Source organism: Carnimonas nigrificans ATCC BAA-78, assembly GCF_000526695.1.
GTDB classification, from domain to species: domain Bacteria; phylum Pseudomonadota; class Gammaproteobacteria; order Pseudomonadales; family Halomonadaceae; genus Carnimonas; species Carnimonas nigrificans.
This window is the reverse complement of sequence record NZ_JAGO01000014.1, coordinates 114,618-172,288: the sequence shown is the minus strand read 5'-3', so window position 1 is coordinate 172,288 and position 57,671 is coordinate 114,618. Positions and strand designations below refer to the sequence as shown.

Below are 57,671 nucleotides of genomic sequence, written 5' to 3'. Positions count from 1 at the left end.
CCATCGCTAAATGAATCCTCCACTGCGGAGCGCTCATGCCCAAGCACCCCAGGCACCAGCCGCGATAGCGCGTCGATCATCACCATTGCAGGCAATTCACCACCGCTGAGCACATAGTCACCAATGGACCATTGCTCATCAATATCGCTTTCGATCACTCGCTCATCTATACCTTCGTAACGCCCCGCTACCAGCACCAGACGCTGACGAGCAACAAGCTCGACGGCACCTTGCTGGCTAAACACCCGACCCTGCGGCGACAGGTAGATCACCTTGGGGGGCTGACCATTTTCGGTCAGGGCTTCACGCGCATCACGAATGGCAGCACGCAGTGTATCAACCTTCATCAGCATACCGGGGCCGCCACCATATGGACGATCATCGACAGTACGATGACGATCCTGAGCGTAATCACGCGGGTTCCAGCAGCGGATATCAAGAAGCCCCTGCTTTACCGCACGACCAATAACGCCCTGCTCGGTAAGCGCCGGAAACATCTCCGGAAAAAGCGAGACGATGCCAATGCTAAGGCCAGGCTGGCATTGCGGTGTGTCGGTCGTCATGACAACTCTTCCAGAATCAGCGCGACATTCGGTTTCAAAAGTCCGGATCCCAGTCCACTGTCATGCTTCCCGCTTCCAGATCAATATCAATAATGACATCGTCAGGAATGAACGGCAGCAGCCGCTCCTTGCCATCCTCAGCGCCCTTGACCACCAGTACATCATTAGCCCCTGTTTCAAACAGATAGGCAACGCGCCCTAGTGCGGCACCATCGGTAGTGGCAACCGCCAGACCTTCCAGCTGATACCAGTAGAATTCGCCTGCGGAAAGCTGCGGCAGCTCTTCTGCTGCCAACCGGATGGTAGCACCACCCAGTGCTTCTGCGGCTTCACGAGAATCGACGCCTTCCAGCTGCACCACCAGGCCCTTACCCTGGCGCCGCCCCTGAAGCACGCGATAACGACGTTCAACGCCGTTTTTCTCGATACTCCAGTGCGGATAATCGAGGATACCTTCCATCGGGCTCGTGTGTGAGTACACCTTGAGCCACCCCTTGATGCCATAGGGGCTGGTGAGGCTGCCCATGACCACGCGCTGATCATTCGACTGCTCAGCAGCGTTACGGTCAATACTCATGCCTTCACACCTATCTGACTCGATGAATGGAAACTATCCACGGCTTGCGCTCACTAACGACGCACAAGCGGGCACCCTGCTGCGAATTATGCAGCGTCCTTGCGAGCAGACTTGATCAGCTCGGCAACACGATCAGATACCTGTGCACCCAGGGATTCCCAGTGGGCAACACGGTCGAGATCGAGACGCAGACGCTCTTCACCGCCACGCGCGATCGGGTTGAAGAAGCCGATACGCTCGATGAAGCGACCATCGCGTGAAACGCGAGAGTCAGTTACGGAAATATGATAAAACGGACGCTTTTTAGCGCCACCACGTGCCAAACGAATGGTAACCATCGCTAATTCTCTCTAGCTGTATTCGATAACAGTATGCTCTCGGCGCAAGCCGGAGCGCGACATCCAATGCCAGGCTGGCAATCATGCCCGCCGCACCAGCATTCTCCGTCGTTCTTGGTACCCAGACGCCAGTACCAAGGCGCCGAGGCAGGATTTTTACCGGCGAGCCGATACGCGATGCAGCTCGTGCAAAGAGGCGGTATTCTACGGCAAATTTCAACCTCTGCAAACAGCACAGCGGAAGATAATTATCTCCCGCTCACTCAGGACATACCTCAACGGCGCGGAAAACCACCCATGCCGCCCATACCACCGGGGCCACCGCCGCCCATCATACTGCTCATACCGCGCATCATTTTTTGCATGCCGCCCTTTTTCATCTTCTTCATCATCTTCTGCATTTGCTTGTGCTGCTTAAGAAGACGATTAAGATCGGGTACCTGAGTACCGGAGCCTGCACAGATACGCCGCTTGCGCGAGCCGTTGATAAGCTCGGGCTTGCGCCGCTCCTTGGGCGTCATGGAGTTGATCATGGCTTCCAGCTTGCCAAATTCCTTCTCGGAATTCTGGTTCTGCGCCATTTCTGCCATTTGCCCCATGCCCGGCAGCTTGTCCATCAGCTTGCCCATACCGCCCATGTTTTTGAGCTGCTGGAGCTGATCGCGGAAGTCTTCCAGATCGAAGCCTTCGCCCTTTTTGATCTTCTTGGTAAGTTTCTGGGCCTTGCTTTTATCGACAGTGCGCTCTGCTTCTTCGATCAGGCTGAGAACATCGCCCATGCCCAGAATACGGGAAGCGATACGGTCGGGATGGAAAGGCTCCAGGGCGTCGGTTTTCTCACCGACACCGATAAACTTGATGGGCTTGCCGGTCAGATAACGTACCGACAGCGCCGCGCCACCACGGGCATCACCATCAGCCTTCGTCAGCACTACACCCGTCAGGGGCAGCGCATCATGAAAGGCCTTGGCAGTGTTGGCAGCATCCTGCCCCGTCATTGAATCGACCACAAACAGCGTTTCAGCCGGTGACACGGCACTATGAAGCTGTTTGATTTCGGTCATCATGTCTTCATCGACGTGCAAGCGACCGGCGGTATCCACCAGCACCACATCGAAGAACTGGATTTTGGCGTGCTGAATGGCTGCACGCGCAATATCAATCGGCTTCTGCGAAGAGTCCGACGGGAAGAATTCAACGCCCACTTCTTCAGCAAGACGCTCAAGCTGATCAATTGCCGCAGGACGATAAACGTCAGCGGAGACCACCAGTACCTTTTTCTTCTCGCGCTCACGCAGGTAACGGCCCAGCTTCGCCACAGTGGTGGTTTTACCGGCCCCCTGCAAGCCCGCCATCAGTATGACCGAGGGGGGATGTTTCAGGTCGAGAGGCGCATTGCCCTCACCCATAACGCTTTCGAGTTCGTCACGGACAATCTTGACGAATTGCTGGCCCGGCGACAGGCTTTTGGATACTTCCTGCCCTACGGCCCGCTCACGAACGCGCTCGACGAACGCCTTGACCACCGGCAGCGCAACGTCGGCCTCAAGCAGCGCACGCCGCACTTCACGCAGCGTGTCACGAACGTTGTCTTCGGTGAGACGAGCCTGACCGGTAATATTGCGCAGCGTCCCCGACAACCGATCGGATAAACTATCGAACATGAGCGCCTCCATGGACCGCCGGCATGTGCGCCGCGCGGCAGATTCTGTAACCGAAGACAGCGCTTGTCTGGCTGTTTCGGCGTTGGGTCGCGAAGTATAACTTTTTCAACGGCGTCTCTCCATCCATCACCTACCGTTAACCGGCAAGAATCGCTATAGTGAGAGCGTTCAGACGCACTCTTTTCTCATTTATCAGGCCACTATCGGGATGTATGCAGCATTACCCTGCGCACTACTTGCCATTCTTCTTTATCTAGCGGGAGGAATCTGGCAAGCCTGCGTGCTGGGCCGCAAGACCGAGCCCAACCCCGCGCTGATAAGAAGCACCGGACTTGTCGCCAGCGCACTGCACGCCGTCACTCTTTACGTCATGATCTACAAGGGTGCAGGCACCTATAACCTGGGCATTCTCGAAACGCTGAGTCTGGTGTGCTGGGTCATGACCCTTCTCACGCTACTCGCCAGCCTCATGACGCCACTGATTGCCGCCACCGCTGTGCTGCTGCCGCTTAGCGCCATCAGCCTGGTGACGCTGGCCGGGCTGCCTGCTTCTCTGAATTACAGCCACTTTCCGCCAGGGGTACTGGCGCACATTGCAGGCTCCATCCTTGCCTTCTCACTGTTTGCAATTGCCGCTGCCCAAGCCTGCCTGATCGCCCTACAGGATCGCGCGCTGAAGACGAAGCGTTTGAGGGGCATCATTCAGGTGCTGCCGCCGCTGACCCAAATGGAAAGAATGCTGTTCGCCCTGATTACGCTCGGCATGATCTTCCTTACCCTGGCAATTATCTCCGGAGCACTGTTTGTATTCGACTCCTCGGCTGAATACCTGACCTCCAAGGTACTTCTGTCGGTACTGGCGTGGCTTATTTTTGGCGCGCTGCTATGGCAGCGCCAGTCAAGCGGCTGGCGTGGGCGTCGGGCGGCTCGCTGGACATTGATCGGCATGGGCGTGCTGATACTTGCCTATATAAGCAGTCGCCTGATTCTGGATACCACCCCCTAGCCCTGCTCTCTTTTCCTATCATCATCGCGAATGCTGCCTGGTCTTGCGCCGGGCAGAATTTTTGCCCACCACTGAAATGCCGGCAGTAACGGTTCCCGCTCAAAAACGGCACCTCTCACCATTTTAAGGCTCATAACAGGCGACTCCGCCCCACCGCTGCTCTTATGTGCCAAAATGCACCGCCCCTGTGTACCTGGGGTGCTCCAGCAGGATACCCGAGCGCTACTGCCGCTTCTCTATATATCAGGGCACCGTTCCCTACGCTGCCCGCTGTTATCGAGATACTTCGCAAACAAGGCACCTGCTAAACTATTCGCCAGCGAAGCCAAAGAGAAACGACATGATGATCTCCCAACTGTTGAAAGGTTCAGCACCATGCCTGTTGGCATGTTCATGGCTGGCATTGTCTGCCTCGCCCATCAGTGCATTCGAGCCAAAATGCAAAGGGACGGAGATCGACCACGATGAGGCGCTTCAACTGACGGCTAGCGGGACCATCCTGCCGCTGGAGAGAGTCATTGGCATTGCTCAGGTTACACACCCGGGAAAAATGCTCGAAGCATCTCTTGCGCGCTACCACCATCGGTATGTGTACTCGATAGAGATATTGGATGAACAGGATCAGATATGGGATCTGCTGATCAATGCGGTCAGCGGCAAACGTATCAACCCCTGACGACAGGATTTGAGATATGCGCTTGTTACTTGTTGAAGACAACGTCCCCCTTGCCGATGAACTAAACACCCTGTTCACACAAAACGGTTACGCTGTTGACTGGTGCACCGATGGTCGCGACGCTGCGGTAATGGCCGTGAACATCCCATTCGATGCCATCGTGCTTGATCTCGGATTACCGGGACGCCCCGGGCTACAGCTACTGGAGGAGTGGCGCAGGAATGGACTGGATACTCCCATTCTTATCCTGACCGCTCGCACCAGCTGGAGCGAGCGCATTACCGGCTTGCGTGCAGGCGCCGATGACTATATTCCCAAGCCATTTCATCCTGACGAGCTGCTGCTGCGCTTACAGGGGCTGATGCGCCGTCGCCATGGATGCAGCCCCACGCCCAAACTGTCGGTTGGCGGTGTCGTGCTTGATGAAGCCAGCCAGTGCGCAGCAACACTTAGCAACACTGATCCCGTTGGGCTGACACGCGCCGAATTTGCCATTCTGCGCTATATGATGCTGCACCCGGAGCATGTCATTCCCAAGGACAGGCTGCTGGATCACCTCTATGACAGCGAGCACGAACGCAACCCCAATGTGGTCGAAGTGCATATCAATCATCTGCGCCAGAAACTGGGCCGCGGCGTGATCATCACCCAGCGCGGGCAGGGCTATCGTTTTGGCGGCAGTGTAAAACCCGAGACAGCGTGATCTCTCTTACCAGACGACTGGCCCTGGGGCTATTGGCAGCGGGGCTGGTCGTCATGTTTCTGCTCGCTCACGGCAGCGTGCTGCTGTTTGATCGCGCTTTCCGTGACTATCTGGGGTCGCGCTTACAGGAAGATGCGCAGAGCCTGATGAAGGATGCCATTGACCGCAATGGCAAGCTCAACCTCGCCTCACTGCCCTTTCGCGGCCACTACAATCAGGTCTACTCGGGGCACTATTTCTCGCTACAGATGGATCGGGCGACCGACATTCGCTCGCGTTCCCTGTGGGACAAGCACCTTCCCGAAGTGGCTCCCGGCCTCTCGCGCCGGCTTGTTCCTGGCCCGGAAGAGCAACAGCTTCTAGTGTGGAGTGGCACCTTCCGTCAGGACGGTCACCGTTTCGACATCACTACCGCTCTCGATTACACCAGTGTCGCCGACAGTCTCAACTGGCTACGCTTTTCCATTTGGATGCTGGGAGGGCTGCTGGCCATTTTGCTCGTGGTCATTCAGCAGCATGTGATTCGCATAGTGCTGGCGCCGCTGGGCCAGGTACGCAAAGAGCTGGAGCTGTTGAACGACGGCCATCGCCTCCAGATTGAGACGCCGGTGCCGGTCGAAATAGCCCCCGTCGTCAATGAGCTGAACCATCAGTTGGAGCGTATCGAACGTGTACTGACACGCTCCCGTGACGGCATCAGCAATCTGGGGCACGCGCTGAAAACGCCCATCGCCGTTATGGAAGCGCAGCTGGCACGCCGCGAATTTGACCAGCTCCCTGAACTGCGCGACGCCCTTGCCGCTCGGCTGGCAGATATCCATCGCCTGGTGCAGTGCGAGTTACAGCGTGCACGGCTTGATACGCGCAACTCATCGCATAAATCGCATTTCCAGCCTGAACAGGAGCTGCCGCCGCTGATTTCAACACTGGCAGAGATCTACCCGCATATCGCCTTCCACTATTCAACGGAGCAGGCACCCAGCACCTTGCCCTGGGAAAGCGAGGACATGCTGGAGGTATTGGGTAATCTATTGGATAACGCGGGGAAATGGGCCAACGCCCAGGCACGTTTGACGCTGCGCCAGCAGCAGGAAAACATCGAATTCATTGTCGAAGATGATGGGCCTGGCATCGCGCCGCACAAACGTGCGCAGGTGCTTAACCGCGGCACGCGACTGGATGAGCGCGTCAGCGGCCATGGGCTGGGGCTGGGCATTGTCGAGCAGGTGGTCAGTTTCCACGGCGGCAGGCTATATATGGCAGAAAGTAGCCTGGGCGGTCTAAAGGCCGTTATTCAGCTACCGCTCTCACCAAACGGCCCCAAATGAATAACGCCCGCCGTTGATAGATAACGGTGGGCGTTATGATGGAATACTGAACGAGCCTACTTACCGCCGCCCAGCTCCTCTTTTACCTGTAGTACGCGATCGCGCAGCACACGCCGATCATTCCACTGGGTATAGGGCACCGAGGCACCAAAGCCAAGACGCACCTTGCGCCGGAAGCGCGTTGGCCAGCGCTTGAATGGCCGCCCTTTACGGTACGACCCCCACGACCCCCACAAGCCGGAAATGGCCGCAGGAATCACCGGCACAGGATCACGCTTCAGAATGGTTTCTATCCCACGACGGAACTCGGCGATATTGCCATCGCGGGTCAACCTTCCTTCAGGGAAGATCATCACCACTTCACCGTTACGCAGCGCCGCACTCACTTCATTCAAAGCACGACGCAAATCCTTGGGGTTACGCTTGCCAAGATCGACCGGAATCGCCCCTGCGATACGGCAGAACCAGTTCAGCCAGGGCGACTCGTAGGCAGGCGTATCCATCATGAAACGCAGCAGTCTGGGGCTGGTGCCCCCCAAGAGCAGTGCATCCATGTAGCTGACATGATTGCACATGACCAGCGCCGGCCCCGTATCAGGAATGTTATGGCGTCCTGACAGCTTCAGCCGATAGCAAAGGCGCAGCACAATAAAAATACAGATACGCAGCACCGGACGCGGATATTTCACTGCCAGCAAAGCTCCCAACCCCAGCGAAAGCGCCGCGATCAATCCAAAATAGAGATGAAGTGATACACCCAGCACGCCCAGCAGAAATGCCGCACCCAGCGCCGACATCACCATAAACAGCGCGTTGATGATGTTGTTTGCCGCGATAATCCGCGAACGCTGCGCTTCATCACCCTCTGTTTGCAGACGCATATAGAGCGGAATAATCAAAAGACCGCCACCCACACCGATCAGGGCAAGGTCGATAAACATCCACCACAGACGCCACCTGAACAGCAGCTCTGCCAGTGAATGGAGCTGCGCCGAGCTGGAAAATGCAGCGTGATGGGCAAAATCGAACCCCGCCAGACCAATCAGCAGCGCCCCTAGAGGAATCAGGCCCAATTCCATGCGCCCTGCCGACAAACGTGCGCACAGCAGCGAGCCAAGGCCAATACCTACGGCAAAGGCCGCCAACAGAAAACTGACGACGCTACCGCTGCCATGCACTACGGTAGCGACCCATTGAGGCAGTTGGGTGAGATAGCTCACCCCGAGGAACCAGAAGGTACTAATACCGAGGATCGTGTTGAAAAGACGCCGCTGCTGCCATGCTGAGCGGAGTACCTCAACGCTTTGGCGCAGCGGCGCTATCGCGACCTTGCGCCCCTGCACCGGCGGTGCCGAAGGGACGAAATAGGCGGCAATTACACCGGCTACGGAGACTCCGACCAGCACCAGTGACACGCTAACGCTCGCCCACCATCCGGAAAGGGATATCAGCACGCCCGCCAGCACTATGCCCAGCAAAATGGCGAGGAAGGTGGCCAGTTCGACCCATGCATTAGCCACGACCAACTTCCGACGCGGCACCTGCTGCGGCAGGATGGCGTACTTCACCGGGCCAAACAGCGCCGCCTGAGTGCCAGCGAGGAACAGCAGCAGCATCAGCCCCACAAACATCTGATACCAGATCAAGAGTGCCGCCATGCTCATGGTCAGCAGTTCAAGCCATTTGATGGCGCGTATCAGGGTGCGCTTGTCGATGGCATCGGCCAGCGTACCGCCCCACCCCGAAAACAGCAGCAAGGGCACAATGAAAAGCCCTGCTGCCACGTTATTGACGATGCCTATATCCCATCCGTACTTCGGCACGGCGATATAGGTGAGCATCAGCAGCAGTACTTGCTTAAAGAAATTATCGCTGAAAGCGCCAAAGGCTTGAGCCCAAAACAGCGGCGCAAAAAAGCGCTCTCTCATTAGGCCGCGCCGAGAATCCAGTGGCGAATTGGCTGTATGTTGCGTCATTGAGTGAACTTACGATTTCCTAGCGCGGCAAGCGTCATGGCAAGCAATTGATCAAGCAGGTCTTCTACCTTAACAGGCTGGCCCTGGTAAAACCCCAAACGTTCTGTCATTCCCAGTTGTACCAAACCATGCACGCTGCCCCACAGGGTGCGCGCCAGACGGCAAGCGTCGTCTGAACTGAACCCCGGGTGCAGCTCTTTGAGCGCCTGCTCGACGCGCACGAAGGAGGACTCAATAGCCAGGTTCTGGCGTTCATCCAGCTCACCTTCCTGCGCCAGCGGGTACTCGAACAGCAGCTGCCAGCGGTGCGGGTGCTGGTAGGCAAAGCGCCAGTAAGCGTGCGCAAGGACTCTCAGCCGCTCCTCGGGACTGAGCGTATCCGCATGCTGGATATCGGCATTCAGGGAATTCAGCGTTTCAACATTTACATATTGCAACAGATTGTTAAAGCTTCCGTAAAGCTTGAGAAGAGTGCTGGGAGCGCACTCCAGACCGCGTGCAATCGAACGTAGAGAGAGCGTTTGTGCGGGCTGGGAATCAAGCCACTCGTCGCACGCGGCCATTACCTGCGCATGCAGAGTCTCGGGCGCATGTTGACGTGGACGAGCCATCCTCGTACTCCTGATAGAAAGGGAGACATTAGTGTAATATAAAACAGTGTTTTCGTATCTTATCCATGCAGCACGTAAAGGCAAACAAAAAGTCTCACTATTTCACTGGGCAGAAATGGTCGCTGATGCCCCTTCTGACGCTACAGGATTAACCATTCCTTACGCGCATGAGTTGAGAATAGCGCAATTTCCCCTAACAATGAGGCCCGATTCCCAACACCAGACCAGCAACCCATATGCCCGGATAACGCAGTGATACCAGCGCTCGCATGATGATTAATACCGACGCCCTGTTTCATAAAAGGTTCAGTATGGCCGTCAACATGTTATGACAATCAGCGTGAATTCTTCATCAAGTGTCGTTTGAACACTCAACCGCTATACAGACTCTTTTACCCGTCAGGAATATCTATGCCCTCTTCCTTGATGCGTTACCGTCGACTTCTCTACATTCCCGCACTGGCGGTCAGCGTGTGGATATCGGCGCCCCTGTCGACCACTGCCTGGGCTGTGCCCCAGCAAGCTCAGACCCAGCAACCGTCTGACGCGGCGTTAGCTCAGTTACCGCCCTACACGCCCAATGTGCACAGCGTCCATAAAAGCCCCAACGACAAGGCGGACTACCGTGCACTGCGCTTGTCTAATGGTCTGGAAGTCCTGCTGGTCCATGATGATCGCGCGGATCGTGCTGCGGCGGCCGTGAATGTGCGCACAGGGTCAGCAGCGGACCCGAAGGACGTACCAGGGTTGGCCCATTTCAACGAACATATGCTGTTTTTAGGCACTGATCGCTACCCCGAAGCCAATAATTATCAGGATTATCTAGGCAATCACGGCGGTCAATCGAATGCATTCACCGCTGACCGTGATACCAACTACTATTTTGATATCCCGCCCGCCGCCTTTAATGGTGCCTTTGACCGCTTTGCGCGCTTTTTTGTCGCACCGCGCTTCAATGCCAGCCACGTGAATCAGGAGCGCCATGCGATCGACTCCGAATATCACATGGGGCTACGCAACGAGAGTCGGCGTACCTGGGATGCACTGAGTAATGCTATCAACCCGGCCCACCCCTATGCCCATTTCGCAGTAGGCAACCTGGATACGCTGAAAGACGGGAAGCAGCCGCTGCGCGAGCGTTTGCTTGAATTCTATCGCCAGCACTACTCGGCTGACCGCATGACGCTGACCATGGTCGGGCCGCAGTCGCTGGATACTCTGGAAACGCTGGCGCGCACGCGCTTCAGCGATGTGCCAGAGCGAAAGGTAGCACCGGACAACATTGACGCCCCCTTATTCAGCCAGGGCCAGCTCCCTGAAAAGGTAGAGATCCAGTCAAACGCCGATGGCCGCAACCTAAGCTTCAACTTTCCCGTGCCTGATCCTCAGCGCTACCCGCGCACCCAGCCTGATAACTACCTTGCCAACCTGATTGGGCATGAAGGCCCTGGCAGCGTACTTGCCGCGTTACGCCACGCAGGGCTGGCGGACAGCCTTAACGCTGGTATCACGCGCGACGATGGTAACCACGCCCTGTTCACGGTATCGATCAATCTGACGCCCAAGGGCGCTCAGCAACAGGATGAAGTGCAAGCGACGCTATTCGCGTATATCAACAAGATCAGACAGGGCGGCATTGAACGGTGGCGCTTCGATGAACAGTCAACGTTATTGCGCCAACACTACCCCTTCGAGCAGAACAACTCTGATGCCAGCCGTGCCAGTGCGCTTAGCATGGCGATGTCGCGCCTGCCCGTCAGCGAGATTAATGTCGCGGGCTATCGCATGGACCGCTTCGACCCTGCACTAATCAATCGCTACCTTGACCAGCTTCGCCCTGACAACCTGCTGCGCGTTTATGCCAGCCCCTCGGTGAAGGGCAAGCAGGTGAGCCAGTGGTATCACACCCCTTATACGCTTACCCACGTTGAGCGCTGGCCGCAGGCACAGGTAGTCGGCGAGTTGGCGCTGCCCGAGCGTAACGCCTTCATTGCCAAGGATTTCACACTCAAACAAGTGCAGGACGCCCGCCCGCGGCGTCTGATCAATCAGCCTGGCATGGACCTCTGGTATCAAGGCAACCACTCGTTCGGCACGCCCAGCGTCAACTGGTCGATTGCGCTGTTCAGCCCCCTTCAAGGGACAGACGTACGGGAAGGCCTGCTCACCACGCTACTGGCCGGCTGGCTCAACGATAGCCTGTCGGAATCGCTCTACCCGGCCTCACTTGCGGGGCAAACGGCCAGCGCTTCGGCACAGCGTCGCGGCATCACCATTGATTTGGCAGGCTGGCGTGACCGTCAGCCCGAAGTCTTCAATACGCTGATTCACCAACTCAAGAATGCCCCTATTGATCAGGCCACCTTTGATCGCCTGACCCAGCAGTTCAAGGACGATCTTAACAATCAGCGTCAGGGCTATTTGTACCGAAGCTTGATGCGCGCTATTCCTGACCAGTTGATTACCCCTGACTGGAACTCTGCACGCGGCCTGGATGAGCTGGATCACATTACTCTGGCAGACCTGCGCCAATTCCGTGATCGCTGGCTGAAATCACTGCATGTGACGGCGCTGGCTGTCGGCAATCTAACGCAGGAAGATACGCTCACTTCTGCCAGAGTGCTCGATCAGCTCAAGCCGCGCGCGGCGCTCAAGGATATTCCGCCAATGCAGACCCTGAGCGTGACCGACACCTTGCCCGCTTTCCGCCCTACCACTGAAAGCACCGATGCAGGCGCTCTGCTGGTAAAAACGATACCGAACACCGAGCTTGCCACCAAGGCCGCCTGGTCCGTGATGGGGCAACTGCTGTCGTCACCGTTCTACGACAGCCTGCGCACGGAGCAGCAGCTGGGCTATGTCGTCAGCGCCAATTACACCTCGATCATGCGTGCGGGTGGCATCGTAATGCTGGTGCAGTCGCCCTCTCATTCGAGCCAGCAACTGTTTGACCGCATCAATGCCTTTACGGAGCAGTTCTCTCCCACCATCGACACTCTGGATGATGCCACTCTGGCCCATTACAAGAGCGCCATTCGGTCGCAGCTGCTCGAACGCGACCACACGCTTAGCGATCTCGCCAGCACGCAATGGTCACTCCTGAATTTACAGGAGCTTAACTTTGACTACCGTCAGCGCATGGCGCGGGCCGTTGACCAACTCAGCGTGGCTGACATTCAGGCGGCATGGAAGGCGTTCAGGCAGGCACCTGCCTTCACGGCTGCCAGCGATAAAGGCGTACCCGCCAATGATCGCGACTACAACGCGAGCCAAACGCTGACCCCCTTTACTGACAACTAGGCCGCTACACTGCTTCTCTCAGCGCCTTCTCACTTATTAGAGCGGGCGCTGAATCACCACACCTTACGACCCACGTTATTCACTGCGACGGCTCAGCCCTTTCAGGCCGCTGCCCTTCTCACTTTTCATTGATAGGGAAAGAGAGTTGCGTCCTGCGCGCGCTGTTCTTACACTCGCTCGGCGCTGTTTTGGTGGCAAACGTCTGTTTTTACACGCCACTTTTACACACCACTCTCACTCTTCGACCTCCCGTAAAACGCGGTACCATATGAGCATTACTGTTCCACATTTTCTCTAAAGCAGTCCGAGTAGCCTCATGCACAATCAGGACGCTGTTTCCGCCTCCTTCGAGATTCCCCTGGCAAGACCTCTCGATGCCTCGCGAATAGCCTCGATACACGCTGCACTTACCTCTCTCGATGGCGTAACGGCTGTCAGCGTTGCCAATGACCGCACTTCGCTTACGCTCACTCTGAACGCCAATGCGAGTCGCGCCGATATTCTGGCCTGCCTTGAAACGCAGCAGATAGCGCTTGCCATCGAAGATATCGACCTACGGGTCGCTGGCATGTACTGCGCCGCCTGTGCCACCACCATCGAACAGCAGTTTGAAGCCGTCGAAGAAGTACGCCGCTGTAGCGTTAATGTGGCCATGGGCACCGTGCACCTTTCGGTCATCGAAGGCATTGATGAGCAGCGGCTGGAAGAGGCCATTGCACACGCTGGCTATCGCTCGCTGGGCCGCCAGAGCGCGCACTATGCCATTGACGATGCGCGCAGGGAGCGGCGGCGGCTTGGCGTTGCTACTCTGGTTGCCGCAGTGCTGGCAATGCCAATCATGGCGATCGAGATGGGCCGCCACCTGATTCACGATCTCGACTTCTGGCTGATGTTTACCCCCAACGCCTATTGGCAGGTCGCCATAGGCATGTGTGTTCTTGCCACGCTGATTCAGTTTGGCCCCGGCTGGCGTTTTTATCGCCACGGCCTGCCGGCGCTATGGCGCGGCAGCCCCAACATGGACTCGCTGGTGATGCTCGGCAGCAGCGCCGCATGGGGATACTCGACGCTGATCCTGTTTGTACCTCAGCTATTGCCGCCCAATAGCCATCTGCTCTACTTCGAATCATCGGCGATGATTATCACGCTGATCCTGTTTGGGCGCTATCTGGAGGCCATCGCCAAAGGGCGTACCAGCAGCGCCATTGAGAAGCTGTTAGCCATGCAGTCGAGCACGGTGCTGCGCATAACGCCTTCCGGAGAAGAAGAAGTCGCCATTAGTGCTCTCAACACGGATGATCGCCTCCGTATTCGCCCCGGTGAGCGCTTGCCCGTAGATGGAATAGTGGAAGATGCCGACGCCCTGCTCGACCAATCCATGCTGACCGGCGAATCCCTGCCGGTGCTGCGTGAGCGCGGTGCATCCATCGAAAGTGGCAGCATCAACTGCGGCAGCAGCTTCACTTGCCGCGCCACGCGCGTCGGTGAGCACAGCACCCTATCGCGCATTATTCAGATTGTGCAGCGTGCCCAGGCCAGCAAGCTGCCCATTCAATCCCTCGCTGACCGCATCACGCGCCGTTTTGTACCGGCCATTTTGCTGATTGCCATTGGCTCGCTCGTTACCTGGCTAACGCTGGCGCCGCCCAATGTCGCCTGGATGATGGGCATCGTGAGTGCCATTTCCGTACTGGTTATCGCCTGTCCGTGTGCCATGGGGCTTGCCACGCCCACATCAGTGATGGTCGCCAGCGGCGAAGGCAGCCGCATCGGCATTCTTTTCCAGCGCTCTACTGCGCTTCAGCAGCTTGAAACCATCAACTACGCAATTTTCGACAAGACCGGCACGCTCACACGCGGCAAGCCGGAGCTGCATCAACTGATTGCGTATCACGGTAGCGAAGCAGCAGCGCTCGGAGCTGCCGCCGCGCTGGAGCGCCACTCGGAACACCCTCTCGGCAGGGCGCTCATCAATGCGGCCCACGCCCGTAATATCGACGGTTTTAGCGCCACAGACGTTATTTCAACGCCCGGCAAGGGGATCACCGGGCAGGTGAATGGTCAGCGCGTGGTGGTGGGTGGCAACAGCGCCATGGCGACGGAGCAGATTGATATCCGCCCCTTCGAAAAAGATGTTACCGCTGCCGCTACCCAAGGGCTGACAACGGTATTTATCGCCGTGGAAGGCAAGGTGGTTGCCCTCGCGATCATTGGTGATCGTATTCTGCCGACCGCAGCACGCACTATGGTGGCGCTGGAGCAGCAAGGCATTACGCCGATGATCTTAAGCGGTGACCACCCCGCGACGGTAGCGGCTGTCGGCCATTCACTCGGTGTGGCCGATGCCAGGGGCGGGCTGGATCCCACCCAAAAGCATGACGTGATTCAACATCTGTTAGCGCAGGGCCATCGGGTAGTCTACGCAGGCGATGGCATTAACGATGCCCCCGCACTGGCAAGCGCCAATGTCGGTATTGCGGTGGGCAGAGGAACGGATGTCGCCATTGATGCCGCGGATATCATTCTGATGCAAAGCGATCCTGGGCAACTGCTCAATGCGATTGCGCTATCGCGTGCCACCATGCGCAATATCCGCCAGAACCTGGGCTGGGCGCTTGGTTACAACATTCTGTGCATCCCGCTTGCGGCGGGTCTTTACTACAGCTTTTTCGAATGGATGCTGTCGCCACAGGCGGCGGCCTGCGTGATGGCGCTCTCCAGCCTGCTGGTGGTGCTGAATGCACTGCGTCTGCGCCCGTTCAAACCGCCCTTTGCCGGTGCGCCCGCCGTTACCGAGCTGCTGCATGATGATGCCCCTTATCGCCTTGCCGATGCAGCGCGCCTGCTCGCGGTGCCGGAAGCAACCCTTACCGCCGTGGCAGCTCAGAAAGGCTTCGACCAAACTGCCCAGCACTTCGCCAGCAGTGCCGATATCAGCCGCCTGTGCTGGCTGGCGCTGGCCGCTCAGGAGAATATCCCCTTGCCGCAGCCATTGCCCTGGATGCGTCATGCAAACAGTGCCTCAGCCCTTGATCTCGATGCCATTGAGCAGCGCATCAGCCGAGCGATGGCGATCACCAGTCAGGTAGTGGAAGGCCGCCCCCTCAATGACACTGCGCTATCTGACAGCCATACATCATTGAAAACCCTGGCTGCCAATGCAGGCGTGTCGAGCGCGATGCTGGATCACTATAGTGCGATTGGCTTGTTGCAAGGTGCCCCTCAGCAAGAGGCGACGGCACTCGATGAAATGCGTCTGGCACTGATTCGTGAGGCGCGTCTGGCGGATATTTCCCTGGAAACGACCAAGACGCTGCTGGACGCATCAACCAGCGCCCTGAACCGCCGCGAAGCCGGCCTCATCCATCTGGAGCGCCTGGGTGCTCGTCGTGATACTGCGCGTCGAGCCAGGGATATTCACCCTGCCACGCTCTCCCCCGCCATCTCTTGAGGATATTGTCATGATCGAATCAGATTGGCTGCGCTGGCTGATAACGGTGCTGTTCGCGTTCGCCGCCGTCGATTCTGCCTACCGCGTTATCAGGCCGGAACGCTCTATTTTGCGCTACTGCCATCTGTGGCACCTGCTGATGGCGCTAGCGATGTTAGCCATGAGCTGGCCCTGGGGGCATCAACTGCCAGCCCTGCCACAGATAGTGGTGTTCAGCGTGGCCCTGCTGTGGTTTGTCTGGCTGGGTATCAGCGGTGGCTGCTGCGCAAGCGACGACCCGCACCGCAATCTGACACGCCTGTCGATGGGGTATCACGCGCTGATGATGGCGGCGATGGCGTGGATGCTGCTGGCGATGAGCAACATGGGGGAGATGGCGCAGCATTCCCATCACATGATCTCTCATGGGGATCACCACATGCCTCAGGCATCGGCTTCTTTTCTATCGGCCCATCACCAATGGATCGGGCAGGCGTGGATCGCTGTATTTACCCTCGGCACCCTCTACTACCTGCTCAAAAGCGGCATCAGGCTGCTTCGGCAACGTCGGATCGTACTGGAAGAAGTGACTCAGGCGACGATGGCACTGGGGATGGTGCTGATGACAGGAGCCATGCTATGAAGTGGCACGCTTTTTCCTGGATCGCGCTCTGCGCGGTATTAGCGGGCTGTAATCCGATCAGTGCCGATCAACGTGTCGGTCAGTGGAAGCTGGATGAGCCGGTAGAAGTGCCGGGAACTTCGATGGGACATGCTTACGTTTATCTGGATATCAGCTGGCAAAACAGCGGCATGGGCACGCGCAACTATCAGCTCGATCAAACGGTTCGCGTGCCCGCCACCGCAGATCAGCCCAGCGATGCCAACTGGCGTCAGATGGCAACGTTGGTTACCGCACGGGGAGAAGATGGCGTGAAGCGCCAGTGGTGGCAGTTCGGGCGCGCCTTCCCGATGCTGCGCGGCGCTAACGGCACGCTGTGCGAATCAGGCAATGAATGCCCTCTCAGACTGACCGAGGATGGTCAGCATCTGGAGGGCACTCTGCTTGTCTTCGATACACCGGTCACCATGCGACTCACGCGCATCGACGCACTGCGGCGGCAGTAACCGCTATTCGAACGCCTGCGCTGGCATGATCGCTTCAACGTGAATCGCCAGCTCTTCCAGCAAACGGCGCTGCTGTTCATCTTCAGATGGCAGCGTCTGGTTAAGCCGTTCTATTTCGCGTGCAAAGCCTTGCAGTGTCAGCGCCGACAGTTGAGAAGAGTTGAAACGCTCCCAGCGCAAGGCATCCCAGCGTTCGCGATCCTCACCTTCCAGCGTTTCAGGGTAGCTGCGCGCACGCATTCTAAACAGCATCTCTTCAAGACGCGGGTCGCGAAATGGCGGCGCGACGCCGACCAGATCCCAGCCATGATGCTGATGCACCTGCGCCATGGCAGCTTTATCGGCAGCGCTAAAGAAAGCGCCCGAATAGAGCATCAGATCAGGATCATCGGGTGAATCCTGATAGCCGCTTGAAAATACCGCCGCAACCTTTTCAGCCAGATCACTGGCGCCCGAGAGCGCCTGCCAATGCTGTTGCGCCTGAGCGCGGTCAATATCCAGACGTTCGGCGGCCGCCGCATCCAGGGTATTGATCGGCAGCAGCACCGGGCTGCGATTGACCTGCACCACCTTGAGCGGAATTCGCTCGACACCTTCCGCCAGCTCCTCACGGCTAACGAACACGCGCTGACGAATTTCTTCAACAGACAGCGATAATAGCGGCTCAGGATCTACCGACAGATCCGCCACAATCACGCCATTCGGGTTATTGGGATGACGCGCCAGAGGAGCAATCAGCGCGCAACAACCGCGAGCAGCGGGATAACGCCGCGAAATATGCACCATTGGCTTGCGCGTTTCGATATCCAGCAGGCCATTCACGCGATGCTTGTCACGCAGCCCCAGCAGATGGTCAAACAGCCTGGCATTGCATGATTTCAGCAGTTTTGCCATCTCGATGGTGGCGCGAACATCCGCCAGCGCATCGTGGGCATCCGCGTGTTCGATACCGTTGGCTACCGAGAGCTGATCGAGCTTGAAGCTTGGCGCACGCCGCCCCTGGGCATCCTCCCGCATCGGCCACTCAATGCCTTCAGGCCGCAGCGCATAGAAGGTGCGCACTGCATCAATCAGATCCCAGCGAGAATTGCCGTTTTGCCATTCACGCGCGTAGGGATCGAGCAGATTGCGATAAAACAGATGCCGCGATACTTCATCATCAAAGCGCAGCGAGTTGTAGCCTACGGAGCAGGTGCCCGCCACGCTCATCAGCTCATTGATGCGCTCGGCAAACTCCATCTCGGGCAAGCCGCGGCGATTGGCCTGCTGCGGCGTAATACCGGTGATCAGGCAGGCCATGGGGTGCGGTAGATAATCTTCCGCCTGACGGCAGTAGAGAACTTCCGCTTCACCAATCGGATTGAAATCAGCATCAGTGCGAATGGCGGCAAACTGAGAGGGACGATCCCGCCGCGGGTCTGCCCCGAAGGTTTCATAGTCGTGGAACAGGAAAGTAGGCTCTGACACAGCTTGCTACCTAACACGTGGGAAGCGGGAAAAAGCGACCAGCGCAATCGGCACTGATCGCCAGCGCATTAGCCTTCCTGATTGGGAAGCGTGACGTTCAGCTCAAGTACCGAGCAGTCAGCGTCGCGATCAAGGCTCATATTGATGGCGTCATCGTCTACTTCGACATAGCGACGAATCACTTCGAGCAGCTCACGTTCAAGCATCGGCATATAGTCGGGCTGGCCGCGCTGACCACGCTGGTGCGCGACAATGATCTGCAATCGCTCTTTCGCGACAGACGCAGACTTCTTGTTCTCACCCCTTAGGAAATCAAGCAGTCTCACCGACGACCCCCTCCGAACATGCGGCTCAGGAATCCACGTTTCTGCTCTTCATGGAAGCGCAGCGCACGGTCTTCTCCCAGCAGGCGATCGACCGTGTCGCCATACGCCTGACCAGCATCGCTGTCGTGATCGTGAGTTACCGGCACCCCCTGGTTAGAGGCGCGCAATACCGCTTCTGACTCGGGAATCAGGCCCAGCAGCGGAATCGACAGAATTTCGCGAATATCCTCAAGATTGAGCATATCGCCGCTGGTCACACGGTTCGGGGAATAGCGGGTAATCAGCAGGTGCTCCTTGAGAGGCTCCCCGCCTTGTTCCGCACGGCGCGTCTTGGAGCTAAGCAGGCCCAGAATACGGTCGGAATCCCGAACAGAAGAGACTTCAGGGTTGGTCACGACCACTGCTTCATCGGCAAAATACATCGCCAGCTGGGCACCGCGTTCGATACCGGCGGGGGAATCACAGATGATAAAGTCGAAGCTTTCCTTCAGCGTATCAAGTACCCGTTCAACGCCTTCCAGCGTGAGCGCATCCTTGTCGCGCGTCTGCGAAGCGGGCAGCACATACAAATTATCAATGCGCTTGTCGCGGATCATCGCCTGATTAAGCCCCGCTTCCCCCTGAATCACATTGATCAGGTCATACACCACGCGGCGCTCACACCCCATGATCAAATCAAGGTTACGCAAGCCCACATCGAAATCAATGACGATGGTTTTTTTGCCGCGTTGTGCAAGTCCGGTGGCGATTGCTGCTGCGCTGGTGGTTTTACCAACGCCACCCTTTCCTGATGTCACTACTATGATCTTGGCCAAGGTAAGTTTCCTGTATGACGCTATTATCGACGCCCAGCCTCGCGCGGTGCCCAGCACCTCAAGGCTTGTGTGGCTATTCCCACATTAATGGACGAGCCGAATTTTCTACGTTGTTCTCCGTTGCACTGATTCTATCTGCATTTTCCGACAGGAGAGAGCAGAGGCAGTGCAACTGGCAACCGAATGCGTGGCGATTACAGCTCGAATGCACTGATATCGAGCTGATCCTCTACCATATGGGCCTGAACGCTTTTACCCAGCATTTCAGGATCAATATCTTCAAGCCGTTTGTAATTGCCGGCAATCGCAATAAGCTCAGCACGCAGCTCCTGACAAAATACCGCTGCGTCGAGATCACCATGGATGCCTGCCAGCGCGCGGCCTCGCAGCGCACCGTAAACATGAATGCTGCCTGCGGCGAGAATCTCGGCACCGGCATTGACGGCGCCCACTACGATCAGGTCACCACGCGGCGCACTAAGCTGTTGCCCTGAACGCACCGTACCACGGAACACGCGCGCCCCGTAATGGTTTACAGCGTCGTCCTGCTCCTCGCGATTGGCACCACGCACCACTTGCTCAACCGGTGCCGCATGCGCGGGAGTACGCGCTTCATTGGGCGGAAACCACCCCATGCCCAGCGCCCATGCCGACTGCTTGATGGTATCGCTTCCGCCCCGTACTGCCACCGGCAGCAATTTGTGCGAGCGCAGCATTGCACACAGCCTTTCCAGCTCCAGGGTGCCCTCTTCCCATTTATCCAGCCCCAGGACCACGGGCGTTTGCTGGAAGAAGGCAGGCGCCTGACTGATTTTCCCACTGAGCTGCTGTTCAATGAGATCGACATCGTTTGAGGCTAGCTCAAGCACTGTCATCGGCAGCATCCCGCCTTTAAAGGTAAAGGCTGCCGACTCGGCGTTCAGCTCCTGGCTCATCGATCGCTCCACACCTGAAAGGTACTCGTATTCAACAACATGCTATGGCGCATCCGGTAGGTGATTATGACTCATGATAACGATTGGCAATGCACTCAGTGCAGCCCGTGTTGATGCAAAGCGCGGCGGCGGCAAAAACCGTCTGTTTTCAACCTGATGCCCAGCGCTCGATTCACGAGCGTCGCAAGCACCTCTACGGAGTGAAAACAGAGACTCAAAATACCCTGCACTGCGCTGAAAAACGCCGCAACCGCCACTTTCGACAGAGACTAGCAATTTTTGTGTTCCGACGCAGTGGCGAACTGCGATATCGCACAAAATTTATCTATATTTCCCGTCGTTTCTTGACCTTTTGCAAGGAATTTGCAAAAGGGCGCTCCGTTTGATGCAGGGAAGCGCTGTCGGCAATTTTCGACATACGACCTGCCAATGCCCTTCCTTCAAGTTCTGATATTGATCGGCGCACCTAGACCAGAAAGAAGCTTTTGCAACTCCTTCGTGTCACTTAACTGCTGTACTGTCTGAATAGCGTTACCTGAATAGCACTGGCGATATAACCTGTTGTTTTTACAAAATATTCGTGTGCGCTATTTACCTTCGGCGCGCCCTGCTCACTATGATGACCGAACGCCTTCAAGAACCGGTAAATTCACCCATTTTCTGGATGAAGAACCGCTCGGTCTCGTATCCCCTTTCATATAAAGGCAACAAATATAGGGCAGCCATGCTTATTGACCACAATTTTTGTGTGGTTATATACTGTCAACAATCGTGGGTATGTCACAGGAAGAATTACATGAATGCAGACAGTTCCCACGCGCCCGTCTCATTACGGTCAACGCAGGTGTTCCAGCCTCACGCTATCAATATGGATAGCCATCAAAAGCACCTCTTCTATTCGCTTTACAGCAGATCAGGCGATACCGCCCTTCCGTGTTATCAGCCTACAAATCTCCAAGGAATATCCGTGATGCAGTAGGTGCTTATTCAGGGCGGAGAGCAGTCACTCAATCCAAAAAAACAGGGTAAATCCATATGACCACTACAACCGCAAGGCCCGCTGTACTATCCATGGAACAGGTATACGCTCCGCTGGAAGAAGCTCTGGCTTCACACTATGAGCTGTATAAATGGTGGGAAATCGAGGACAAGGATGACTTCCTGGCGCACCAAGGGCAGAAGATCCGTGGAATCGTTACCACCGGCGGCTTTGGCGCGGATCGTACCCTGATTGAATCACTGCCCGCCCTTGAGGTAATCGCTGATTTCGGCGTTGGATTTGACGCCATCGACCTGGATGCCGCCAGGGAACATAACGTGGCAGTCAGCAATACGCCGCAAGTGCTTAATGAGTGTGTTGCCGACACGGCGCTGGCATTGCTGCTTTCCCTGTCACGTCGCATCGTCAAGGGTGACGGATTCATCCGTGCGGGCAAATGGCCTTCCGGCGGCTTTGAGCTGGGTTACAAGGTAACAGGCAAACGTATCGGGATTGTGGGACTGGGGCGCATTGGCCGCAAGATTGCCCAGCGGGCAGCCGGATTTGATATGCAGATCGGCTATACCGATGTCGCACCGAGCGATACTGCCCCGGAGAGTTACACCTTCTACAGCGAGCTGAACACATTGGCCAGTGCCAGCGATTATCTGGTACTGACGCTGCCGGGTGGCGCATCTACGCATCATTTGGTGGATGCTGCCATCCTTGAGGCACTTGGCAAGGATAGCTTCCTGATCAATGTGGCCCGCGGCAGCATTGTCGATGAGCAGGCGCTGATAGAAGCGCTCAAGAGCAACGGTATTGCCGGTGCGGGGCTGGATGTATTCGAGCACGAACCCAATGTGCCGCAAGCGCTAATAGATGACGAACGTGTGGTACTGACGCCTCATCTGGCAAGCGCGACGGTAGAAACCCGTGATGCCATGACGGCACTGGTTCTGGATAACCTGGCGAGCTGGTTTTCGCAGCAAACTCTCAAGACAGCGGTAGTGTAAGTATCTGCTTTTTCTTCATGGCTGGCCCTCATCGTCATTTGGGCCAGCGCGCTACTATCACCAGCATCATGGAGTCGTTATGAGTTCTGTAACACCGCCATCCAGTTCTAGCCTGACACCGCCCAAAGGTGCCACCCGAGTACGTTTCGGTGTAGTGGGGCTGCTGTTTTTCGCCACCGGCATCAACTATCTGGATCGTACCAATATTGCGATGACCGGTACGTCACTACAGAACGATCTGGGCATCAGTGGTGTTCAACTGGGGTGGCTGCTCTCCGCGTTCACCTGGAGTTACGTCATCGCCACGCTACCCTTCGGTCTGCTGGTTGATCGCTTTGGCACGCAAAAGTATTACGCCGCCATGGTACTGGCCTTTAGCGCTGCTACGCTCATTATGGGCTTCGCCACTCCCGGTATCGTTGGATCGACAGCGCTGGCGTTTGGGGTATTGCTGATATGCCGCCTATTGATAGGTCTTTCGCAGGCAGCCACCTTCCCCGCGCACTCCAAAATTGCCGCCATGTGGCTACCGCCTCAGGAGCGTGCCCGTGGCATCGGTATCTATTCTGCGGGTCAGTACCTGTTTATTGCGCTGCTGATGCCGGTACTCACCTATATCATGGGCTTTGCCGGCTGGCCCTCGGTGTTCTTCATTACGGGCATGATTGGCATTGTCATCGGTTTGGTCTGGTGGGTACGTTATCGCGAACCGGACAACCAGCCTCGCGCCAATGAAGCCGAGCTGAATTACATTCGCTATCGGCCCAACGTGGATGCCAAACTCGCCGCTCAGGACGCCCAGCCCGCGACGCGAGCCGAATATCTCGACTACTTTACTCACCTGCGCTTCTGGGTGCTGGTGGTTGCCCAGTTTGCGGTATCCAGCGTGATGTACTTCTTCCTGACCTGGTTTCTGGTGTACATCGAACAGGTTCTGGATGTCTCCCGCGCCTATTTGAGCCTTCTGTCGCCGTTCCCCTATTTATGTGCTGCCGCAGGCGTGTTCTTCGGCGGTACTATCAGCGACCTGCTGTATAAAAGGGGCCTGAAGCTGGTTAATGCCCGCAAACTCCCGATCATTGTGGGCCTGCTGGTTTCAGCGCTGATCGTCTTTGCCGGTGCATTGGAAAGCACGCCGATTGCGCTGGTGACACTGATGTCCGTGTGTTTCTTCGCCAATGCGCTGTCAAACATGTGCTGGACCGTACTCAGCGACCTGACGCCCCACAAGCTGCTGGGCACCGTGGGCGGCGTATTTAATATCTTCAGCAATATTCCGGGCATTGTGACACCGCTGATTTTTGGTGCCGCGATTGATGCCTATGGCAACTTCCATATGGCGCTTTATTATCTCGGCATTGTCTCGGTCATTGCAGCGTTGGTCATGATATTCGGGTTGAAGGATTTGACGAAGATCCGCTTGCAGAGCAAGAAGTGATTCAAGGAAGCCTCTGATTCACTATCGCTGGAGTGTATTCGATATTGTCTCAGGGACAGCAATAATCCCTGCCCTATTATCAAGGATAGCCGCCCCGAGCGTATCAAGGGAGCGGCGACCGCCAACATCAACTTTATGCCTTTATTTCCAGCATTCTGGAGATGCCCTTAACGGGTTCGACCGCACATCATCTGGCAATGAAGCCGTGGATTGCCGTTGTATTCGCTTTTATCACCTGTCAAACGGGCACAAGTCCCCGAATAAAGCAGGGTATCCAGCGATGAAGAAAGCATAAGCACTTAATCCCGTGTCCACTGCTGTTGCACAAGATCAGATGGATGACAAATACGCAAAGCGACACCCAGAAATTTATACGTGAGAGGCACTATTCATGAAGATCACCTTTTTCAGCGCTCACCGTTACGACCAGGATTCCTTTGAACGCGCCGCAGATTCCCTACCTTCCAACACGCCTCGCGAGTTTGTCTATCAGGAAGCAGCGCTTGATACCGACACCATTCCCCTCGCCCACGATAGTGATGCAGTCTGCGTATTTGTAAACGACACCCTTGACCGGCAAGTGCTCGAACAGCTTCACAGCTACGGTGTTAAAGCAGTGCTGCTGCGCTGCGCGGGCTACAACAATGTCGATCTGGATACCGCGCACCAGCTCGGCATGTTTGTTGCCAGAGTCCCCGCCTACTCGCCCCCCGCTGTCGCCGAACACGCGCTGGCGCTGGCCATGGCGCTCAACCGCCACATTCATCGCGCCTATACCCGCGTACGGGACGGCAACTTCGCACTGGATGGCCTGGTAGGGCGCAATCTTCACGGCAAAACCGTCGGCATCATCGGCACCGGACGCATCGGGCTGGCGACTGCGCGCATCTTCAAAGGACTTGGCTGCACCGTTATCGGCAGCGATCCCTTTCCCAGTGAAGAGTTCAACGATATCGGCACGCTGGTGGAGTTGCCGCAACTGCTCAAAACATCCGACGTTATCAGCCTGCACTGCCCGCTGCTCGAATCCACCCACCATCTGATCAACAGCGATACCCTCGCCCAGATGAAAAAAGGCGCGCTGCTGATTAATACCTCACGGGGCGGGCTGATCGACACCCATGCGGTAATCGCCGCTCTCAAAATCGAACAGCTCGGCGGTCTCGCGATCGACGTTTATGAAAACGAAGAACCGCTGTTTTTCATCAACCGTGAAGAAACCTTTATTGACGACGATCAATTCGTGCGTCTGATGAGCTTCCCTAACGTGCTGATTACTGGGCACCAGGGCTTTTTCACCGAAGAAGCCCTACATGAAATCGCCCACACCACCCTCATCAACCTTGAGGACTTTGTTGCCGGAAGGGAGTGCGAAAACCGGGTGTAAGGGGCGTTAGGAACCTAGCCCGAGAGACAGAAAAGCTCCCAAGCCTTGACCTTCTGTAAAAAACCTGTAAGATTAGTCCTCGTTGATGCGGGGTGGAGCAGTCTGGTAGCTCGTCGGGCTCATAACCCGAAGGTCGTTGGTTCAAATCCAGCCCCCGCTACCAAATATTTTTTAAAGAGATCATATACTTATGGTCTCTTTTTTTTGTTTTGGGGTTGGGCAACCTTACCCTTTCGCTGCTCCAGCGATATGGGTAGCTTTTCTGTGCGCTTCCAGAAAATTATCTGCAGCCCCTCTGCCTTCCCACAATATTTCTACTTCTTCAAGCGACGCCTGAATTAGCACACATCAGCACGGCGTCCAGCAGTACCTGAGCACCACAGCGGTAGCATCATTTACCTTCTCACCACCAATACCGCAAACAGCGAGGCGAGGGTGCAGAAACACCCAAACCTCGCTTTGTCGATGGCACCAGCCCGCTAACCGTCGGTTTAGCTGTCGTAGTCAACGGCGAATGCCTGCCACGCCTGGCGTGTCGGCATCACTTCAAGGCGATTGAAGTTGATATGGGCTGGCAGTGTGGCGATGTAAAACATCTGTTCAGCGATATCTTCAGCGGTCAAGGCTTCGGTGCCACGATAGAGCTTGTCGGATGCGGCCTGATCGCCGCCAGTACGCACCAGCGTGAATTCGGTTTCGGCCATGCCGGGGGCAAGATCGGTGACCCTCACGCCGGTGCCGAGCAGGTCGCAGCGCAAGTTGTAGCTGAACTGTTTGACGAAGGATTTAGAGGCGCCGTAAACGTGGCTCCCCGGATAGGGCCATTGACCAGCGATAGAGCCGACATTGATGATTGTAGCGCCTCCCCCCACCTCGATCAGTGTCGGTAGCAGCGCATGAGTCACGTTAACCAGTCCGGTAACGTTGGTATCAATCATGGTGTGCCAATCCTTCAGATCCACCTTCTGAGCAGGTTTGGCCGCCAGTGCAAGACCAGCATTATTGACCAATGTACGCACCCGCTTGAACGCTTCCGGCAGATCATCAACCGCGGCCTGTACGGCCTTGTCGTCCCGCACATCAAGTTCTGCGATATGCACATCCACCTTGCTGGAGAGTTCCGCTTTCAGCGCTTCAAGACGATCACCTCGGCGCCCGGAAAGTACCAGCGACCAGCCTGCATCAGCAAAACGGTGAGCTGCTGCGCGTCCAAATCCTGAAGTGGCTCCGGTAATAAAAGCTACGTCGTTCACAACCTTCTCCTCATTGGATTTCCACTCATGTGATGTCGATCACTCGAATGTGAATAACATCCGGCAGCTCTTGGTATGTCCTGCGGGTCTCATTCGAGCGTGAATGGGTCAAGAGCCTATTCAACGTTTCGCGGGCTAGCGCTATACAGGCTCGGACTGTTTTTAACGCAGTAGAGCCGATGCTCAGCAGACGTTGAACGGGTTCCAAACACATTAACCGCCCTGCCAGCGGGTCTGTAGGGCCAGTTGTTGTCACTTGTCGGGACATCGCTGCTTCCTGTCACGAACACCGAACAATTCTGGCCCTAGGCGAACCGGCATCCTCGTCCTACCCTGAGATGGCTAGTGTCATGTCATCTATCCAATATTGCTCTGCGAGACGGGCTGCACTGCCCCATTCTCTACCTCATATCCCGCCATTCGGGAAACACAGGATGCCAGCCATGAACGACACCACTCCCCCTGACGCTGTTTCCAACGATCATGTTTCCAATGACCATGTCTATCAGCTTGATCGCCATCACGTCTTTCACTCATGGTCAGCGCAGGGCAATCTTAGCCCGCTGGTGCTCGCGGGAGGCTCTGGCTGCAAGATGTGGGATTACGCGGGCAAGGAGTACCTGGATTTCAGCAGCCAGTTGGTCAATACCAACATTGGCCATCAGCATCCGAAAGTGATTGCGGCCATTCAGGCCCAGGCCGAGCAGCTCGCTACCATTGCGCCAGCACATGCCAACCTCGCTCGTGGTGAGGCAGCCAAGCGCATCCTCGCTCATACACCGCAAGAGTTCGAGAAGGTCTTCTTCACCAACGCAGGCGCCGACGCCAACGAAAACGCCATTCGCATGGCGCGCGCCTACACCGGGCGCAGCAAGATTCTCTCTGCTTACCGCTCGTATCACGGCAACACGGGAGCCGCTATTGTGGCTACCGGCGATCCACGGCGTATTCCCAACGAATTCGCTCACGGACACGTCCATTTCTTCAACCCTTACCTCTACCGTAGCGATTTCTGGGCCAGTAATGAGGAAGAAGAGTGCGAGCGCGCGTTGCAGCATCTCAAGCGCGTCATTGAATGCGAAGGGCCATCCTCAATTGCCGCCATTCTGCTTGAATCAATTCCCGGCACTGCGGGTATGCTGATTCCACCGAAGGGCTATCTTGAAGGAGTCCGCCAACTGGCAGATCAGCACGGTATATTGCTGATTCTTGATGAGGTAATGGCGGGTTTTGGCCGTACTGGACGCTGGTTCGCCTTCGAACACTTCAGCGTTAAGCCCGATCTGATCGTGTTCGCCAAGGGCGTCAATTCAGGCTATGTGCCAGCGGGTGGCGTGGTGATCTCCGAACCGATCTGTCGCTACTTCGACGATCACATGTTCTTCGGCGGCCTCACCTATTCAGGCCATCCATTGGCGATGGCCGCTATCGTCGCCACCCTCGATGTGATGGAAGAAGAGGACATTGTCGGTAACGCGGACCGCATCGGTAACGGCGTGCTCGCTGATGGCCTTCAACAGATCGCCGCCAGGCACGCGATCATCGGCGAGACACGCGGTGTGGGGGTTTTCCACGCCCTTGAGCTGGTCAGTAACCCAGATACCCGCGCACCGCTCCCTGCGTCGGAAATGGCAAAAATAAAAGGCGCATTGATCGACAAGGGGCTGCTGCCCTTTGTGGTCGAGAACCGCATTCATGTAGTGCCGCCCTGTATCGTTAGCGCGTCCGAAGTCGAAAAGGGGCTCTCGATTCTCGACGATGTGCTGGGGAATCACCGCTAGCCCACGCTTCGCGCGCATCCGATACCATCATCACCATGACTCCGCCGGCCCTCGCAGCCGGCGGTGCCTTTATAACGTCCGTGAATAGCGACGTACTCAACCAAAGGCGCGAGCAAGTCGCTTGATGCCGGGGTCGATACGTTCAGCCTCGATGGCCCCAAAGCCCAGACGCATGAAATTACGCGGCGGCACCTGATCGAAGAAGTGCTGAAAGCCGGGTTCGATCAACACCCTGTGCTGTGCTGCCTGCCACGCCAGACGCTGGGTATCGACCTCATGCGGTGCCTGTAGCCAGAACACGCTGGCATGGGCGTCGCCCACGCGACGGCACATGGGCAGGTGACGCTCGATACTGCTGTTCATGGCTTCCCAGCGATGGCGCATCTCGTCGGAAAAGAGACGCAGGTAGCGATCGTAATGGCCCTGCGATAGAAACTGGGCAAGCTGCTGCTGGAGGCCGGAGGGCGGGTGTCGATACATCAAACGACGCAGCGCACGAAGTTCATCAATCAGCTCCGCATCCGCTACCAGATACCCAAGCCGCAGCCCTGGCGAAAGCGGTTTGGACAAACTGCTCATGTAGATCACCCGCGATCCGGCCCGGCTCGCCTTCAGCGCTGGCTGCGCATGGCGATCGAAGTTGACCTCTGCATCGTAGTCATCCTCAAGCACAATCTGATCGCGCCGCAGCACCTGCTCAATCAACGCTTCACGCCGAGCGCGACTCATGGTGACACCGGTCGGCCCCTGATGGCTGGGCGTTACATAAAGGTAGTCACAGTTCGCTGCCGCCCCATCGAGGCACATGCCTTCACTATCCAGCGGCTGATAGCTGAGGCGCGCCCCCTGACGCAAGAACACATTGGTGGCTTCCCGATAGCCGGGGTTCTCTACCGCCACTCGGGTGCGGTTGTCGAACAGCAGTTGCGCGATCAAGAACAGGGCATTCTGCGAGCCAAGCGTGATCAGGATCTCATCACTACGAACGTGGATACCGCGTTTGGGCAGCACCCGAGTGCGCAACTGCTCGATCAGCATGGGATCATCCTGATCGTAGCGATCGCTAAGCCAGTGACGCTCGCGCTGGCTGCCGAGCAACCGTCGTGACGCCTCACGCCACTGCTCAAGAGGAAACAGTCGAGTGTCGAGCTGGCCGTAGATAAAAGGGAATTCATAGTGCATCCAATTGCTTGGCCGCAGCACGCCCTGCAAATGGCTCGGACGATGCGTGAAACGCCTGCCCCATAATGGCGCATCAGGGGTTTCCTTCGTCGATTCAAGGGACGATGGGAATGCATCATTATCGTGATAGGCGTCATGCAGGTAGTAGCCGCTACGCGGCCGGCTGATCAGATAGCCATCTTCCACCAGTCCTTCGTAAACGAGCGCCACGGTATTGCGCGAGATTCCCAGCTGGATGGAGAGCTTGCGGCAGGAAGGCAACGCCTCTTCTGCGGGAATCGTACCGGTGTGAATGGCGTCCAGCAGCGCTTCCCGCAACTGCTCTTGCAAGCCACGCTGAACATCGAAATCGAGATGGAAGTAGTGGTCGAGCATGCATCACCTCGCTGGCAAGCGAAAAGAGGCTCCCTGATTGGATATGCCTCTGCCAATGCTTGCTGCAAGAACCGAGCCACGCCAAGGGCGCCATCAGCAAATAATTAAGTGAATGCGGGCAAAGCACCATGATCTGGCCAGTTAAACTCGGCCAACTGGCTCTATAAGAAGATACGAAGAATTCTTTAGGGTGGAGCTACCGGAACGCAGGACAGGCCGCTGAGCACGGTGAGCCCCGGTCATCAGCAAAAACCGATAATAACGCCGTCGATCAACAACAACAGTCAACGACCAGAGGGTTCTTAATGATGCGCTCAATACTTCACCCAGCTACCTCGCCATCGCGCCGCCTTGCCACGCTCATCGCGACGACTGCCGCCAGCGCCCTGGTGGCGATCTCGCTGACAAGTTCGGCACTGGCCGCCGATCTCCCCGACATCGAGAGTCGCGGCAGCATGAATGTCGCCACCGAGGACAACTACGCGCCCTTTAACTATATCGAGAACGGCAATGCCGTCGGCTTCAACGCTGACATGCTTGTGGAGCTGCGCAAGTACGCTGACTTCGACGTCAAGCAGGAGATCCTGCCATGGACAGGGCTTCTGGCAGCGGTATCCACAGGCCAGTACGACATGGCGCTGACCGGAGCCCTGGTGTCTGATGAACGCTTGCGCATGTTCGACTACACCGCCCCCTACGCTTCGGCGCAGCACTTTGCGATAAAACGCGCTAACGACGACAGCATCAAGAGTGTCAAGGATCTCAGTGGCAAAACGCTCGGCGTTCAGGCGGGCAGCGTTCCCCTCTCCCGACTTCCCGAACTGGAGAAGATGCTCAAGAAAGATGGCGGAAAAATGGGCAAGGTGGTGCAGTACGAATCCTACCCTGAAGCTTTCGCTGATCTTGCCAACGGGCGTCTCGACTTCGTTATCGACTCAGCGGTCCCCGTCAATACTCTGGTGGCCTCCAAACCGAAGGTCTTCGCCAAAGGCCCCGCAGTGTCAGGCCCGGGCTATGACTCTTGGCCGATTCCCAAATCAAGTCCGAAACTGCTCGCCTACATGAACGGTTTCCTTGACCACATGCGCGAAACCGGTCGTCTGGCCGAGCTACAGGAAAAATGGTTTGGCGAAAGCTTCCCTGACCTGCCCACCGAACCGCTGACCAGCGTCGAACAGTTCCACGAGCTGCAATCCAAAAGCACAGAGTAATGCCTCGCGTCATCGGCACCAAAGCGCCGCGGTTCATCCGCGGCCCCTTTCACTCGCACGCTTTGTGGAGAGATCATCATGAACGCCAGTGCCTGGAACATGCTGCTGGAAGGTGCCTGGACGACGCTCTGGATCTCCGGCGTCTCCATCGCCATCGGCGTCACTGCGGGTCTCATTCTCGCGCTGATCCGAATTGCCCGGATTCCCGTTATCGACCAGCTACTGGTGCTCTATATCAGTCTGGCGCGCGCCACGCCTCTGGTCACCCTGGTGCTCTTCATCTTTCTTAGCGCACCGACCTTTGGCATTCAGCTCGAACGCAGTATGGCGGGCATTCTCGCCCTCACGCTCAACACCACCGCCTTCAACGCCGAAATCTGGCGCAGTGCCTTCCGCAACTTTTCACGCGAACAGCGCGAAGCCGCCATGGCGACAGGCATGACGCCGGGAATCACCTTTCGCCGGATCATGCTGCCGCAGATGATTATCACCAGCCTGCCTGGCCTGATTAATGAAATGTCATTTCTGATCAAGGGCAGCCCGGCTATCGCGGTTATCGGGATCGTCGAGCTCACTCGCGTCACCAATCGCATCTCTGCGGTGACTTATGAGCCACTCCCCCCGATTCTTGTCGCCTGCGTGCTCTATATGGCGATCATCGGCTGTCTGGTGTGGGCGCAACGCATCACCGAGCGACGCGCCACTCGTCTGGCAATGTGAGGAGACACCATGAATAACTGGCAAATCCTGTGGCAGGCGCGAGATCAGTTCTGGTCGGGCTTTCTCAGCACCATGACCATTTTTGGGGTCTCGATCAGCGCGGCGTTCGTGATCGGATGCGTCATGCTCTATCTGCTGGAAGGCAGCCGCTCGCGCACCACCATACTGCTACGCATCTTCATCGACGGTATGCGCATGCTGCCCTTCCTGATCCTCGCTTACCTGCTTTACTACGGCCTGCCCAGCCTGGGAATCCGGCTCAATGCGTGGTGGTCAGGCGTTGGGGCACTCGCGGCCTATCACGGCTGCTACTTCGCCGAGATTTTCCGCGGTACTCGACTGACCTTCCCGCCCGGACAGGTGGAAGCCGCCAAGGCACACGGTTTCACCAAGGGCAAAATGTTCCTGCGCCTGATTCTGCCGCAGATCATCATGCAGACCCGGCCATTGCTGGGCAATCAGTTGATCTATGCGCTCAAGGACACGGCTTTTCTGGTCATCATCACCGTGCAGGAGCTGACCGCCGCCGCGAACAGCCTCTCCGGCACCTACTTCATTCCCACCGAGGCATTCATCGTGGTCATAGGCTGCTATTGGGCAGTGAGCATCGTGATGGAAGTCATCATCAAACAATGTGGACGCTTCAGTACCAAACGGGGGTTCGACAATGCCTGAGACTGGTCTTGAATTCAGCAAAGAGCCGACCGAGGTCGCAGTTTCGATCCGCAATCTGTCGAAGAGCTTCAACGATGTCGAAGTGCTGCGCGACGTTAACCTTGAGGTCAAGAAAGGCGATGTCGTGACTATTCTTGGCTCATCCGGTTCGGGGAAATCGACACTGCTACGCTGCATCAACTGGCTTGAGCAGCCCGAACGCGGCAGCATTCATATCGCCGGAGAACGCATCGGTGTAACCGATGAAGGCCGCGCCATGTCGGTCAAGGCACTCGCCCGCGTGCGCGCCAAAACCGGTATGGTCTTCCAGAGCTTCAATCTCTGGCCCCATCTCAACGTTCTCCACAACGTCACCGAGGCGCCCATCCACGTACTTGGCAAATCCAGGCACGAAGCCGAAGCTCACGCCCGCGAGCTGCTCGACAAGGTGGGCATGAGCCACAAGGCCGATGCCTACCCCAATACCCTTTCAGGCGGTCAGAAACAGCGTGTAGCGATTGCCCGAGCGCTGGCCATGCAGCCGGAGGTGATGCTTTTTGATGAACCGACCTCCGCCCTCGACCCCGAGCTGGTGGGCGAGGTACTTGCCGTGATCAAGTCGCTCTCTGCCGAGGGCTACACCATGGTTATCGTCACCCACGAGATGTCATTTGCCCGCTCTGTTTCCGACCAGGTCGTGTTTCTGGAAAAGGGATTGATTATCGAACAGGCCGATCCCGAGACCTTCTTCACCAATGCCAGCACCGAGCGGGTCAGAAAATTCCTCGAACGCAACAAGTAGAAGTTCACTGAAACCATTCATTCTCGACAGCGCCGAACCAACGCACCAAAGCCGGGCCAGGCGCAATTTTTCAGGAGATACAGTCAGGATAGCGGCACAGTCCCCATGACTCATGCTTCGAATAAGCGTGGCTCACCACCAATGTCTTATTGGTGAAAATCCTGCTTCATGCGACCGTGGCGGGGCACATTTTAAGGAGATCGTGTCATGGACGACTGGACGCAAACCCTGGGCGCGGGGCCACTGCTCGGCATCGCCGCTGCCGCAGTTGCGCTGCTACTGTTTCTGATTATTCGCTTGCGTCTGCACGCGTTCCCTACGCTGGTGCTGGTGAGCCTGCTAACCGCATTCGCCACCGGAATTCCGTCCGGTGCCATCGCCGCTACCCTGATCGGCAGTTTTTCCAAAACGCTCGGTTCGGTAGCGTTGCTGGTCGGGTTTGGTGCCATGCTTGGCAAGCTGGTGGAGCACTCCGGCGGCGCGCAGGTACTGGCCGATAAAATGGTCTCGCTATTTGGTGAGTCGCGGGCCCCCTTTGCTCTCGGCATCGCCTCGCTGATTATGGGCTTCCCGATCTTCTTCGATGCGGGGCTGGTGGTCATGCTGCCGATTATCTTCGCGGTCGCGAAGCGCCTTGGTGGGCCGGTACTGCTTTATGCGCTCCCCGCAGCGGCGGCGTTCTCGGTGATGCACGTCTTTGTACCGCCGCATCCCGGCCCTGTGACGGCGACCGAACTCTACGGTGCCAACCTTGGTCTGGTGCTGCTGGTCGGTCTCGTGATCGCCTTTCCAATGTGGTATCTCTCCGGCTATCTATGGGGACGTTTCGCTGCCAGCCGGTTCGATTTCAAGCTGGAAGCCAGCCTGTTCGGTGGCCGTGACAACGACACCATTACCAATCCGCCTTCGGTCGGTACCGTCATCGCCCTATTGCTGCTACCGCTGGCGCTTATCTTCCTCAATACCGGGCTCGACTTCGCCCGCGCTTCGGGGGCTGTCGATAGCAGTGCAACCTGGTATCAATTCCTCTCCACACTGGGTACAACGCCCATCGCTCTGCTGATCTCGGTACTGGTCGCCACTTATGTACTCGGCAGCCGGCGCGGTGAAAGCGGCAGCGCGCTGGAGAAAGTCGTCGAATCGTCTCTCGGCCCGATCTGCTCGGTCATTCTGATCACCGGTGCCGGCGGCATGTTCGGTGGCGTGCTCCAGGCCTCTGGTATCGGCAATGCCCTCTCCGACTCAATGAGCGATCTTGGCCTACCGGTAATCATCGCGGCCTACCTGGTCGCGGTGGTGATGCGACTGGCCCAGGGCTCAGCGACCGTGGCGCTGGTAACCGCCGCCGGTCTGATGGCCCCCGCCGTTGCCAGTGGCGACTTCTCGACCATGCAGATTGTCGCAATTACCCTCGCCACCGCCGCAGGCTCGGTCTTCGCCGGCCACGTCAACGACTCAGGCTTCTGGCTTGTAGGGCGCTTGCTGGGCATGGACGTCAAAACCACGCTGATGACCTGGAGCGTACAGCAGGCGCTGGAATCCGTAGTGGGGTTCGTGGTGGCCTACCTCATCTTCATGATTTTCTGAGGTACATGAATGGCGGGAAGAAACACCTTCCCGCTGTTCACATCAATGCCTCAGCGCAAGGATGAGATGAATTCAGGGCATACTGTATAAGGAAGGTCAGCCCGCTCGCAGAACCTTACTCACACTCCGGCCTAGGCATATGCCACGGCATTTTTGACCACCTGCCTCCCACCTTAAGTACCATGCCCGCTCCACTTTTCTGCATGTCCCCTCTATGGCACAGCCTGCGTTGATTCTTGCTCTGACGCATAGGCTGGACATTGGCTAAACACTCTGCCGTCGAGAAAGAACGTTGCTCATTGGTGATCTGAAACGTTCCATGCAGGCATTTTGTGAAGAGAGAGCCGAATAGATATAATTCAGGGCTACTCCATACCATTGCCTGTTTGCTGTTCGCCAACGCCCTGACGGTACTCACTATTTTTAACAGCAGGCACGTCATCATCAGTCACTGCTGACAACGAGATACTTAACAAGAAGCTCGGTAGCAGAATACCGACTATTGCTGCGGTCTCGGCTTGCACCATCGGCCCATATCAAGGTCTGGTCCAGCAAGATATAAAGCAAGGGCTCAGCTAAAGGCATTTTTATGAAAATTCTCTACCTCATCACCAGCCTTGAAACCGGCGGGGCAGAATTTGCTGTCGTCGATATTGTGGCGAGCCTTGAAAAACAAGGAGTAACGGTAGATGTAGTTGCGTGTGAACCGCGCGACATGGTGGCTGCCAAGCATTTGAAGGAAGCCGGTATCCCTTATCGAGTGCTTTGTTCACGTAGAAGATCTCGCCATATAGTGCTGGCAAAGCTGCTGCTGCATATATACAAAAGCCGCCCCGATATCATATGGACATCGCTGAGCTGGGCCACACGCATAGGGCAACAGGCTGGCAAACTGCTCAATATTCCGGTGGTCAGTTTCAAACACAGCGCCAGCGTAAAACCTGTTACCTACCGAATGCGCCATATGTCTGATCTCTGGGTAGGCGACTCGTCGTTGGTCACTCGCTACCTGACTGAACAGATGGGCATATCCGCTGATCGCGTGCTTGGCTGGCCTCTCTACCAGTGCAACTCTCACACCACGCCCGCTGCCCCCTGGGATGGCACATCGAAGTTGCAGTTAGGCAGCACAGGGCGTCTTCATAGCGTCAAACAGTACGACAAGCTAATTGAAGCACTGGCTCAGGCAATTGCTCACACACCTGGTCTTGCAGATCGTCTCCATCTGACCATTGTTGGCGAAGGGCCTGAGCGTGCAACACTAGAGCAGCTGATTGAGCACTTCGGTTTGCAGGATAACGTCTCTCTGCCAGGGCATTCGGATAACGTAGATGCCTATCTGGCAAGCTGGCATCTGTACTTCCAGCCTTCGGATTACGAAGGCATGTGCCTGGCCGTTCACGAGGCAATGAATGCTGCCCTGCCAATCGTCGCCACTCCCGTTGGTGAACTGGCAAGCTGTGTGACAGATGGCGTCACTGGTTTTGTCGTCAATGGTGAACCAGTGGCGGCGCTCACCGAGATCATCCTTCGTACGGCTGAAGCCCCTGAACAACTTGCTGAACTCGGTCAGAATGCCCGCCGCTATGTCCAGCAGCATTACAGTCGTGCCGCCTTCGATGCAGCCGCGAAAACCATTGTAGAACGACTTGCACAGCTGCCTCCGCGTCGTGGTCGTCACATTGATGGAGCTTCCTCATGAGCATGTTGACCAGTGAAATTTGGCAAGTCGGCATCATCAAGGCTCCGATCGGCGAAGTTGCCCAGCAGAGTGCTTTGGAGGAGTCTCGGATTCGGTGGCTCAAGGCGGCCGATTCGATGTGCTTTTTGGCTGATCCTTTTGGCCTGTGGCGCGACAACAAGCTCTATCTTTTTGTAGAAGCCTATGACTATCGCACGCGCCACGGTCATATTGAGGTGTATATCTTCAACGAGAGCCTGGAGCTACTCGATCAGCGGGCGGTTCTGAAAGAGCCGTGGCACCTCTCCTTCCCGTATGTTTTTGAAGATGGCGGCGAGATATGGATGCTACCGGAGGGCTATAAATCTGGCCTGCTGTCGCTCTATCGTGCGGTGGACTTTCCATGGCGCTGGGAGCGCGTGGAGGAATTTGTCTTCCCTGCTGCCGCCATTGATGCGTCGCTTTATAGAAACGACCAGGGCTACTGGATTTTCTACACCCCACCCACGCCAAAACCGGCACGGACCAGCGCCCTGATGCTGGCGCATGCGGATACTCTGCTGGGGCATTGGCATAATATTTCCCAGCAGCCTATTCATGTGGATCGGCACGGCGCACGCATGGGGGGCACTCCTTTCGAAAAGGATGGCCGTCTGATTCTTCCTACCCAGGACTGCTCCGACAGCTATGGTGGCGCGCTGACCCTGCTCTCGCTCTCCAGCGCGCAACTTGATCAGCCCACCCTTCAGTCTGCTGGTCGGCTGGAAGCTCCCGCTTCAGCCCGTCCTTATACCGATGGCCTGCACACGCTATCAGCGGTCGGCGACCAATTCACGCTGATTGACACCAAGCGCATCGTGAAAGGCTCGCCCAAGCGGATCGGCATTGATATCCGCCGCAAGATCAAAAAGCATTTCTGAGCAAATAACATCGGCAGCCAAAGCGCTGCCGTTGCCCATGGCTCACGGGCGACAGCCGTTTTGGTTAGTCGGGTGCTGGAGGTCAGCATCTCAAGGAGCATACCTGCACGGAATGATGTGAAGGCTTCCGTACAGCCTGGAGCAGATCATTATTGGCAGTTTTGATCGGCTCTATACAGAGCTTGAAAAGGAGATACTGAAACCCGCTCAAAAAACGAAGGGGCGGATAGGGCGCTTGATGCCGTGCTGAGTATTCATGGAATTGGTCGGAGATGGTTTTACAATGGTGCCGGCATCTTCCCACTGTTTTCTGAGCGCCCTATTTATCACAATGAATCGCACTCAATCTTCGGCGATATGCTCCTGATAACCCACTTTCCTACGTGAATACCTTCTATGACACAGCCTGCGTTGATTCTTGCCAGCAGCTCTCCCTATCGCCGAATGCTGCTTGAGCGGCTCCAGCTTCCTTTCATTACTGCTTCGCCCGATATTGACGAATCGCGGCGTCCAGGTGAAAGTCCCTCAGTCTTGGCCGAACGTCTTGCTGTCGAGAAGGCACGTGCCCTTGCCGCTCAGTATCCCGATGCGGTGATTATCGGATCCGATCAGGTCTGCGCCAGCGATGATACCGTTTTGGGCAAGCCGGGTTCAGCAGAGAAGGCCCATGAGCAGCTCGCTCGCTTTTCGGGCCGAACCGTCGATTTTTATACGGGGCTTTGCGTTATCAATACGGCCAATGGTGGCGAGCAAGTAGCCGTGGAGCGCTCCATCGTCACCTTCCGCACGCTTACCGCGTCGCAGATCAATGCCTATGTGGAACGCGAGCAGCCGCTCGATTGTGCGGGCGCGTTCCGTATGGAAGGGCTGGGTATCGCGCTGTTCGAGCGCATCGAGGGGGATGATCCCAATACGCTGATAGGGCTGCCGCTGATTCGGTTATGCCAGATGCTGAGCAGTACCGGCATTGACCCTTTAGCACCTTGAGCGTGAAGGAGCACCGACTCTTCTGCATGAAGAGATGCACTATTCAGGGCCCGCTTGATAAAGCTAACGCAGATACATTGACCAACCCCCGCCCGGGGCGCGTAATGTTTTATGTTCGGGCGCTCATCTTCTATGCTGAAGTAGACGTTGGCACGCCTTGCGACAGCGCTATTTCCACTTTCACAACGTATGGTCACCATGGACTCTTCTAACGCAACGAACGGCACCCATTCACTGAGCGGCGCGATCTTTACTGGCGAGGGGTGGATTCAGGGTGAACTGCACTGGCAGCACGGCGTGCTCACCCCAGTCACGGGCCAGCCCATCGCCGAGCACGATGCCCGGCCCCCCTATCTGGTGCCGGGCTTTATTGATTTGCACGTCCATGGTGGTGGCGGTCGCGATGTGATGGAAGGCGGTTCGGCCATGGCGACCATTGCTGCCAGCCATGCGCAGCACGGCACCACGTCGCTACTGGCGACTACCATGACCGCCAGTCATCAGGATATCGTGACGGCGCTGGAAAGTGTGGCGGCTTACTGTGAACAACAGGCTAACGATATCGTGGCTGCCGATGTTATCGGTGCTCACCTGGAAGGCCCCTATATCAATGCCGGCAAGCTGGGAGCGCAGCCTGATGCCACGCGCGTCGCAACGGTGGAAGAGCTTGAGCTGTATCACCGCTTGCTGCCGCTCAAGGTGATTACCCTCGCCCCCGAGTGCCTTGAGCAGAACGGTGCTCTTGAATGGCTGCTTTCACAGCAGATACGTGTGCAGGCAGGCCATACGCTGGCGACCTATGAGCAGGCACAGCAGGCGTGGGAAGCGGGCGTGCGCGGTTTTACCCATCTGTTCAACGCCATGCCGCCGTTGAATCACCGCGCCCCCGGACTGCTGGGATTTGCGCTGGCAAATGCCGAGTATGCCGAAATCATTCCTGATTTGGTTCACGTACACGCAGGAGCACTGAATACAGCACTGAGAGCCATTCCTTCGCTCTACGCCATTACCGATGGTACCGCCGCGTGTGCGATGCCGGATGGGGAATATCGTCTCGGCACGCAACCGGTATTCAAGCAGGGCGGCTGCGTGCGCTTGCACGATGGCAATCTGGCAGGAAGTTGCCTGACCCTCGATCAGGCCCTGCGCAATCTGGTTACGCTGGGGCGCTCGCTGGGGGATGCCTGTCAGCGCGTATCGACCATTCCTGCGCGCTATCTTGGGCTTAATGATCGAGGCCAACTGGCGGAAGGCTATCGGGCCGATATTGCGGTACTTGACCAGCGGCTTCAGCTAACAAAAGTCGTCTGCGCAGGACGGGAAGTGCCGCGCTGATCCCTGCCCCCAATGCGGTTCAGGATCATCGCGCAAATAACTCAATTGCGGTAGCACGCGTGAAATTGATAGCGTATGCGCTCTTTTTCCGACAATCCGCGCGGCTCCCCACCCCTTGGCCGCGTTTTGCTTCGAGCTGCTCCCGCTAATGAACCTTTACCGCTGCCCCTCCCGCACCCTACTGGCACTAAGTCTGGCGTTTCCCCCTTACTGCTGGGGTGCCCAGGCGCTCACCAATGATGATGCCAGGCAGCGCAGCGAGCGTGATCACGCGGCAACGGAGGTTGAACACTCTTCTGCCGAAGCAGCGTTGGCCCCTATGGTAGTTACCGCCGCCCTGACCCCACAGACAGCCGACCAGAGTCTGGCCTCGGTCACACTGCTGGATCGCAAGGCGCTGACCCGTCAGGCGCCGGTCTCGCTTACCGACGTGCTCCGTAGCCAGCCCGGCGTGGATGTCACCAGCAATGGCGGGCCGGGCGCCCCTTCAAATGTGTACATTCGTGGTGCCAATGCACAATCCTCCACGCTGCTGATTGACGGCATTCGCCTACGCTCAGCGACCACCGGTACGGCCGCCTATCACTATCTCGACCCCGCCATCTTCAATCGTGCCGAGTTGGTAAGAGGCCCGCGCGGCAGCCTCTATGGTGCCGATGCGGCAGGTGGTGTCATTCAGCTCTTCACCGATGATGAGCAGCCAGGCATTCGCCCGCGCCTCTCGGTTGGGGGCGGCTCTCACGCTACCTGGCACTCGACAGCCTCGCTGAGCGGTCGTCAGAATGGCACTGGCTTTACCTTCGCGGCCAGCAGCATCAACAGTAATGGCACCCGTGACCGCGCGGGCGGTTCTGGGCAGTCCTATGATAACCACACCGCGCTGCTGCATTTGAGCCACGATTTCGATAATGGCGCCCGCATCGGGGGACTATTACTTCGGGCACGCGGCCACAGTGACTATGACGGCGGCGAAAGCCGGTTTTCCGGCAGCAACGCCTTCGTGCAACAGGTGGCTGGCGTCTACGGCGAAGTGCCGCTGCTTCCCAATCTCAAAAGCCGCGTCACGCTGAGTCAGGCTGACGACAAGCTGGATAATGCCGGTGATGGTATGTCCACCAGCCATCTGAATACCCGTACACAACGGGTGCGCTGGCAAAATACCCTGACACTTGGGCAGCAACAGCTGATTGCCGGTGCTGAATACGCCGATGATCGGGTCACGGGCAACACCGACTACACGCACCGCCACCGCGACAACAAAGCGGTATTCGCGCAGGGCGTGTTTGATCTTACGCCGCTGCGCGTACAGGCCAGCGTGCGTCACGACGACAACCAAGCCTTTGGCGAAACCACCACAGGAGGGCTGGCGCTGGGCTACAGCCTTGACAGTGTGCATACCCTGCGGGCCAGTTGGGGCAATGCCTTCCGCGTGCCAACGTTCAACGAGCTGTACTGGCCGAATGACGGTTTCTTCAGCGGCAATCCGGACCTCAAGCCAGAGAAGTCCTCCACCGTGGAGCTTGGCATGCGCGCCGAGCATCGCCTTGGCTTTTGGGATATCGCACTCTACCAAAGCCGTTACCGCGATCTGATCAACTATGCCGCCGATGACTATTCCCGCGAGGTCAATATCAATCGCGCCAGAATTCAGGGCGTTGAACTGTCAGGCGGCATTCACCCCGGCCCGTGGAACATTAACGCTTCCCTCTCCTATATGAAGCCGGAGGATCGCAGCAGTGGCCTTGATCTGCAAAATCGTACCCGACGTATCGCACGTCTCGACGTTGATCGCCAGCTCGGTGAGCGCTTTGATGCAGGTGGCTCGGTGATCGCTCAAGGGTCACGTTTTGCAGATACTGCCAACACCGACAAGGTGGCCGGTTTCACCATCTTCGACCTACGCTCGGGAGTGCGTCTGGCGAAAGGAGTGCGCTTGCAGGCCAGCATTGATAACCTGCTGAATCACCGCTACCAGAGCGTCCAGGGCTATCTCGAACCCGGTCGTACCGCTATGCTGACGCTATCGCTTGATCCGTCACTCTAGTGGTGATCACCCTATCTTCACTTGCCCATCATGATGCACACCGACTCCTTCTTCCTCACACGGCTGCTGAAGCGCGTGGTGCCGCTGCTGATGCTGCTGCCCTCCTTCGCCATGGCGGCACAAACGTTATGCGCCACTGACAGTGAAGGTGGGAAGGTGTGTCTTGCCCAGCCCGCCACCCGCATTGTCGCACTCTCTCCTTCCGCGGTAGAGCAGCTCTATGCGGCGGGCGCAGGCTCCCAACTGATTGCTACCGTCGATTTTAGCGACTATCCCGACGCGGCACGCCGGCTGCCTTCCGTGGGTAACAGCAGTCGTATTGATCTTGAGCAGCTAGTGGCACGCGCCCCTGATCTGGTGGTGGCCTGGACCTCGGGGAACTCTCCCGCGCAGCTGCGTCGGCTAGAGCAGCTTGGCATCAAGGTATTGCGTCTTGATCCGCAGCATCTCGACGATATTGCCGACGATATTGAGAAGCTCGGCCTTCTGAGCGGTCATGAAATCGCCGCACGGCAGCAGGCGCAACGCTTTCGTGAAGGTGTGGCTGAATTGCGCCAGCGCTACGCTGGGCGCCCTCCGATAAGCACCTTCTATCAGGTGTGGGACAGACCTCTGATTACCGTTAACCGTCGCTCTATCATCAGCGAAATGATCACCCTGTGCGGCGGTCGCAACGTGTTCGCGCAGCTTGCGCCTTTGGCGCCGCGTGTCAGCGATGAAGCCGTACTGACCGCTAATCCCGATACCATCGTGGGAAGCACCAGCGCAGAGCAGCATGCCTTCGCCCACTGGCAGCGCTACCCACAACTGAATGCGGTGCGCTTTGATAACCTGATCTCGTTACCGGCTGATATTACCCAGCGTGCTACGCCGCGCTTGCTCGACGGCGCTGCCCAACTCTGCCAACAGCTCGACGGGGCACGTCAGCACATGGCAGGGACTCGTTAAATGGCGATGCTACGGGGTGGTTCTCTGCTGCTATTACTGACGATGCTGCTCATTGCTGCACTGCTGATGGCACTTTCACTGGGTAGCGTGGTGATCTCACCGCTGGCGCTGCTCAGGCTGCTCGGCGAACATTCCCCATCACTTGATGCCACGCTGGTCACTCAACTGCGCCTGCCAAGAGCGCTCAACGCCATTGCCGTAGGCGGCCTGCTGGGGCTATCCGGTGCGGTGATGCAGGTGCTGCTGCGTAACCCTTTGGCTGACCCCTACGTGCTGGGGGTATCAGGAGGCGCGTCGCTGGCAGCGCTTAGCGCCATGCTGATGGGCATCGGGGGCAGCCTGCTGCTGCCGCTCAGCGCCTTCGGCGGTGCATTGCTATCAATGGTGCTGGTGTTCGCGCTGGCAACCACCGCACGCGGCTTCCCTACCACACGACTGCTGCTGACCGGTGTTGTCATGGCTTCGGGCTGGGGAGCGTTGATCGTTCTGCTTCTCGCGCTGGCACCTTCTCAACAATTGCCGGGCATGCTGTTCTGGCTGATGGGTGATCTTAGCTATGCCGGCGCACCCTGGCTGGGGTTAACCGTACTGGCAATGTCGCTGCTACTGCTCTCCCCCTGGGGGCGCACACTTAACGTTCTAGCACGCGGTCCGCTTCAAGCGGCAGCGCTGGGAGTTGCTGTGCGCCCGGTCAGTTGGGGGCTGTATGTGCTGGCAAGCCTGATGACCGCAGTGGCTGTCGCGAGCGCGGGGACCATTGGCTTCGTAGGGCTGATAACGCCGCATCTGCTACGCCTGATGGTCGGTAACGACCAGCGGCTGCTGTTACCGGCCAGCGCCGTGGCGGGTGCCATCCTCCTGCTGCTGGCCGATACGCTGGGGCGCAGCCTGCTGGCACCGCAGCAATTGCCGGCGGGCGTAGTCACGGTGCTGCTCGGTGTGCCGGTATTCATTGTGCTGTTGCGCAGGAGCGTTCACTGATGTCGCTGCTTGGCTGTCATCAGTTCATCATTGATATTCCAGGGCGGGGCAACGTGCAGCCGCTTGATATTCATGTTGAATGCGGCCAGCTATGGGGAATACTCGGCCCCAACGGTGCGGGCAAAACTACCCTGCTGCACAGCTTGGCAGGACTAATTCCTCCCCGCGGCGGCTCCATTAGCGTGGCGGGAGTAGCGCTGTCAGCGTGGCGCAGGCGTACGCTGGCCCAGCAACTGGGAATGCTGTTTCAGCAGCCTTCGTCGGTCATGGAAATGACCGTGTTTGAAAGTGCGCTGGCGGGCCGTTACCCGTGGCTGTCGCGCTGGCAGCGTGAAAGCGCCGCAGATCATCAGCACGTAGAAAACGCCTTGAGCGCCGTTGGACTGGAACAGCGCTCTCAGCAGCGCGTTGCCGCGCTGTCGGGCGGCGAGCGCCAGCGTCTGGAAATTGCCACGCTGATGGTGCAAGACCCGGCGCTATGGCTACTGGACGAGCCCACCAATCATCTCGACATGCACCAGCAACAGCGCGTGATGCGGCTACTCCACCAGCGCGCCCAGCACGGCAAAGGGATCATGATGGCATTGCACGACATCAATCTCGCCACACGCTGGTGCAGCCACCTGATACTGCTGTTCGATGATGGTTCGCTGGAAGCTGGGCCGCGCCAAGCGCTGCTTGATACGGAAAAACTGAGCCGCCTTTATCATCAGCCATTACGCTGCGTAGATGTAGACGACCAGCCGTTTTTCATCCCGATCGTGCCCACTGATCAGACAAGTGAATCTTCAGCAAGCAGCCCCTTTTAGGCTTCCCTCCCAGACAGCCCGCGCCCCTCTTTTTACGGAGGGCGCTCTTTGCAATGCACCTTCCAGCCACTCTCATTACGTACCCAAGAGCGTGTGCACGCCCTTCTCCCGCGAGGAAGTCAGGTAATGAAGAGCAAAGATGTCTGCGGCGATAGGCTTCCATTGGCGCTATTCACGGAGTTCCTGCACGCAACGCAGGAGTAGGCCCACAATCCATCGGTTATTGGACGTGGGCCGTTCTATTGTGAGGCGCTCAGTTCCAGGCAGCGGGCTTTTCCACCTTGCCATGGTCGATCAGCCACGCAATCGACTCCTTCACGCAGGCGATACTGCTATAGGCTGGCTCATAACCGAGCAGGCGACGCGCCTTGTCAATTGAGAGACATGAGCTGCGCGCAAAGTGCTCCCAGGAGTGGTGCGCTTCTTCTGGCGTTGGCTGCTGCTTCATCCACTCCTCATAAGGAAGATAAGCAATTTTTGGTTCAAGCCCGAACCACTTGAAGATTGCTTCCGCATAACCGCGCAGATTTAACGCCGTATCCGCCACCGCATTGAATGTCTCCCCCACCGCGACACTACGATGAGTGATGGCGCGCTGGATAAGCTGGGAAATATCAGCCGCATGAACGTGATTGAGCGTTTCCAGGCCAAGGTTCGGCAGCGTGATCTCCTCGCCGCGTGCCATCCTGGAGAAGACCGCTTCCTTGTTATTAGCAAGCGGCGTGATCGGCGCCCAGCCTTCGCCCACGATTTGACCGGGGCGGAAGATCGTTGCCGGAAAGCCGGTAGTACGCGCTTCGTGCATCAGCCAGGTCTCCATCTCGGCCTTGTCGATGCCGTACTCACCGAACGGATTCATCAGCTGGTTCTCGTCCGCCGGTACAGCATCCGTGTGACCGTAGACCCACAGAGTGCTGCAATGCAGAAAATGCTCGATTTTCCCACGCAGCGTCTCAACCAGCGGCTTGGTGCTGGTGAGCTTGAACGAGATCAGATCAACGACAATATCCGGCTTCAAACTGACAATGCGATCTACGAAGGTGCCGGCCTGCTCCTCGGCCTGACGATCCGCCGTGATCTGCTCAACACGATGCCAGGCGGCGTCATGGGTATAGCTTTTGGCCTGCCCACGACTCACGTTCACGACTTCATGCCCTTGATCAACAAGGGCAGGTATCAGATAGGTGCCGATATGGCCGGTACCACCGATAACAACAACTCTCGACATATATATTTCCCTTTCAAGTATTCACGCCACACTCTGGCGCCATGCGTTGATGGTCATTAAGTCTCTGCGGAGGCTTTTCTGAAGAAACTCATCCAGGCTTTCATGCCTGCGCTATCAAGGTACCTGACGCTCGGTGCAGTTACGCTCAAAAGGGTGCTGCTGGGTTCGCACAGGCTGCTCTTTTAAGCCCCTGCTTGCATAGTCCCCCAAACACGCTTCTGCGTTTACGCTATGTAATGAGGGGCTCTGTTGCAGCGTACCTTCCTGATCACCGCACACATTACTTTCAGAAAGCCCAAAGGCACACTCCCTCTGCAAGAGGGTGCCTTTAGGAAGGGCTTTAACGCACGCCCTTGATCGGAATCACGGCCAGGGCGCCCAACACGGCAATCACCGCTGCCGCACAAAACAGCGCGCTATAGTTGCCGCCGCCCCCTATGGCGAGAAACAGCGGTGCGGTTGCAGGTGCGAGTGACTGCGGCGCCACGTTGGAAATATTGAAGATTCCCATGTTCTTGGCAGCATCTTCAGCCCGCGACGGCAGCACATCCACCACCAGCGCCTGGTCAACCGCCAGATAGATGCCCAGCCCGCACGACGACACCAGAATGGCCGCCAGAAACACCGAAAGGCTGGAGCCAAACACCAGCAGCGCCAATCCCGCGGCGTATACCAGACTGGCAACGAACACGAATATCTTGCGGCGCCCGAGCACATCCGACAGCCAGCCAGAGATCAGTGACATCACGACGATGCTACCGCCCATTACTAGCGATGCGATAAACACCGGCCTACCCACCGTCAGATTGGTAAATCCCACCACGTCCATCAGGTAGTACACCTGATAGGTCATCATCACCGATGCTCCGTACTGCACCAGAAAACGGCTCAGCCAGGCCCACGAAAAATCGGGGTAGTCACGCGGGTTGATCAGGAAGTTGCGCAGCATCGCCAGCGGCTGGAACGGTCTGGGTGGCAAGTCGGCGACTTCAGGCTCGGGATAGAACGCCGCAAATACCGCAACCAGCGCCAGGCCCAATACTCCCGGCACGACAAACATCCAGATATCGCCGGTACCGACCACATTAATGATCGCGGCACCTGCAAAAATCGCCAGATTGGAGGACATTCCCGACAGCGCCGATAGCCGCCCCCGCTGCTGTTTCGGAATACGGTCAGGAATAACCGCCACCAGCGCAGCCAAACTGGCATTGATCGCAATCTGGGTAAGCCACCAGTACAGTGCCACCACCATTAGTGAGCTGGCGCTGCCTAATCCCAACAGCGCCACAATGGCTACCAGCATTCCGCCCACTACCCAGGGCTTGCGCCGCCCGAAGCGGGAGCGCGTCAGGTCGGACAATTGCCCCAATAGCGGATTTGCCACCATCGCAACCAGTGCTCCCACACCTAAAATAAAGCCCAGGCTGGAAGCTTTACTATCAGGCGCCAGTGTAGCGACACGGATCGCCAGGGTAATGGTAACGGGCGTCATTACTGCCAGATAAATGCCTAGCACCGCCATCAGATAGCGCAGCATAAACCCATGGGATACCTGCGCCGGCTGCGTCTGGTCACTGTCGATATTTGCATTGAGTGAGGCCATTACCGCTACCCCTTATGATGATTGGAAACCGCTTGGGTCAAATGCTTCAGCAGTACCTCAAGATCACTTTCGCCGAAGGCTCCTTCACTGAACGACACCAACGCACGCAGCGGCAGATAGCGCCCCATCGCCTGCATCATCTCGTCGTCGCTGGACTCTCCAAACATGCGTTTCAGCTTGGGGTTCTGCTCGAAGGTAGCAGCCATGGCCTGGCGTAGCGCCTGCGCGGTTACCTCGTTAGCCATCAGATCACCCACCAGCGCATTGCGGCCAATGGTAGGCAACACCTCATCGCCCAGCGACTCGACCGTGCCAGTGAGACGAATATCACGCGACGAGGCCGCGATTTGCACCTCGAACGTGCCTTTCGGCATGCGCCACTCGTTGTGATCGACATCGAAATAGGCGAAGTCACGTTTTTCGAGAGTCAGCTCGACACGCTGGGTCTCGCCTGCTTCCAGCGCTACCTTGTCGAAACCGCGCAGCTGATGCACCGGTACGCTGATTTCGCCACTTTGGTCAGCCAGATAGAGCTGCACCACTTCACTGCCCGCCCGCTTGCCGCTGTTGGTCACGTCGAAGGCGACCGTCAGGGTATCCTGCGGGCCGATACGCGATGCTGAGAGCGACAGATTGGCGTAGTCAAAGCGGGTGTAGCTGAGGCCGAAGCCGAACGGGAACAGCGGTTCGAGCTGGTGGGTATCGTAATAGCGGTAGCCCACCATCAGACCTTCCGCATACGCAACGTGATCGCTGTTATTGGGGCGCGCAGGCGTCGCGAAATGATCGAAACAGGGCGTCTGCTCAAGCGTGGCCGGATAGCTTTCCGACAATTTTCCGGAAGGATTACGCTTGCCGAACAGCACATCGGCTACCGCCGCGCCTACCGCCTGGCCGCCCAGATGACTTTCCAGTACCGCTGCCGCCTGCTGAATCCATGGCATCACGACCGGCGCGCCGTTGGCGAGCACCACGATAATCTGCTGGTTGACCTCGCTCAGCGCTTTGAGCAGCGCAATCTGGTTGTCAGGCAAATTCAAATGGTCGCGGTCATAGCCTTCCGACTCATAACGATCGGGCAGTCCAAGATACAGCACCACTTTTTCAGCACTTTTCGCCAGCTCCAGCGCCTGCTGGAAAAGCTGCTCATTAACGCTATCGCTATCAATATCAAAGCCCTGCGCATAGCGATAGGAAGCGCCTTCAGCATCAAGCGCTTCAAGCAGCGACTCAACCCGGTACGCGTTCACATGCGAGCTGCCCCCGCCCTGATAGCGTGGACGCTTCGCGAATTCACCGATCACCGCCACTTCGCTGCCTTCTTCCAGCGGCAGTACTTCCTGGTGATTTTTCAGCAGCACCATCGAATCCGCCGCGATACGTCTCGCCACCTGATGATGTTGATCGGGAGAGAAGTCGAGTTTTTCAGTGGCCTGGCGGGTTTTGAAATACAGCCCCAGCAGGCGCTCGACGGCGGTATTAAGCACCGCTTCATCGAGTTCTCCTTCACGCACTGCCTTGACGATCAAGCCGTCGCGATCATTGCCGCCGGGCATTTCAAGCTCCAGACCAGCCGCTACGCCTGCTACGCGATCATCTACCGCGCCCCAGTCGGAGACCACAACGCCAGAGAAGCCCCACTCATTGCGCAACACCTCGGTCAGCAGCCAGGGATGCTGCGAGCAATACTCACCGTACAGACGGTTGTAGCTGCACATGACCGTCCATGGCTGCGCCTTTTTTACCACCCGCTCGAAGGCCGACAGATACAGCTCACGCAGGGTACGCGGGTCTACCGACACATTCACCGACATACGGCGATGTTCCTGATTATTGGCCGCGAAATGCTTGAGCGATGTGCCCACGCTCTGGGCTTGCAGCGCGTTGACATAGGAAGTTGCCAGCTCGCCTGCCAGCAGAGGATCTTCCGAGAAATATTCGAAGTTACGGCCACACAGGGGCGAACGTTTGATATTGATACCTGGGCCTAATACCACCGACAGCTCGGCCTTGCGCGCCTCTACGCCCAGCGCTTCACCGAGCTGTGCCGCCAGTGAACGATCCCAACTGCTCGCCAGTGCGGAGGCGCTGGGAAAGCAAGTGGCCGGATTACTACCCGTGATGCCGAGATGATCGCCGCCCCTGGGCTGCTGACGAAGGCCATGGGGGCCGTCAGCCATCATCCACTCTTCGATACCCAGGCGCTCAACTGCCTTGGTGTGCCAAAAGTCCGCGCCTGAACAGAGGCTGGCTTTCTCTTCCAGGGTAAGTTGCTCGACCAGTTGCTTGATGTCGTGACTACTCATTGCGTGCTCCACTCTTTATCACAGATAGCTGGAAGGCTTTCTCAGCAGCAGTGCCAATGATGCATAGCACCATTCATGAAAGCGCTTTCATCCATCATCCCTCAGCGTTGGACGGAGGAATAATAAACTTTAGTTAAGCATTACCGTCTGACGCCCCAAAAAACTTATAAAACATAAGGTTATAGAAAAATAAAACTTTAGTCGGGGCACTCTGCGCACGCCCGCCATGTATGCTTTCCACTTGGTTCATGGCTCTACGTAGCCTTCCATGGGAGAGCGGGTGTGACGACAATCAAGCAGGTAGCTGAGCTGGCCGGCGTTTCACAGGCCACCGTATCGCGGGTGATGAGCGGTAGCTCTCCTGTCAACGAAGCGACCCAGAAGCGTGTCGAAGAAGCGATCCGTACCCTCGACTATCAGCCCAATGCCTTCGCGCGCTCGCTGGCCTCCAATCGCTCATCCAGCGTTGGGCTGGTTATTTCATATCTGGCAGGCGGTATGCTGGGCAGGCTGATGACGCGCATTGAGCAGCATTTGCGCCAGCACAATATCTCGCTGCTGATTGCTGTGGGCCACGCCAATGTCGAACAGGAGCGGGAAGCGATCGCCTTCCTGCGCTCCCGACGCTGCGATGCGCTGATTGTGCAGGTTGATGGATTGGCTGACTCAGAGCTGCGCACCCTCGCCCGCCAAACGCCCACCGTTGTGGTCAATCGGGAAGTCCCCGACATTGAGCAGCAGTGCGTATTCAGCAACGACTTTCACGGCGGCTTTCTGGCTACCCAGCACCTGTTGGCGCAGGGGCATCGGCACATTGTCTGTATCTCGGGGCCGCTGGCCCAGCAGGACGCAAGGCGCAGAATGGAGGGCTATCAAACGGCCATGCGCAACGCCGGCCAGGCGGAAAATATCCATATCATTGAGGGCAATTTCACCGAAGCAGCCGGTCGCCACGCGGTATTTCAATGGCAGCAGGAAGGAGCGCCTTACACCGCCATCGTCGCAAGCAGCGACGACACTGCGCTAGGCGCCATCAGCGCCCTGACCGAGCTTGAACGGCGTATTCCCGACGATGTCTCCATCGTGGGTTACGACGACGAAAGATATAGCCGCCATCTCGCAGGGGGCCTTACCACGATCCACGCCCCCGCCGAAGAGATGGGCGATGCCGTTGCTACCCTTGCCCGACAGTTGATCGAAGGCGATACCGAGAAAGCGACAGTGTGCTTCACACCGTATCTGGTCGAACGTGCAACGGTGCGAGCGCTGGAGTGAGGTATTCTCTTACGGGAATTTCCCATGAGTGCACCTTCCCCTGTTTTCATCATTTTTTATGATGCGAGCGCCTCCTTCGCAGCGTGGTGTTCTACCCTCATCATCAGTGTTTTCAGACCAGTAACGATCGCGGTTTTGCCCGCTCCCCGTAAGGGCTGCTGCCTGCCCAGCAATACTTATGCATCGCCGCCCTTCTTCTAAATATCCGATAACACGCACTGCATGTTCATAAAAACAACACAATTTGCGGTAACCATAGGGAGCCTAACTACTCAACCTTGATTGCAGGACATCACTCTATGCCCTCCTCCCATCGCTCATTGATCGTTGCTGGCCTAATGCTGACAGCGAGTTGTTCCATGATCACCACGGCCAGTGCCGCCACCAGCAGCGACCAGCCGCAGTGGATGCAGCGCAACGCCCAGGGGCAGCTTGACCAGCATGGTGGCGCACGCCGTCTGCATGGCGATATTACCGATAACCTGCGCGATGCCATCAAGAGCGGTGATGTTCACAATGTGATCCTGCTGATCGGCGATGGCATGGGGGATTCCGAGATCACCCTGGCACGTAATTATGCGGAAGGCGCGGGCGGCTTTTTCAAAGGGCTGGATGCACTGCCCATTACCGGCCAGTACACGCACTATTCATTGGACAAGGCTTCCGGCAAGCCCAATTACGTAACCGACTCAGCGGCGTCTGGCTCGGCATGGGCGACAGGTACCAAAACCTATAACGGCGCGATCAGCGTTGATATTCATGAGAAGCCGCAGCCTACGCTACTGGAGCTGGCGAAAAAGGCGGGGCTTGCTACTGGTAATGTCTCTACCGCTGAAATTCAGGACGCAACACCCGCGGTACAGATGGCTCACGTAAGTAACCGCAAGTGCTATGGCCCCAAGGCAACTGCTGCAACATGTCCAGCTAACGCGCTGGAAAACGGTGGCAGCGGCTCGATTACCGAACAGCTATTGAACTCACGCCCCGATGTTACATTGGGCGGTGGTGCCAGCACCTTTGAAGAGCAGGCCAACGCCGGGCGCTGGAAGGGCAAAACGCTGCTCGAACAGGCGCGTGAGCGTGGCTACAAGATCGTCAATAACCAGTCAGAGCTAGCCAGTATCAGCAAGGCCGATCAGCAGCAGCCGTTGCTGGGCCTATTTGCCAGCGGCAATCTGCCGGTGCGCTGGAATGGGCCTAAGGCGAGCCATCACGGCAACCTCGACAAGCCTGCAGTGCAGTGCAGTGTCAACAAGGAGCGCAACGACAGCATTCCGACGCTCGCTAACATGACGCAAAAGGCCATCGACCTGCTGAGCACTCACGACAAAGGCTTCTTCCTTCAGGTTGAAGGCGCTTCCATCGACAAGCAGGATCATGCTGCCAACCCGTGCGGCCAGATCGGTGAAACCGTTGATCTTGATGAAGCAGTACAGCAGGCGCTGGCCTTTGCTCGCAAGGATGGTCACACGCTGGTGATTGTGACAGCAGACCACGCACATGCGAGCCAGATTATTGCCGACGACTCAAAAGCACCGGGCCTTACCCAGCGCCTGATTACGAAAGACAAGGCGCCGATGACCGTCAGCTACGGTACTGCGGAAGATACCGATGAAGGCCACACCGGCACTCAACTGCGCGTTGCCGCCTTCGGGCCTCACGCGGCTAACGTGACGGGCCTGACCGACCAGACGGATCTGTTCTACACCATTCACGATGCGCTTGGTCTGTAATGGCTGACACTCGTGCCGCTGATGACATGAGTCGTGATAAGCGGCGCGCGTAAGCAGTAACAGCCAAGGGCCAGCGCCCGCTACACAGCGCTGGCCTACCACGAAAAGAGCCGCTCCCCAACAAAGGGAGCGGCTCTTTTCGTGGAGATATCCAATCGGAAGATGAAAATCGAGTGGCGCGCTTACCAGGCTCTGCGCTTGGCAATATGGTGGCGCAATTCGTGAGGAATACGCTTCATCGCCTTCAACATGCCCTTTTTGCCTACGCGATAGACACGCAATACGCGGCTGGCGCTGATAAGCAATATAAATACCTGACCGGCCACTCGCTCAATGCGTGATTCATTGGGCGAAGGCTGCGCCGCGACATGATCACCCGACGATGTGTAGTAATCGCCGAGGGCCTGTCGTAACAAGACATCATCTTTTTTGTTCGACATGATTATTACCTCTCTCTAATCCCCCATACTAGACCAGCGACGGCGGAAAAAGTTTACGACCAAATACGTAAATGTGATGACCGAGGGGACCATAACGAATGCCGGAAGTCCGGTAGCCGCTATGCTGGTAGTGGTGTCACCGCGCTGAATATTCAACACTCGACAATGGTATGAGAGCGAAACAGCGCGCCGTCGTTTGCGCCTTCATCGCAAATGCTGGTACAACCCTGCGCTGCGGTGGTTGCAGCGCCGCCCTCACATGCCCTTTATCCTTCATTTCGTGCCGCAGGAGCCTTCCATGGAGCTACGCCGCCCTCTTCGTTCACTCAAGCAGCGTGCAGCTCCTGCGCTACTAGTGCCGGTTACTCACTCTTCCCCTCAGCAGGCGCTAGCGTTCATCAGGGAAGCAGCTTCCAAGCCTTTCATCGACTTCTTCGAACTTCGCATTGATTGCCTTGAAGACGCGCTGGATATAGAGACGGTCAGCCATTTTGTTCAACAGGCACAGATCGCCATGGGCAATAAAGAGGCTATCGTGACCTTCCGTACCGCTGAGGAAGGCGGTAACACCGATATTTCCGCCAGTGATTATGTCGCACTCTATAAGCGCCTGTTGGCTGTTATTACGCCGTGCTATATCGACGTGGAAGCCAATCGCGGCAGCGCGGTGGTCAAGGAGGTGATGGCTGCCGTCCGCGCGCATCAGGCTGGTGTGATCATTTCCCGCCATGACTTCACGCGCACCCCTGATCGTGAAACGCTGATCGAGCAGCTTGAGCAACTGCATGAATATTCAGCTGATGTGGTGAAGCTGGCCGTTATGCCGCACACTAATGACGACGTGTTGGCACTTCTTGGTGCCACTTCCGCCTTCAAGCAGCGTTATCCCGAACAACCGCTTATCACCATGTCGATGGGGCCGCTTGGCCTGCTCTCGCGGCTGGCGGGCAAACAGTTCGGTTCGGATGCAACCTTCGGCAAGCTCGGTAGCGCCTCGGCACCCGGCCAGATTGATGCTGAAACGCTGCACGAACTCCTGGCGCAGCTACATCAACTCAGCGCTGACTGAGCACGTACCGCGCGCAAAAACATGCAAGAGAGCGCCTCGCCGCCTCCGCTCCCAGGGGGAAGGCGGGCAGCCAACCACTCAAGAATCACAACGACAATGACCTTATCCAGCAACTCTGGCATTTCCCGGCAGCCCGGCTTTATTGCCTTTCTGGGCGCGCGTTTAGCCGCCGTATTTGCCATGCAAATTCAGGCGGTGGTAGTGGCCTGGCAGCTCTACGACATGACTCACGATGCCATGTCGCTGGCCTACGCGGGGCTGGCTCAATTCCTGCCCATGGTGATACTGCTGCTGCCCGCGGGCGATTTGATCGACCGTTTTCCACGCAAGCTGATCCTGATGCTGAGCTGGCTACTTCAATGGCTGTGCAGCGGCGCGCTGGCGATGCTATCGCTTCTGCCCCATAGCTCACTGACGCCGTTTTATCTTGTGCTGGTGCTGTTTGGCTGCTCGCGGGCCTTCGCCGGCCCTGCGCTGCAAAGTTTGCTGCCGCAGATAGTGCCGCACCATCAGTTGGCACAAGCCATCGCCATTAACTCGGTGATTATGAAGGTAGCGACCATTGCTGGCCCGCTGCTGGGGGGCGTGCTCTATATCTGGGGCGCCTCCAGCGCTTATCTGGTCTGTTTTGCCTGTACCCTCGCGGCGCTGCTGGCCATGCTAAAAGTGCCGGTACGTCACTCCGAGATCGACAAACCGGCTCCTGATGCTACGGAGAGCAGCAGTTGGCAACGCTTTGCCGCTGGCGTGCGCTATATCGCATCGCGCCCGATTATTCTGGGAGCAATTTCTCTTGATCTGTTCGCCGTGCTGCTGGGCGATGTAGTGGCGCTGCTGCCCATCTACGCCCAGCATATTCTGCTGACCGGCCCTTCCGGGCTGGGGGCGCTGCGTAGCGCCTCGGCGGTGGGTGCGGTGCTGATGGGGGTATATCTCAGCATGCGCGCCTTTGATCGTCATGTGGGGCTGGTGATGTTCTCGGCCGTGGCGGTATTTGGCGTGTGCAATCTGGTTTTCGCGGTATCGTCGCTGTTCTGGCTGTCATGGCTGGCGCTGTTGATCGCAGGCGCAGCCGACATGATCAGCGTCTATGTGCGCTCCACCCTGATTCAACTGGCGACACCCAATGCGATGCGGGGCCGCGTCAATGCCGTCAATATGCTCTTTATCGGTTCGAGCAATGAATTGGGCGAGTTCCGCGCGGGCACCAGTGCCGCCTGGCTGGGTGCCGAAACCACGGCCATTGCAGGGGGCATTACGACGCTGGTCGTGGTATTGGGCTGGATGGTGCTCTTTCCGGTACTGCGGAAGGTAGACCGCTTCGAACACGCCGACGTATCGAAGCAGAGGCCCCAATAATCAAGCGCAAGAGATCCCAGAGCAGTTAGCCCTGGGGCACCTTCCACCTTGAGAAAAGGCCGGTTTCTATGAGTGAGGACCGTTCAGTAGCGACTGCTGCCCGGCCTGTTCGGTAAGCATCGACAGCTCATCGCGACGGGACGCAATGCAGAGCGTCTGCTGGGTGCTGTGGTAGATTTCATCCAACAGCGCCAAACGCTTGCGGTAGGCTGAACGGTGCTTGCTCTTGACCTCGCTGATATCCTTGCGCGGCATCTGCTGGGGCAGGCGATACCAGTGCTTCTCACGCATGCCGCCGGTTTCTTCCCAGTAATTGTCGTAATCGAGCTGGATCTTGTGCCCATGACGATGGTTATTGGCAAACTCGGCAGGAATACCGTAGATCACCTTCAGCGCCAGAGCGTCCTTGAGACCAAACAGAGCGCACATCAGTAGCGTAAAGGGGCGTGCATTGTGGCACTGGCGATAGAGCGCCTTGATATCCTCATTGGCACCTTCATGCTTGCCGCCTTGCAGCGAACCTACATAAATCGCCTTCTCTTCAACATCAATGCAGAAGGTCACACCAAATACGATGCGTCCTTGTTGATTGCGAATATATAGCCCCTGCTCGCCCTCCTTGCGGTAACGACCACGCTCCAGCTTGAGAAACCAGGTGTCGGCAAAGCTCGCAATCACCAGCCCGTAGCCGTTGTAAATTTGCTCAAATGCCTCTGGGGTAAAGAACGAGAGCATGAATTCGTTGTGCCCACGAATGGCAGCCAGCTTCTTGCGCGACGACCAGTGGCGATGCACATAGGAGTGCAGGTGACGATCACTTTCACCACGCACCATCGTGACCAGGCGCGGCTCCTGAGAGAGCGCCGCCAGCCAGCTTTTATGCTGTTGTCGAATCGGGAATGAATTTATCGCGCGTGCGAGCGCCTTCTCCCACTCGCGTACCCTTGCAGATGCCATGTCGCTGCTCCTTGCCTTGCCTCTGTGGCACTCACTACGCTGCCGGAGGCTTATTCTGAATGGCGGGAATGGTACTCTTTTCGTTCCGCTGCAAGTCCGGCACAAGGCAAGAGTCCTCTATATTTGCTCGCTACATGCACACAATATTCACAAAATCTTAATTTTTATTTAAGCAAAACATGGTGAGCCCCCTCTCCCTAGCGACCTGTCCTTTCCAGTGATACGTAGCGAGATTCACTCCCCCAAAATTCTATGTAATAGCGACACAACTACCTTAAAGCGATGGGCACAAGACGCCTTTGTTGGCGATGACATGGCACATCTACGCGGTTTCATCTGCACGCTTCTGGACGGTTTTTGATGATGCTGCTCGTCGCTTTTGCATCGCTGCCCGAGTGAACGCACAATATGCTGACTGTCGCGAGCGCGCTGATGGCCGCGAGCGTTCATTTCAAACCGACGAGTTGTTCATCACATGACTTCTTCTAAAAAACTGGGCATATCGGCACTGGTAGCCATTGTTATCGTCGCCGCGCTTTATATATTTGGCATGCTGTATAGCCGCCACCTGTTTTTCTCTCATCTGGATCAGGCACTTGAGGATCTTGAGCAGGAGCACGGCATCACCCTGGAGAAGCAGGATGTCAGCAAGGGGTTCTTCTCCAGTACCTTTACGCTGGAAGGCTCACTGTCAATGGACAATCCTGATGACTTGACGCTCCAGGCACCGCTGGTGGCTCATCACGGCATTTTCTCTTCTTCCGT

The 57,671-nt window shown here is 57.1% G+C and carries 48 protein-coding genes and 1 tRNA gene (2 of these 49 cut by a window edge); 32 read left to right on the top strand and 17 right to left on the bottom strand.

Translation table 11 applies throughout. From position 1 onward, the window contains the following. The 4 genes from trmD to ffh all read right to left on the bottom strand — a co-directional run. Window positions 1–563, bottom strand: the 5' portion of a protein-coding gene (gene trmD, locus L881_RS0109690; protein WP_025733501.1) for a tRNA (guanosine(37)-N1)-methyltransferase TrmD. It extends 253 nt beyond the left edge of the window; 563 of the gene's 816 nt are visible here — the first part of the coding sequence; its start codon is at window positions 561–563; its stop codon lies beyond the left edge, outside the window. Between the two features lie 34 nt (window positions 564–597). Continuing rightward, window positions 598–1,134 carry a ribosome maturation factor RimM gene (gene rimM / locus L881_RS0109685; protein WP_425393544.1) on the bottom strand — a complete coding sequence of 179 codons (537 nt, stop codon included), beginning with the start codon at window positions 1,132–1,134 and terminating at the stop codon, window positions 598–600. Window positions 1,135–1,226: 92 nt separating this feature from the next. After that, window positions 1,227–1,478: a 30S ribosomal protein S16 gene (gene rpsP / locus L881_RS0109680; protein WP_025733499.1), complete on the bottom strand. Its 252-nt coding sequence runs from the start codon at window positions 1,476–1,478 to the stop codon at window positions 1,227–1,229. Between the two features lie 275 nt (window positions 1,479–1,753). Next, entirely contained in the window at window positions 1,754–3,142 is a 1,389-nt protein-coding gene (gene ffh, locus L881_RS0109675) for a signal recognition particle protein (protein WP_025733498.1), read from the bottom strand. 208 nt (window positions 3,143–3,350) lie between these two features. Here ffh and L881_RS0109670 point away from each other — a divergent pair, with 208 nt between their 5' ends. The 4 genes from L881_RS0109670 to L881_RS0109655 all read left to right on the top strand — a co-directional run bounded on the left by L881_RS0109670 (window position 3,351) and on the right by L881_RS0109655 (window position 6,855). Further along, on the top strand, window positions 3,351–4,148 hold the full coding sequence (locus L881_RS0109670) for a cytochrome C assembly family protein (protein WP_025733497.1): 798 nt from the start codon (window positions 3,351–3,353) through the stop codon (window positions 4,146–4,148). 340 nt (window positions 4,149–4,488) lie between these two features. After that, on the top strand, window positions 4,489–4,824 hold the full coding sequence (locus L881_RS13165) for a PepSY domain-containing protein (protein ID WP_051464859.1): 336 nt from the start codon (window positions 4,489–4,491) through the stop codon (window positions 4,822–4,824). Between the two features lie 16 nt (window positions 4,825–4,840). After that, on the top strand, window positions 4,841–5,527 hold the full coding sequence (locus L881_RS0109660; RefSeq protein ID WP_025733496.1) for a response regulator transcription factor: 687 nt from the start codon (window positions 4,841–4,843) through the stop codon (window positions 5,525–5,527). After that, a complete protein-coding gene (locus L881_RS0109655) occupies window positions 5,524–6,855 on the top strand; it encodes a sensor histidine kinase (protein WP_025733495.1) in 1,332 nt (443 codons plus the stop codon). Before L881_RS0109660 ends, L881_RS0109655 begins: the two co-directional genes overlap by 4 nt. Window positions 6,856–6,911: 56 nt before the next feature. Here L881_RS0109655 and L881_RS0109650 read toward each other — a convergent pair whose 3' ends face one another. Then, window positions 6,912–8,831, bottom strand: coding sequence for an MFS transporter (locus tag L881_RS0109650; RefSeq protein ID WP_084055470.1), 1,920 nt, complete (start codon window positions 8,829–8,831; stop codon window positions 6,912–6,914). After that, window positions 8,828–9,442 (bottom strand): TetR-like C-terminal domain-containing protein, encoded by a 615-nt coding sequence (locus L881_RS0109645; RefSeq protein WP_025733493.1) that lies wholly within the window; start codon window positions 9,440–9,442, stop codon window positions 8,828–8,830. Before L881_RS0109645 ends, L881_RS0109650 begins: the two co-directional genes overlap by 4 nt. 411 nt (window positions 9,443–9,853) lie before the next feature. Here L881_RS0109645 and L881_RS0109640 point away from each other — a divergent pair, with 411 nt between their 5' ends. The 4 genes from L881_RS0109640 to L881_RS0109625 all read left to right on the top strand — a co-directional run bounded on the left by L881_RS0109640 (window position 9,854) and on the right by L881_RS0109625 (window position 17,300). After that, the gene (locus L881_RS0109640) at window positions 9,854–12,742 is read left to right on the top strand and encodes an insulinase family protein (RefSeq protein WP_025733492.1); all 2,889 of its coding nucleotides are present in this window, start codon (window positions 9,854–9,856) and stop codon (window positions 12,740–12,742) included. 316 nt (window positions 12,743–13,058) lie between these two features. After that, the gene (locus L881_RS13160) at window positions 13,059–16,193 is read left to right on the top strand and encodes a heavy metal translocating P-type ATPase (RefSeq protein ID WP_025733491.1); all 3,135 of its coding nucleotides are present in this window, start codon (window positions 13,059–13,061) and stop codon (window positions 16,191–16,193) included. Between the two features lie 10 nt (window positions 16,194–16,203). Next, window positions 16,204–16,815, top strand: coding sequence for a DUF5134 domain-containing protein (locus L881_RS13450; RefSeq protein ID WP_025733490.1), 612 nt, complete (start codon window positions 16,204–16,206; stop codon window positions 16,813–16,815). Further along, on the top strand, window positions 16,812–17,300 hold the full coding sequence (locus L881_RS0109625) for a hypothetical protein (protein WP_025733489.1): 489 nt from the start codon (window positions 16,812–16,814) through the stop codon (window positions 17,298–17,300). The genes L881_RS13450 and L881_RS0109625 overlap by 4 nt, the downstream gene beginning before the upstream one ends. Window positions 17,301–17,303: 3 nt before the next feature. Here L881_RS0109625 and sbcB read toward each other — a convergent pair whose 3' ends face one another. The 4 genes from sbcB to minC form a co-directional block, all read right to left on the bottom strand. After that, window positions 17,304–18,767, bottom strand: a complete 1,464-nt coding sequence (sbcB, locus tag L881_RS0109620) for an exodeoxyribonuclease I (RefSeq protein WP_025733488.1) — start codon at window positions 18,765–18,767, stop codon at window positions 17,304–17,306. Window positions 18,768–18,835: 68 nt separating this feature from the next. Continuing rightward, window positions 18,836–19,093: a cell division topological specificity factor MinE gene (gene minE / locus L881_RS0109615; RefSeq protein WP_025733487.1), complete on the bottom strand. Its 258-nt coding sequence runs from the start codon at window positions 19,091–19,093 to the stop codon at window positions 18,836–18,838. Beyond that, window positions 19,090–19,908 (bottom strand): septum site-determining protein MinD, encoded by an 819-nt coding sequence (minD, locus tag L881_RS0109610; protein WP_025733486.1) that lies wholly within the window; start codon window positions 19,906–19,908, stop codon window positions 19,090–19,092. The genes minE and minD overlap by 4 nt, the downstream gene beginning before the upstream one ends. Before the next feature lie 194 nt (window positions 19,909–20,102). After that, window positions 20,103–20,843: a septum site-determining protein MinC gene (gene minC, locus L881_RS0109605; protein WP_025733485.1), complete on the bottom strand. Its 741-nt coding sequence runs from the start codon at window positions 20,841–20,843 to the stop codon at window positions 20,103–20,105. An 89-nt stretch (window positions 20,844–20,932) separates the two neighbouring features. Between minC and L881_RS13790 the strand changes: the two genes are divergently transcribed. The 5 genes from L881_RS13790 (at window position 20,933) to L881_RS0109585 (ending at window position 25,826) form a co-directional block, all read left to right on the top strand. Beyond that, the gene (locus tag L881_RS13790) at window positions 20,933–21,229 is read left to right on the top strand and encodes a hypothetical protein (protein WP_156926542.1); all 297 of its coding nucleotides are present in this window, start codon (window positions 20,933–20,935) and stop codon (window positions 21,227–21,229) included. 649 nt (window positions 21,230–21,878) lie between these two features. Then, window positions 21,879–22,838, top strand: coding sequence for a 2-hydroxyacid dehydrogenase (locus tag L881_RS0109600; protein ID WP_025733484.1), 960 nt, complete (start codon window positions 21,879–21,881; stop codon window positions 22,836–22,838). Window positions 22,839–22,917: 79 nt separating this feature from the next. After that, window positions 22,918–24,276: an MFS transporter gene (locus L881_RS0109595; protein WP_025733483.1), complete on the top strand. Its 1,359-nt coding sequence runs from the start codon at window positions 22,918–22,920 to the stop codon at window positions 24,274–24,276. A gap of 391 nt (window positions 24,277–24,667) precedes the next feature. Further along, a complete protein-coding gene (locus L881_RS13150; protein WP_034579128.1) occupies window positions 24,668–25,663 on the top strand; it encodes a 2-hydroxyacid dehydrogenase in 996 nt (331 codons plus the stop codon). Between the two features lie 86 nt (window positions 25,664–25,749). Continuing rightward, window positions 25,750–25,826 (top strand) — tRNA-Met (locus L881_RS0109585). Between the two features lie 328 nt (window positions 25,827–26,154). Here the strand turns inward: L881_RS0109585 and L881_RS0109580 are convergent. After that, window positions 26,155–26,916, bottom strand: coding sequence for an SDR family NAD(P)-dependent oxidoreductase (locus L881_RS0109580; protein ID WP_025733482.1), 762 nt, complete (start codon window positions 26,914–26,916; stop codon window positions 26,155–26,157). A gap of 443 nt (window positions 26,917–27,359) precedes the next feature. Between L881_RS0109580 and L881_RS0109575 the strand changes: the two genes are divergently transcribed. Continuing rightward, window positions 27,360–28,697 carry an aspartate aminotransferase family protein gene (locus tag L881_RS0109575; RefSeq protein ID WP_025733481.1) on the top strand — a complete coding sequence of 446 codons (1,338 nt, stop codon included), beginning with the start codon at window positions 27,360–27,362 and terminating at the stop codon, window positions 28,695–28,697. 96 nt (window positions 28,698–28,793) lie between these two features. Here L881_RS0109575 and pdxR read toward each other — a convergent pair whose 3' ends face one another. Further along, on the bottom strand, window positions 28,794–30,254 hold the full coding sequence (pdxR, locus tag L881_RS0109570; RefSeq protein WP_025733480.1) for a MocR-like pyridoxine biosynthesis transcription factor PdxR: 1,461 nt from the start codon (window positions 30,252–30,254) through the stop codon (window positions 28,794–28,796). Between the two features lie 305 nt (window positions 30,255–30,559). On the opposite strand from pdxR, the gene L881_RS0109565 reads away from it, so the two are divergent. From L881_RS0109565 to L881_RS0109500, 13 genes are all read left to right on the top strand, one after another. Beyond that, a complete protein-coding gene (locus tag L881_RS0109565; protein ID WP_025733479.1) occupies window positions 30,560–31,465 on the top strand; it encodes a transporter substrate-binding domain-containing protein in 906 nt (301 codons plus the stop codon). A 78-nt stretch (window positions 31,466–31,543) separates the two neighbouring features. Beyond that, a complete protein-coding gene (locus L881_RS0109560; RefSeq protein WP_025733478.1) occupies window positions 31,544–32,185 on the top strand; it encodes an amino acid ABC transporter permease in 642 nt (213 codons plus the stop codon). 9 nt (window positions 32,186–32,194) lie between these two features. Next, entirely contained in the window at window positions 32,195–32,860 is a 666-nt protein-coding gene (locus L881_RS0109555; RefSeq protein ID WP_025733477.1) for an amino acid ABC transporter permease, read from the top strand. Continuing rightward, window positions 32,853–33,641, top strand: a complete 789-nt coding sequence (locus tag L881_RS0109550; protein ID WP_025733476.1) for an amino acid ABC transporter ATP-binding protein — start codon at window positions 32,853–32,855, stop codon at window positions 33,639–33,641. The genes L881_RS0109555 and L881_RS0109550 overlap by 8 nt, the downstream gene beginning before the upstream one ends. Window positions 33,642–33,848: 207 nt before the next feature. Continuing rightward, window positions 33,849–35,228 (top strand): GntP family permease, encoded by a 1,380-nt coding sequence (locus tag L881_RS0109545; protein ID WP_025733475.1) that lies wholly within the window; start codon window positions 33,849–33,851, stop codon window positions 35,226–35,228. A gap of 589 nt (window positions 35,229–35,817) precedes the next feature. Further along, window positions 35,818–36,930 carry a glycosyltransferase gene (locus L881_RS0109535; protein ID WP_025733473.1) on the top strand — a complete coding sequence of 371 codons (1,113 nt, stop codon included), beginning with the start codon at window positions 35,818–35,820 and terminating at the stop codon, window positions 36,928–36,930. Beyond that, window positions 36,927–37,829, top strand: a complete 903-nt coding sequence (locus tag L881_RS0109530) for a glucosamine inositolphosphorylceramide transferase family protein (RefSeq protein WP_025733472.1) — start codon at window positions 36,927–36,929, stop codon at window positions 37,827–37,829. The genes L881_RS0109535 and L881_RS0109530 overlap by 4 nt, the downstream gene beginning before the upstream one ends. A 396-nt stretch (window positions 37,830–38,225) precedes the next feature. Beyond that, window positions 38,226–38,816, top strand: coding sequence for a Maf family protein (locus tag L881_RS0109525; protein WP_025733471.1), 591 nt, complete (start codon window positions 38,226–38,228; stop codon window positions 38,814–38,816). A 198-nt stretch (window positions 38,817–39,014) separates the two neighbouring features. After that, a complete protein-coding gene (gene nagA / locus L881_RS0109520; protein ID WP_051464857.1) occupies window positions 39,015–40,151 on the top strand; it encodes an N-acetylglucosamine-6-phosphate deacetylase in 1,137 nt (378 codons plus the stop codon). A 148-nt stretch (window positions 40,152–40,299) separates the two neighbouring features. Further along, window positions 40,300–42,195, top strand: coding sequence for a TonB-dependent receptor domain-containing protein (locus tag L881_RS0109515; protein ID WP_025733469.1), 1,896 nt, complete (start codon window positions 40,300–40,302; stop codon window positions 42,193–42,195). Window positions 42,196–42,225: 30 nt separating this feature from the next. Further along, window positions 42,226–43,143, top strand: coding sequence for a cobalamin-binding protein (locus L881_RS13145; protein WP_245587965.1), 918 nt, complete (start codon window positions 42,226–42,228; stop codon window positions 43,141–43,143). Continuing rightward, window positions 43,144–44,124, top strand: a complete 981-nt coding sequence (locus tag L881_RS0109505) for a FecCD family ABC transporter permease (protein ID WP_156926541.1) — start codon at window positions 43,144–43,146, stop codon at window positions 44,122–44,124. Beyond that, window positions 44,124–44,933, top strand: coding sequence for an ABC transporter ATP-binding protein (locus tag L881_RS0109500; protein ID WP_025733467.1), 810 nt, complete (start codon window positions 44,124–44,126; stop codon window positions 44,931–44,933). The genes L881_RS0109505 and L881_RS0109500 overlap by 1 nt, the downstream gene beginning before the upstream one ends. Window positions 44,934–45,186: 253 nt before the next feature. Here L881_RS0109500 and L881_RS0109495 read toward each other — a convergent pair whose 3' ends face one another. The 3 genes from L881_RS0109495 to L881_RS0109485 all read right to left on the bottom strand — a co-directional run bounded on the left by L881_RS0109495 (window position 45,187) and on the right by L881_RS0109485 (window position 50,073). After that, window positions 45,187–46,161 (bottom strand): NAD-dependent epimerase/dehydratase family protein, encoded by a 975-nt coding sequence (locus L881_RS0109495; RefSeq protein WP_025733466.1) that lies wholly within the window; start codon window positions 46,159–46,161, stop codon window positions 45,187–45,189. Window positions 46,162–46,501: 340 nt separating this feature from the next. Continuing rightward, on the bottom strand, window positions 46,502–47,767 hold the full coding sequence (locus L881_RS0109490; RefSeq protein ID WP_025733465.1) for an MFS transporter: 1,266 nt from the start codon (window positions 47,765–47,767) through the stop codon (window positions 46,502–46,504). 5 nt (window positions 47,768–47,772) lie between these two features. Next, complete coding sequence (locus L881_RS0109485; RefSeq protein WP_025733464.1) at window positions 47,773–50,073, bottom strand: glycoside hydrolase family 3 C-terminal domain-containing protein; 2,301 nt, start codon at window positions 50,071–50,073, stop codon at window positions 47,773–47,775. Window positions 50,074–50,355: 282 nt separating this feature from the next. On the opposite strand from L881_RS0109485, the gene L881_RS0109480 reads away from it, so the two are divergent. Both L881_RS0109480 and phoA read left to right on the top strand, forming a co-directional pair. Beyond that, entirely contained in the window at window positions 50,356–51,348 is a 993-nt protein-coding gene (locus L881_RS0109480) for a LacI family DNA-binding transcriptional regulator (RefSeq protein ID WP_025733463.1), read from the top strand. A 299-nt stretch (window positions 51,349–51,647) separates the two neighbouring features. Then, window positions 51,648–53,081 carry an alkaline phosphatase gene (phoA, locus tag L881_RS0109475; protein ID WP_084055469.1) on the top strand — a complete coding sequence of 478 codons (1,434 nt, stop codon included), beginning with the start codon at window positions 51,648–51,650 and terminating at the stop codon, window positions 53,079–53,081. A gap of 182 nt (window positions 53,082–53,263) precedes the next feature. Here the strand turns inward: phoA and L881_RS0109470 are convergent, their stop codons facing one another. Next, window positions 53,264–53,521, bottom strand: coding sequence for a hypothetical protein (locus L881_RS0109470; RefSeq protein ID WP_025733461.1), 258 nt, complete (start codon window positions 53,519–53,521; stop codon window positions 53,264–53,266). 298 nt (window positions 53,522–53,819) lie between these two features. Between L881_RS0109470 and aroD the strand changes: the two genes are divergently transcribed. After that, window positions 53,820–54,590: a type I 3-dehydroquinate dehydratase gene (gene aroD / locus L881_RS0109465; RefSeq protein ID WP_025733460.1), complete on the top strand. Its 771-nt coding sequence runs from the start codon at window positions 53,820–53,822 to the stop codon at window positions 54,588–54,590. Between the two features lie 96 nt (window positions 54,591–54,686). Beyond that, on the top strand, window positions 54,687–55,949 hold the full coding sequence (locus tag L881_RS0109460) for an MFS transporter (RefSeq protein WP_025733459.1): 1,263 nt from the start codon (window positions 54,687–54,689) through the stop codon (window positions 55,947–55,949). 66 nt (window positions 55,950–56,015) lie between these two features. On the opposite strand, the gene L881_RS0109455 is transcribed toward L881_RS0109460, so the two are convergent. Then, window positions 56,016–56,906 (bottom strand): DUF535 family protein, encoded by an 891-nt coding sequence (locus L881_RS0109455; RefSeq protein ID WP_025733458.1) that lies wholly within the window; start codon window positions 56,904–56,906, stop codon window positions 56,016–56,018. Between the two features lie 475 nt (window positions 56,907–57,381). Between L881_RS0109455 and L881_RS0109445 the strand changes: the two genes are divergently transcribed. Next, window positions 57,382–57,671, top strand: partial view of a DUF945 family protein gene (locus L881_RS0109445; protein WP_025733457.1) — the 5' end (the start) only. 1,000 nt of this gene lie beyond the right edge of the window; the window shows 290 of its 1,290 coding nt (coding positions 1–290); the start codon lies at window positions 57,382–57,384; the stop codon falls past the right edge of the window.

Coding starts and splice junctions, on each gene's coding strand:
- rpsP (WP_025733499.1), bottom strand. CDS start 1,478: ATGGTTACCATTCGTTTGGCACGTGGTGGCGCTAAAAAGCGTCCGTTT.
- ffh (WP_025733498.1), bottom strand. CDS start 3,142: ATGTTCGATAGTTTATCCGATCGGTTGTCGGGGACGCTGCGCAATATT.
- L881_RS0109670 (WP_025733497.1), top strand. CDS start 3,351: ATGTATGCAGCATTACCCTGCGCACTACTTGCCATTCTTCTTTATCTA.
- L881_RS13165 (WP_051464859.1), top strand. CDS start 4,489: ATGATGATCTCCCAACTGTTGAAAGGTTCAGCACCATGCCTGTTGGCA.
- L881_RS0109660 (WP_025733496.1), top strand. CDS start 4,841: ATGCGCTTGTTACTTGTTGAAGACAACGTCCCCCTTGCCGATGAACTA.
- L881_RS0109650 (WP_084055470.1), bottom strand. CDS start 8,831: ATGACGCAACATACAGCCAATTCGCCACTGGATTCTCGGCGCGGCCTA.
- L881_RS0109645 (WP_025733493.1), bottom strand. CDS start 9,442: ATGGCTCGTCCACGTCAACATGCGCCCGAGACTCTGCATGCGCAGGTA.
- L881_RS0109640 (WP_025733492.1), top strand. CDS start 9,854: ATGCCCTCTTCCTTGATGCGTTACCGTCGACTTCTCTACATTCCCGCA.
- L881_RS13160 (WP_025733491.1), top strand. CDS start 13,059: ATGCACAATCAGGACGCTGTTTCCGCCTCCTTCGAGATTCCCCTGGCA.
- L881_RS13450 (WP_025733490.1), top strand. CDS start 16,204: ATGATCGAATCAGATTGGCTGCGCTGGCTGATAACGGTGCTGTTCGCG.
- L881_RS0109625 (WP_025733489.1), top strand. CDS start 16,812: ATGAAGTGGCACGCTTTTTCCTGGATCGCGCTCTGCGCGGTATTAGCG.
- minC (WP_025733485.1), bottom strand. CDS start 20,843: ATGAGCCAGGAGCTGAACGCCGAGTCGGCAGCCTTTACCTTTAAAGGC.
- L881_RS13790 (WP_156926542.1), top strand. CDS start 20,933: ATGCACTCAGTGCAGCCCGTGTTGATGCAAAGCGCGGCGGCGGCAAAA.
- L881_RS0109600 (WP_025733484.1), top strand. CDS start 21,879: ATGACCACTACAACCGCAAGGCCCGCTGTACTATCCATGGAACAGGTA.
- L881_RS0109595 (WP_025733483.1), top strand. CDS start 22,918: ATGAGTTCTGTAACACCGCCATCCAGTTCTAGCCTGACACCGCCCAAA.
- L881_RS13150 (WP_034579128.1), top strand. CDS start 24,668: ATGAAGATCACCTTTTTCAGCGCTCACCGTTACGACCAGGATTCCTTT.
- L881_RS0109575 (WP_025733481.1), top strand. CDS start 27,360: ATGAACGACACCACTCCCCCTGACGCTGTTTCCAACGATCATGTTTCC.
- pdxR (WP_025733480.1), bottom strand. CDS start 30,254: ATGCTCGACCACTACTTCCATCTCGATTTCGATGTTCAGCGTGGCTTG.
- L881_RS0109565 (WP_025733479.1), top strand. CDS start 30,560: ATGATGCGCTCAATACTTCACCCAGCTACCTCGCCATCGCGCCGCCTT.
- L881_RS0109560 (WP_025733478.1), top strand. CDS start 31,544: ATGAACGCCAGTGCCTGGAACATGCTGCTGGAAGGTGCCTGGACGACG.
- L881_RS0109555 (WP_025733477.1), top strand. CDS start 32,195: ATGAATAACTGGCAAATCCTGTGGCAGGCGCGAGATCAGTTCTGGTCG.
- L881_RS0109550 (WP_025733476.1), top strand. CDS start 32,853: ATGCCTGAGACTGGTCTTGAATTCAGCAAAGAGCCGACCGAGGTCGCA.
- L881_RS0109545 (WP_025733475.1), top strand. CDS start 33,849: ATGGACGACTGGACGCAAACCCTGGGCGCGGGGCCACTGCTCGGCATC.
- L881_RS0109535 (WP_025733473.1), top strand. CDS start 35,818: ATGAAAATTCTCTACCTCATCACCAGCCTTGAAACCGGCGGGGCAGAA.
- L881_RS0109530 (WP_025733472.1), top strand. CDS start 36,927: ATGAGCATGTTGACCAGTGAAATTTGGCAAGTCGGCATCATCAAGGCT.
- L881_RS0109525 (WP_025733471.1), top strand. CDS start 38,226: ATGACACAGCCTGCGTTGATTCTTGCCAGCAGCTCTCCCTATCGCCGA.
- nagA (WP_051464857.1), top strand. CDS start 39,015: ATGGACTCTTCTAACGCAACGAACGGCACCCATTCACTGAGCGGCGCG.
- L881_RS0109515 (WP_025733469.1), top strand. CDS start 40,300: ATGAACCTTTACCGCTGCCCCTCCCGCACCCTACTGGCACTAAGTCTG.
- L881_RS13145 (WP_245587965.1), top strand. CDS start 42,226: ATGATGCACACCGACTCCTTCTTCCTCACACGGCTGCTGAAGCGCGTG.
- L881_RS0109505 (WP_156926541.1), top strand. CDS start 43,144: ATGGCGATGCTACGGGGTGGTTCTCTGCTGCTATTACTGACGATGCTG.
- L881_RS0109500 (WP_025733467.1), top strand. CDS start 44,124: ATGTCGCTGCTTGGCTGTCATCAGTTCATCATTGATATTCCAGGGCGG.
- L881_RS0109495 (WP_025733466.1), bottom strand. CDS start 46,161: ATGTCGAGAGTTGTTGTTATCGGTGGTACCGGCCATATCGGCACCTAT.
- L881_RS0109490 (WP_025733465.1), bottom strand. CDS start 47,767: ATGGCCTCACTCAATGCAAATATCGACAGTGACCAGACGCAGCCGGCG.
- L881_RS0109485 (WP_025733464.1), bottom strand. CDS start 50,073: ATGAGTAGTCACGACATCAAGCAACTGGTCGAGCAACTTACCCTGGAA.
- phoA (WP_084055469.1), top strand. CDS start 51,648: ATGCCCTCCTCCCATCGCTCATTGATCGTTGCTGGCCTAATGCTGACA.
- L881_RS0109470 (WP_025733461.1), bottom strand. CDS start 53,521: ATGTCGAACAAAAAAGATGATGTCTTGTTACGACAGGCCCTCGGCGAT.
- aroD (WP_025733460.1), top strand. CDS start 53,820: ATGGAGCTACGCCGCCCTCTTCGTTCACTCAAGCAGCGTGCAGCTCCT.
- L881_RS0109460 (WP_025733459.1), top strand. CDS start 54,687: ATGACCTTATCCAGCAACTCTGGCATTTCCCGGCAGCCCGGCTTTATT.
- L881_RS0109455 (WP_025733458.1), bottom strand. CDS start 56,906: ATGGCATCTGCAAGGGTACGCGAGTGGGAGAAGGCGCTCGCACGCGCG.